This window comes from Streptomyces asiaticus (assembly GCF_018138715.1).
Lineage (GTDB): Bacteria > Actinomycetota > Actinomycetes > Streptomycetales > Streptomycetaceae > Streptomyces > Streptomyces asiaticus.
Window position 1 is genome coordinate 7,311,725 of the sequence record NZ_JAGSHX010000006.1, and the last position, 57,671, is coordinate 7,369,395.

The 57,671-nt window shown below is 68.9% G+C and carries 49 protein-coding genes, 1 tRNA gene, 2 pseudogenes and 1 CRISPR repeat array (1 of these 53 cut by a window edge); of the genes and pseudogenes, 41 read left to right on the forward strand and 11 right to left on the reverse strand.

Annotated elements, in window-relative coordinates:
- Window positions 1-6: 6 nt before the first annotated feature.
- The 3 genes from KHP12_RS39065 (at window position 7) to prcA (ending at window position 2,002) form a co-directional block, all read left to right on the forward strand.
- The gene (locus KHP12_RS39065) at window positions 7-225 is read left to right on the forward strand and encodes a ubiquitin-like protein Pup (protein WP_020872584.1); all 219 of its coding nucleotides are present in this window, start codon (window positions 7-9) and stop codon (window positions 223-225) included.
- Window positions 226-334: 109 nt separating this feature from the next.
- Window positions 335-1,180: a proteasome subunit beta gene (prcB, locus tag KHP12_RS39070; RefSeq protein WP_086879699.1), complete on the forward strand. Its 846-nt coding sequence runs from the start codon at window positions 335-337 to the stop codon at window positions 1,178-1,180.
- Between the two features lie 54 nt (window positions 1,181-1,234).
- The gene (prcA, locus tag KHP12_RS39075; RefSeq protein ID WP_086879700.1) at window positions 1,235-2,002 is read left to right on the forward strand and encodes a proteasome subunit alpha; all 768 of its coding nucleotides are present in this window, start codon (window positions 1,235-1,237) and stop codon (window positions 2,000-2,002) included.
- An 82-nt stretch (window positions 2,003-2,084) separates the two neighbouring features.
- Here prcA and KHP12_RS39080 read toward each other — a convergent pair whose 3' ends face one another.
- On the reverse strand, window positions 2,085-3,065 hold the full coding sequence (locus tag KHP12_RS39080; protein ID WP_086879701.1) for a LacI family DNA-binding transcriptional regulator: 981 nt from the start codon (window positions 3,063-3,065) through the stop codon (window positions 2,085-2,087).
- Between the two features lie 415 nt (window positions 3,066-3,480).
- Between KHP12_RS39080 and KHP12_RS39085 the strand changes: the two genes are divergently transcribed.
- The 11 genes from KHP12_RS39085 (at window position 3,481) to KHP12_RS39135 (ending at window position 14,770) form a co-directional block, all read left to right on the forward strand.
- A complete protein-coding gene (locus KHP12_RS39085) occupies window positions 3,481-4,764 on the forward strand; it encodes an MFS transporter (protein ID WP_086883551.1) in 1,284 nt (427 codons plus the stop codon).
- Window positions 4,765-4,773: 9 nt separating this feature from the next.
- A complete protein-coding gene (gene pafA / locus KHP12_RS39090) occupies window positions 4,774-6,135 on the forward strand; it encodes a Pup--protein ligase (protein WP_037956452.1) in 1,362 nt (453 codons plus the stop codon).
- Between the two features lie 113 nt (window positions 6,136-6,248).
- On the forward strand, window positions 6,249-7,244 hold the full coding sequence (locus KHP12_RS39095; RefSeq protein WP_211834222.1) for an FKBP-type peptidyl-prolyl cis-trans isomerase: 996 nt from the start codon (window positions 6,249-6,251) through the stop codon (window positions 7,242-7,244).
- A gap of 39 nt (window positions 7,245-7,283) precedes the next feature.
- Complete coding sequence (locus KHP12_RS39100) at window positions 7,284-7,658, forward strand: FKBP-type peptidyl-prolyl cis-trans isomerase (RefSeq protein ID WP_037956446.1); 375 nt, start codon at window positions 7,284-7,286, stop codon at window positions 7,656-7,658.
- Window positions 7,659-7,772: 114 nt separating this feature from the next.
- Window positions 7,773-8,738, forward strand: a complete 966-nt coding sequence (locus tag KHP12_RS39105; protein ID WP_086883549.1) for a helix-turn-helix transcriptional regulator — start codon at window positions 7,773-7,775, stop codon at window positions 8,736-8,738.
- Between the two features lie 20 nt (window positions 8,739-8,758).
- Window positions 8,759-9,718, forward strand: coding sequence for a helix-turn-helix transcriptional regulator (locus KHP12_RS39110; protein ID WP_037956441.1), 960 nt, complete (start codon window positions 8,759-8,761; stop codon window positions 9,716-9,718).
- Window positions 9,719-9,731: 13 nt separating this feature from the next.
- Window positions 9,732-9,974, forward strand: coding sequence for a hypothetical protein (locus KHP12_RS39115; protein ID WP_037956439.1), 243 nt, complete (start codon window positions 9,732-9,734; stop codon window positions 9,972-9,974).
- A gap of 10 nt (window positions 9,975-9,984) precedes the next feature.
- A complete protein-coding gene (locus KHP12_RS39120) occupies window positions 9,985-10,188 on the forward strand; it encodes a hypothetical protein (protein ID WP_037956437.1) in 204 nt (67 codons plus the stop codon).
- A 251-nt stretch (window positions 10,189-10,439) separates the two neighbouring features.
- On the forward strand, window positions 10,440-10,727 hold the full coding sequence (gene tatA / locus KHP12_RS39125; protein ID WP_037956547.1) for a Sec-independent protein translocase subunit TatA: 288 nt from the start codon (window positions 10,440-10,442) through the stop codon (window positions 10,725-10,727).
- A gap of 62 nt (window positions 10,728-10,789) precedes the next feature.
- Window positions 10,790-11,761 carry a twin-arginine translocase subunit TatC gene (tatC, locus tag KHP12_RS39130; protein ID WP_086883546.1) on the forward strand — a complete coding sequence of 324 codons (972 nt, stop codon included), beginning with the start codon at window positions 10,790-10,792 and terminating at the stop codon, window positions 11,759-11,761.
- 186 nt (window positions 11,762-11,947) lie between these two features.
- The gene (locus tag KHP12_RS39135) at window positions 11,948-14,770 is read left to right on the forward strand and encodes a DEAD/DEAH box helicase (RefSeq protein WP_086883545.1); all 2,823 of its coding nucleotides are present in this window, start codon (window positions 11,948-11,950) and stop codon (window positions 14,768-14,770) included.
- A 66-nt stretch (window positions 14,771-14,836) separates the two neighbouring features.
- Here the strand turns inward: KHP12_RS39135 and KHP12_RS39140 are convergent, their stop codons facing one another.
- The 4 genes from KHP12_RS39140 to KHP12_RS39155 all read right to left on the reverse strand — a co-directional run bounded on the left by KHP12_RS39140 (window position 14,837) and on the right by KHP12_RS39155 (window position 19,630).
- On the reverse strand, window positions 14,837-16,099 hold the full coding sequence (locus KHP12_RS39140; RefSeq protein WP_211834223.1) for an IPT/TIG domain-containing protein: 1,263 nt from the start codon (window positions 16,097-16,099) through the stop codon (window positions 14,837-14,839).
- A 151-nt stretch (window positions 16,100-16,250) separates the two neighbouring features.
- Window positions 16,251-17,033 (reverse strand): IPT/TIG domain-containing protein, encoded by a 783-nt coding sequence (locus KHP12_RS39145; protein WP_086883543.1) that lies wholly within the window; start codon window positions 17,031-17,033, stop codon window positions 16,251-16,253.
- Between the two features lie 756 nt (window positions 17,034-17,789).
- Window positions 17,790-18,671 carry a siderophore-interacting protein gene (locus KHP12_RS39150; protein ID WP_211834224.1) on the reverse strand — a complete coding sequence of 294 codons (882 nt, stop codon included), beginning with the start codon at window positions 18,669-18,671 and terminating at the stop codon, window positions 17,790-17,792.
- Window positions 18,672-18,718: 47 nt separating this feature from the next.
- Window positions 18,719-19,630 carry a 5'-3' exonuclease gene (locus KHP12_RS39155; protein WP_037956409.1) on the reverse strand — a complete coding sequence of 304 codons (912 nt, stop codon included), beginning with the start codon at window positions 19,628-19,630 and terminating at the stop codon, window positions 18,719-18,721.
- Between the two features lie 234 nt (window positions 19,631-19,864).
- Between KHP12_RS39155 and KHP12_RS39160 the strand changes: the two genes are divergently transcribed.
- The 5 genes and pseudogenes from KHP12_RS39160 to KHP12_RS51610 all read left to right on the forward strand — a co-directional run bounded on the left by KHP12_RS39160 (window position 19,865) and on the right by KHP12_RS51610 (window position 26,329).
- Complete coding sequence (locus tag KHP12_RS39160; RefSeq protein WP_037956398.1) at window positions 19,865-21,013, forward strand: quaternary amine ABC transporter ATP-binding protein; 1,149 nt, start codon at window positions 19,865-19,867, stop codon at window positions 21,011-21,013.
- Window positions 21,006-23,627, forward strand: a complete 2,622-nt coding sequence (locus tag KHP12_RS39165; RefSeq protein WP_086883540.1) for an ABC transporter permease/substrate binding protein — start codon at window positions 21,006-21,008, stop codon at window positions 23,625-23,627. The genes KHP12_RS39160 and KHP12_RS39165 overlap by 8 nt, the downstream gene beginning before the upstream one ends.
- A gap of 167 nt (window positions 23,628-23,794) precedes the next feature.
- Window positions 23,795-24,532: a helical backbone metal receptor gene (locus tag KHP12_RS39170; RefSeq protein ID WP_086883557.1), complete on the forward strand. Its 738-nt coding sequence runs from the start codon at window positions 23,795-23,797 to the stop codon at window positions 24,530-24,532.
- 153 nt (window positions 24,533-24,685) lie between these two features.
- Window positions 24,686-25,399, forward strand: a pseudogene (locus KHP12_RS51605) (alpha/beta hydrolase); the annotation flags it as partial.
- A gap of 33 nt (window positions 25,400-25,432) precedes the next feature.
- Entirely contained in the window at window positions 25,433-26,329 is an 897-nt protein-coding gene (locus KHP12_RS51610; protein ID WP_246643975.1) for a Vgb family protein, read from the forward strand.
- A gap of 57 nt (window positions 26,330-26,386) precedes the next feature.
- Here the strand turns inward: KHP12_RS51610 and KHP12_RS39180 are convergent, their stop codons facing one another.
- A complete protein-coding gene (locus KHP12_RS39180) occupies window positions 26,387-29,719 on the reverse strand; it encodes an amidohydrolase family protein (RefSeq protein WP_211834964.1) in 3,333 nt (1,110 codons plus the stop codon).
- Between the two features lie 406 nt (window positions 29,720-30,125).
- Here KHP12_RS39180 and KHP12_RS39185 point away from each other — a divergent pair, with 406 nt between their 5' ends.
- Window positions 30,126-31,076 (forward strand): alpha/beta fold hydrolase, encoded by a 951-nt coding sequence (locus KHP12_RS39185; protein ID WP_086883538.1) that lies wholly within the window; start codon window positions 30,126-30,128, stop codon window positions 31,074-31,076.
- 22 nt (window positions 31,077-31,098) lie between these two features.
- Here KHP12_RS39185 and KHP12_RS39190 read toward each other — a convergent pair whose 3' ends face one another.
- On the reverse strand, window positions 31,099-32,001 hold the full coding sequence (locus KHP12_RS39190; RefSeq protein WP_086883537.1) for a transketolase family protein: 903 nt from the start codon (window positions 31,999-32,001) through the stop codon (window positions 31,099-31,101).
- A 50-nt stretch (window positions 32,002-32,051) separates the two neighbouring features.
- Complete coding sequence (locus KHP12_RS39195) at window positions 32,052-32,753, reverse strand: thiamine pyrophosphate-binding protein (protein ID WP_086883536.1); 702 nt, start codon at window positions 32,751-32,753, stop codon at window positions 32,052-32,054.
- 226 nt (window positions 32,754-32,979) lie between these two features.
- Here KHP12_RS39195 and KHP12_RS39200 point away from each other — a divergent pair.
- The 5 genes from KHP12_RS39200 (at window position 32,980) to KHP12_RS39220 (ending at window position 38,356) form a co-directional block, all read left to right on the forward strand.
- Window positions 32,980-33,053 (forward strand) — tRNA-Pro (locus KHP12_RS39200).
- A 118-nt stretch (window positions 33,054-33,171) separates the two neighbouring features.
- Window positions 33,172-34,134 (forward strand): tyrosine-type recombinase/integrase, encoded by a 963-nt coding sequence (locus tag KHP12_RS39205; protein ID WP_211834226.1) that lies wholly within the window; start codon window positions 33,172-33,174, stop codon window positions 34,132-34,134.
- The gene (locus KHP12_RS39210; protein ID WP_086883534.1) at window positions 34,127-34,909 is read left to right on the forward strand and encodes a hypothetical protein; all 783 of its coding nucleotides are present in this window, start codon (window positions 34,127-34,129) and stop codon (window positions 34,907-34,909) included. The genes KHP12_RS39205 and KHP12_RS39210 overlap by 8 nt, the downstream gene beginning before the upstream one ends.
- Before the next feature lie 700 nt (window positions 34,910-35,609).
- Entirely contained in the window at window positions 35,610-36,461 is an 852-nt protein-coding gene (locus KHP12_RS39215) for a SpdA protein (protein ID WP_208653117.1), read from the forward strand.
- A gap of 839 nt (window positions 36,462-37,300) precedes the next feature.
- Complete coding sequence (locus tag KHP12_RS39220) at window positions 37,301-38,356, forward strand: AlbA family DNA-binding domain-containing protein (RefSeq protein WP_211834227.1); 1,056 nt, start codon at window positions 37,301-37,303, stop codon at window positions 38,354-38,356.
- A 219-nt stretch (window positions 38,357-38,575) separates the two neighbouring features.
- On the opposite strand, the pseudogene KHP12_RS51615 reads toward KHP12_RS39220, so the two are convergent.
- Window positions 38,576-38,978 (reverse strand): annotated as a pseudogene (locus tag KHP12_RS51615) (hypothetical protein); the annotation flags it as partial.
- 444 nt (window positions 38,979-39,422) lie between these two features.
- Here KHP12_RS51615 and KHP12_RS39230 point away from each other — a divergent pair.
- From KHP12_RS39230 to KHP12_RS39275, 10 genes are all read left to right on the forward strand, one after another.
- Complete coding sequence (locus KHP12_RS39230) at window positions 39,423-40,133, forward strand: hypothetical protein (protein ID WP_211834228.1); 711 nt, start codon at window positions 39,423-39,425, stop codon at window positions 40,131-40,133.
- A 514-nt stretch (window positions 40,134-40,647) separates the two neighbouring features.
- Window positions 40,648-43,557 (forward strand): CRISPR-associated helicase Cas3', encoded by a 2,910-nt coding sequence (gene cas3 / locus KHP12_RS39235; protein ID WP_211834229.1) that lies wholly within the window; start codon window positions 40,648-40,650, stop codon window positions 43,555-43,557.
- Window positions 43,550-45,280, forward strand: a complete 1,731-nt coding sequence (casA, locus tag KHP12_RS39240; protein WP_211834230.1) for a type I-E CRISPR-associated protein Cse1/CasA — start codon at window positions 43,550-43,552, stop codon at window positions 45,278-45,280. Before cas3 ends, casA begins: the two co-directional genes overlap by 8 nt.
- On the forward strand, window positions 45,277-45,972 hold the full coding sequence (casB, locus tag KHP12_RS39245) for a type I-E CRISPR-associated protein Cse2/CasB (protein WP_211834231.1): 696 nt from the start codon (window positions 45,277-45,279) through the stop codon (window positions 45,970-45,972). The genes casA and casB overlap by 4 nt, the downstream gene beginning before the upstream one ends.
- Window positions 45,969-47,186: a type I-E CRISPR-associated protein Cas7/Cse4/CasC gene (gene cas7e / locus KHP12_RS39250; protein WP_211834232.1), complete on the forward strand. Its 1,218-nt coding sequence runs from the start codon at window positions 45,969-45,971 to the stop codon at window positions 47,184-47,186. Before casB ends, cas7e begins: the two co-directional genes overlap by 4 nt.
- A complete protein-coding gene (cas5e, locus tag KHP12_RS39255; protein ID WP_211834233.1) occupies window positions 47,183-47,920 on the forward strand; it encodes a type I-E CRISPR-associated protein Cas5/CasD in 738 nt (245 codons plus the stop codon). The genes cas7e and cas5e overlap by 4 nt, the downstream gene beginning before the upstream one ends.
- Entirely contained in the window at window positions 47,920-48,705 is a 786-nt protein-coding gene (cas6e, locus tag KHP12_RS39260; protein ID WP_211834234.1) for a type I-E CRISPR-associated protein Cas6/Cse3/CasE, read from the forward strand. The genes cas5e and cas6e overlap by 1 nt, the downstream gene beginning before the upstream one ends.
- Window positions 48,706-48,709: 4 nt before the next feature.
- Complete coding sequence (gene cas1e, locus KHP12_RS39265; RefSeq protein ID WP_211834965.1) at window positions 48,710-49,687, forward strand: type I-E CRISPR-associated endonuclease Cas1e; 978 nt, start codon at window positions 48,710-48,712, stop codon at window positions 49,685-49,687.
- A complete protein-coding gene (gene cas2e / locus KHP12_RS39270; protein ID WP_211834235.1) occupies window positions 49,684-50,040 on the forward strand; it encodes a type I-E CRISPR-associated endoribonuclease Cas2e in 357 nt (118 codons plus the stop codon). Before cas1e ends, cas2e begins: the two co-directional genes overlap by 4 nt.
- A gap of 83 nt (window positions 50,041-50,123) precedes the next feature.
- Window positions 50,124-50,579: direct repeats of the CRISPR family, unit length 29 nt; unit sequence CTGCTCCCCGCACCCGCGGGGATGGTCCC.
- Between the two features lie 349 nt (window positions 50,580-50,928).
- The gene (locus tag KHP12_RS39275; RefSeq protein ID WP_086883532.1) at window positions 50,929-51,498 is read left to right on the forward strand and encodes an HD domain-containing protein; all 570 of its coding nucleotides are present in this window, start codon (window positions 50,929-50,931) and stop codon (window positions 51,496-51,498) included.
- Here the strand turns inward: KHP12_RS39275 and KHP12_RS39280 are convergent.
- Both KHP12_RS39280 and KHP12_RS39285 read right to left on the reverse strand, forming a co-directional pair.
- The gene (locus KHP12_RS39280; protein WP_086883531.1) at window positions 51,480-51,947 is read right to left on the reverse strand and encodes an NUDIX hydrolase; all 468 of its coding nucleotides are present in this window, start codon (window positions 51,945-51,947) and stop codon (window positions 51,480-51,482) included. The two genes, KHP12_RS39275 and KHP12_RS39280, sit on opposite strands and share 19 nt — an antisense overlap.
- Window positions 51,934-52,707 (reverse strand): DUF5919 domain-containing protein, encoded by a 774-nt coding sequence (locus KHP12_RS39285; protein ID WP_086883530.1) that lies wholly within the window; start codon window positions 52,705-52,707, stop codon window positions 51,934-51,936. The genes KHP12_RS39280 and KHP12_RS39285 overlap by 14 nt, the downstream gene beginning before the upstream one ends.
- A 97-nt stretch (window positions 52,708-52,804) precedes the next feature.
- Between KHP12_RS39285 and KHP12_RS39290 the strand changes: the two genes are divergently transcribed.
- The 6 genes from KHP12_RS39290 to KHP12_RS39315 all read left to right on the forward strand — a co-directional run.
- Complete coding sequence (locus KHP12_RS39290; protein WP_086883554.1) at window positions 52,805-53,497, forward strand: HAD family hydrolase; 693 nt, start codon at window positions 52,805-52,807, stop codon at window positions 53,495-53,497.
- A gap of 99 nt (window positions 53,498-53,596) precedes the next feature.
- Window positions 53,597-54,499 (forward strand): radical SAM protein, encoded by a 903-nt coding sequence (locus tag KHP12_RS39295; RefSeq protein WP_086883529.1) that lies wholly within the window; start codon window positions 53,597-53,599, stop codon window positions 54,497-54,499.
- The gene (locus KHP12_RS39300; protein WP_244203046.1) at window positions 54,492-55,130 is read left to right on the forward strand and encodes a P-loop nucleotide/nucleoside kinase family protein; all 639 of its coding nucleotides are present in this window, start codon (window positions 54,492-54,494) and stop codon (window positions 55,128-55,130) included. The genes KHP12_RS39295 and KHP12_RS39300 overlap by 8 nt, the downstream gene beginning before the upstream one ends.
- A complete protein-coding gene (locus tag KHP12_RS39305) occupies window positions 55,048-55,695 on the forward strand; it encodes a class I SAM-dependent methyltransferase (RefSeq protein WP_086883528.1) in 648 nt (215 codons plus the stop codon). Before KHP12_RS39300 ends, KHP12_RS39305 begins: the two co-directional genes overlap by 83 nt.
- Before the next feature lie 27 nt (window positions 55,696-55,722).
- Window positions 55,723-56,280, forward strand: coding sequence for a class IV adenylate cyclase (locus tag KHP12_RS39310; protein ID WP_086883527.1), 558 nt, complete (start codon window positions 55,723-55,725; stop codon window positions 56,278-56,280).
- Window positions 56,281-56,641: 361 nt separating this feature from the next.
- Window positions 56,642-57,671, forward strand: the 5' portion of a protein-coding gene (locus KHP12_RS39315; protein WP_167442614.1) for a helix-turn-helix domain-containing protein. The gene runs 431 nt beyond the window's last position; 1,030 of the gene's 1,461 nt are visible here — the first part of the coding sequence; the start codon lies at window positions 56,642-56,644; its stop codon lies off the right edge, out of view.

Genomic DNA, 57,671 nt, shown 5'->3' on the forward strand with positions numbered 1-57,671 from the left:
AGGGTAATGGCGACCAAGGACACCGGCGGCGGTCAGCAGAAGGCGTCGCGCTCGACCGAAGAGGTCGAGGAGCAGACGCAGGACGCACAGGCCGCGGACGACCTCAAGGAGCGGCAGGAGAAGCTCTCGGACGACGTCGACTCCGTGCTGGACGAGATCGACGACGTGCTCGAGGAGAACGCGGAGGACTTCGTGCGGTCTTTCGTCCAGAAGGGCGGGCAGTAAGGCGCGTCTTCTCCGTCCTGCGTCCCCGCGGTGGGGACGCAGGACGGATGACTTCCATGGCCAGGGGTATGGTCCGTGCATCATTTCAAGATCTGGTGGAAGGAAACGTGTGGAAGCCAACACTCGTAGCACAGGGCGTCTGCCGGCTGCCTTCCTGACGCCCGGCTCCTCGTCGTTCATGGACTTCCTGGGCGAGCACTCGCCCGAGCTGCTTCCGGGGAACCGTCCGCTGCCCCCGGTGCAGGGCGCCATCGAGGCCCCCCACGGCACCACCATCGTGGCGGTGACCTTCGCCGGCGGTGTGGTGCTCGCCGGTGACCGCCGCGCCACCATGGGCAATGTCATCGCGCAGCGTGACATCGAGAAGGTCTTCCCCGCCGATGAGTTCTCGGCGGTCGGGATCGCGGGGACCGCCGGTATCGCGGTGGAGATGGTCAAGCTCTTCCAGCTGGAGCTGGAGCACTTCGAGAAGGTCGAGGGCACCGTGCTCTCGCTCGAGGGCAAGGCGAACAGGCTGTCGACCATGATCCGCGGCAACCTCGGCATGGCGATGCAGGGCCTCGCCGTGGTCCCGCTCTTCGCGGGGTGGGACGTCGACCGGGGGAAGGGACGCATCTTCTCCTACGACGTGACCGGGGGGCGTTCGGAGGAGCGCGGCTTCGCCGCCACCGGCTCGGGCTCGATGTTCGCCCGGGGCGCGCTCAAGAAGCTCTATCGCGAGGATTCGACCGAGGAGCAGGCCGCCACGGCCGTGCTCCAGGCGCTCTATGACGCCGCCGACGACGATTCGGCCACCGGAGGGCCGGATCTCGCCCGCCGCATTTATCCGATCATCACCTCCCTTACCGAGGACGGTTTCAAGAGGTTCGGCGAGGACGAGGTGTCCGAACTCGCCCGCGCCATCCATGAACGGCGCCTCGAAGAGCCGGACGGCCCCCGCGCCGCCCTGCTCTGATCAGGACGGTCCAACCGGAATGCATTCGCCGATGACAGAAGGGACGGACAGCCGGTGACGACGCCGTTCTATGTTTCTCCTCAGCAGGCTATGGCCGACCGCGCGGAATACGCCCGTAAGGGCATCGCGCGCGGCCGCAGCGTGGTCGTGCTTCAGTACGCCGACGGCATCGTCTTCGTTGCGGAGAACCCGTCCCGTGCGCTGCACAAGGTCAGTGAGATCTATGACCGGATCGCCTTCGCGGCGGTCGGTAAGTACAACGAATTCGAGAATCTGCGCATCGGCGGTGTCCGTTACGCCGATCTGCGTGGCTATACCTATGACCGCGAGGATGTCACGGCCCGCGGGCTGGCGAATGTCTACGCCCAGACCCTGGGCACGATCTTCTCCAGCGCCGCCGAGAAGCCGTACGAGGTCGAGCTGATCGTCGCCGAGGTCGGGGAGGGCCCCGAGGACGACCAGATCTACCGGCTCCCGCACGACGGCTCCATCGTGGACGAGCACGGCTCGGTCGCCGTCGGTGGCAACGCCGACCAGATCAGCAGCTACCTCGACCAGCGCCACCGGGACGGCATGACCCTTGCCGAGGCCCTCAAGCTGGCCGTCGACTCGCTCTCCCGTGACAACAACGGCGGGGAGCGCAGCCTCACCGCCGAGCAGCTCGAGGTCGCGGTCCTGGACCGCACCCGCCCCCAGAAGCGCAAGTTCAAGCGCGTCCTGGGCGGCCAGCTCTCCCGGCTCCTGGAGCCCGGAGAGGGCGGGGCCGACGCGGAGGCGTCGGCCGAGTCCCCGGAGGAGTCCTCCTCGGAGTCCGAGGACTGACCCGCCCGCCACCGTTTTATCTCTCCGCCACCGCCGCCCCGGCCCACCGGGGCGGCGGTGGCGTCATGGGGCCGGGCCCGGGTCAGGACCGTGGGGGAGCGGCCGTGGAGCCTCGGGGGATCAGGTCGACGGGGAGCACGGTGTCCTGGGGTGTCTCGCCGTCCAGGAGTGTCATCAGGGCCCGCATACCTGCCGCGCCCACCGCCTCCGCCGGGAGCCGGACCGTGGTCAGCTCCGGCTCCACCGCCGTGGCCAGGGCCAGATCGTCGAAGCCGGTCACCGAGATGTCGTCCGGGACCCGCAGGCCCAGCCGCCGGGCCGCCTTGCAGGCGCCCGCGGCCAGGATGTCGTCGTCGCAGACGAGCGCGGTCGGCCGGGGCCCGGGGCGGGCCAGAACGCGCTCGGCGGCCCGGCGGCCCTCCTCGACGCTCAGCTCCGCCGGTTCGGCGCTCAGCTCGGCGCCCGGCACCCCGTCCACCGCCTCCGCCAGCGCCCGGGCGCGGACCCGGAAGGTCCAGGAGTCCACCGCCGCCGCGAGCTGGGCCACCCGGCGGTGGCCGAGCCCCAGCAGATGTCCGGCCACCTGCCGCGCCCCGTCCGCGATGTCGAGGTTGACCGTGGCCGCCGCGGCCGCGTCGTCCGGGTCGCTGTCGAGCATCACCAGCGGCAGTCCGCCGCCGCGCACCGCGACCAGCGCGTCGGCCGCCATGGAGGAGGCGATCACCCCGTCCAGCGAGGCGCGCGCCGAGTCGAACGGATCCCGGGCCGGGCCCACGCCCTCGGGGGACGGATAGAGCACCACACCGAAGCCGTGGTCGGCGGCGACCCGCGCGGCGCCGGTGTAGACGCGGGCGAAGAACTCGGTCGTGAGGGCGGGCACCACCAGCAGCACGGTCCTGGTGCGGCCCAGACGGAGGCTGCGGGCCGCGAGATTGGGGCGGTAGCCGAGATCCCGCGCGGCGGCGCGCACGGTCTCCGCGGTGCGCTCGGAGACCCGTCCGGGCCACTTCTCCCCGAGCACCAGGGAGACGGTCGCCTGGGACACGCCCGCCGCGCGCGCCACATCCCGGCTCGTCGCCCGTCCGGTCGCCGGGCGTCCCGCGCCCGCCCCGCCGCCCGGGGCCGTTCCGCCGCCGCCCGGGGCCGTTCCGCCGCTGCCCGGAGCCGTCCCGCCTCCGCCCGGGCCCCCGCGCCGCGCGGACTCACCCGTCCGGCCGGTTCCCCGGGAACCTCTCCCGGCGGCCCCGTCCGCCGCATGGGCGCGGTCCGCGCTCGCCACCATCGCCTCCGCTCCCCTCGGTCGCCGTACGGCCGACCGCAGGCTTCATTTCCGGTCCGCGAGTGGACCCGCGGTGGCGGCCATGGTACGTATGACGCTGGACGTTATACGTACAACGTCATCCACGACCCGCGACGCGCTCGCGACAACGCACCGGAATCCACTGGAATCCACCGGAACCCGCAGGAAGGGGCAGGCAATGGCGGCTGGCTACGGGGAACTGCTGCGCACCCCACACGCGGCACGGCTGCTCACCGGCACGCTGCTGGGACGGCTTCCGAACGCCACCGCCGCCCTCGCCGTGCTGCTCTTCGCCCGCGCCGAGGGCGGCAGCTACGCCCTCGCCGGGGCGCTGTCGGCCGTCTACGGCGCGGCCAACGCGGTGGGCCAGCCGCTGCTGGGCCGGGCCGTGGACCGCCTCGGCCAGCCCCGGGTGATGCTCCCCGCCGCCGTGGTCTCGGCGCTCGGGATGGTCCTGTTCGCCGTCGTCGGACTCGAGCCGCTGCCCGCGGCGTACGCGGCGATGCTGATCGCCGGGCTGTTCACCCCGCCGCTGGAGGGCGGGCTGCGGGCGCTGTGGCCCACCGTGCTGCGGCGCGAGGACCAGGTGCACGCGGCGTACGCGCTGGACGCCGTGGCCCAGGAGGTGATGTTCGCGGTCGGCCCGCTGCTGGTCACCCTGTCCGTGGCCGTGTGGTCAGAGGCGGCCGCGCTGCTGGTCATCAACGCCGTCGGGGTCGCGGGCGCGCTCTCCGTCGTGGTCTCGCGGCCCTCGCGGCAGTGGCGCTCCGCGCCGCGCGAGGCGCACTGGCTGGGCGCGCTGCGCTCGCCCGGGCTGCTGGTGCTGCTCGGCTCGTTCTTCTTCATCGGGCTCGCCCTCGGCGCGATCGCGGTGGCCGCGGTGGCGTACGCCGACGAGCACGGCGGCGGCGTGGTCTCCAGCGCGCTGCTCTCCGCCCTCGGCGTGGGCGCGCTGGTCGGCGGCGTCGTCTACGGCGGCCGCACCTGGCCCGGCGCGCCCGAGCGGCGGCTGCGGCTGCTCGTGGCCGCACTGGCGCTGGGCTATCTGCCGCTGATGCTGGTGCCGGGCGTCGCCGCGATGACCGTCCTCGCCGGGCTGGCGGGTGTGTTCCTCGCCCCGGCACTGGCCTGCGCCTTCGTCGTCGTGGACCGCCACGCGCCGTCCGGCACGGTCACCGAGGCGTTCTCCTGGCTGGTGACCACCTTCGTGGTGGGCAACGCGGTCGGCACCGCCGTGGCCGGGCCCGCCGTCCAGTTCGGCGGGGTGGCCCCCGGATTCGCGGTGCCCGCGGCCGGTGGCGCGGCCGCGCTGGCGGTGCTGCTGGCCGCCCAGCGGTTCCTCCTGGACGGGCCGCGGCCCGTCGTTCGGCCGGCCGCGTACCGGACACCGGATGAACCTCGCGCGGAAAATGATCGCAACCATGCCGCCGAACCCGGTTTCAGAGCACGCCATCAGGCGTAATGTTCAGGCATGGACCGCCGCATTTTCGGGCTGGAGAACGAGTACGGCGTCACGTGCACATTCAGGGGACAGCGCCGGTTGTCTCCTGACGAAGTGGCGCGGTACCTCTTCCGCCGTGTCGTCTCCTGGGGCCGCAGCAGCAATGTCTTCCTGCGCAACGGCGCCCGCCTCTATCTCGACGTGGGCTCGCACCCGGAATACGCGACACCCGAGTGTGACAACGTGACCGAGCTGGTCACCCACGACAAAGCGGGCGAGCGCATTCTCGAAGGTCTGCTCGTGGACGCGGAGCGTCGCCTGCACGAGGAGGGAATCGCGGGCGACGTCTATCTCTTCAAGAACAACACCGACTCCGCGGGCAACTCCTACGGCTGCCACGAGAACTATCTGGTGGCACGGCACGGGGAGTTCTCCCGGCTCGCCGACATTCTCATCCCGTTCCTGGTGACGCGACAGCTCCTGTGCGGCGCGGGCAAGGTCCTCCAGACCCCCCGCGGCGCGGTCTACTGCGTCAGCCAGCGCGCCGAGCACATCTGGGAGGGCGTCAGCTCCGCCACGACCCGCTCCCGGCCGATCATCAACACCCGCGACGAACCCCACGCCGACGCCGAGCGCTACCGCCGGCTGCATGTCATCGTGGGCGACTCCAACATGTCCGAGACCACCATGCTGCTCAAGGTCGGCGCCACCGACCTGGTGCTCCGCATGATCGAGGCGGGCACGGTGATGCGCGACCTGACCCTGGAGAACCCCATCCGGGCGATCCGCGAGGTCAGCCACGACATCACCGGGCAGCGCAAGGTGCGGCTCGCCAGCGGGCGCGAGGCGTCCGCCCTGGAGGTGCAGCAGGAGTACTACGAGAAGGCCGTCGACTTCTGCGAGCGCCGGGGCATCCGCACCGGCATGGTCGAGCGCGTCCTCGAGCTGTGGGGCCGCACCCTCGACGCGATCCGCACCGAGGAGCTGGACCGGATCGGCACCGAAATCGACTGGGTGATGAAGTACCAGCTCATCGAGCAGTACCGGGCGAAGAACAACATCACCATGTCGCATCCCCGCATCGCCCAGATAGACCTCGCCTACCACGACATCCACCGCCGCCGTGGCCTCTACTACCTGCTGGAGAGGCGCGGCCAGGCGGCCCGGGTCTGCAACGACTTGAAAATCTTCGAGGGCAAGTCGGTGCCACCGCAGACCACCCGCGCCCGGCTGCGCGGCGACTTCATCCGCCGGGCCCAGGAGCAGCGCCGCGACTTCACCGTCGACTGGGTGCATCTGAAGCTCAACGACCAGGCGCAGCGCACCGTGCTGTGCAAGGACCCCTTCCGCTCGGTCGACGACCGGGTGGAGAAGCTGATCGCCGGTATGTGACCGGCGTACGGCTTACCTTCCCCTCGGGCCCCGTGCGTTCTCCGGACGGGGCCCGAGTCACGTCGTAGAGTGGCGCGCACTGGCCATCTCAAGATCTACCTAACGAGGACTCCGTGCGTCGACGCTCCGTACTCCTTGCCGTGCCCGCGGGCCTGCTGACACTCGCGGGCTGCGGTGACGAAAAGTCAGGGTCCGACAAGACCAAGCCGTCCCAGGAGCCGACGAACCAGAGTCCCTCACCGGCCCCCAGCGGCAAGATCGTCTCCGGCCCGGTGCCGGCCATTACCGCGGGTAAGAAGTTCGGTGAGAAGCCGAAGGTCGCCAAGGGCTCGGGGAAGCCCCCGCAGAGTCTCGCGGTCAAGACGATCAGCCAGGGCGACGGCAAGAAGACGGTCAAGGGCGACTGGCTCCAGATCAACTACCTGGCGCAGATCTGGGACACCGGGAAGGTCATCGACAACACCTTCGACAAGAAGAAGACCGCCGCGTTCCCGATCGGCAAGGGCCAGGTCCTCCCGGGCTGGGACCAGGGACTGCTGGGCCGGAACCTCGGCAGCCGGCTGGAGCTGGCCGTCCCGCCCGCGTACGCCTACGGCAAGCAGGGCCAGCCGCAGGCCGGTATCAAGGGCACCGACACGCTGGTCTTCGTCATCGACCTCGTCGGCGCCTACAACGCCAAGAGCTCGGCCAAGGGCAGCAAGGTGGAGCAGAAGAACGCCGACCTGCCCAAGGTGTCCGCCAACACCGACGGCAAGGCGCCCAGCATCACCGTCCCCAAGAAGTCCCCGCCGAAGAAGCTGGTCTCCGAGTACGTCATCGAGGGTGACGGCAAGGAGGTCAAGAAGACCGACGCGCTGCTCGTCCAGTACCGGGGCGTGCTGTGGGACGGCGGCAAGGAGTTCGACTCCACCTACAAGCGCGGCGAGCTCGCCCAGTTCTCGCTCCAGCAGGTCGTCAAGGGCTGGTCGCAGGGGCTGACGGGGAAGAAGGTGGGCAGCCGGGTGCTGATCGTCGTGCCCCCGGACCTGGGCTACGGCAAGGCGGCGCAGAAGGGCATCCCCGCCAACTCCACGCTGGTGTTCTCCGTGGACATCCTGGCGGTTCTGTAGCCTGTGCGGGTTGCCCACCACGTCACAAGGAGCAATTTCGTGAGCATCGAGAAGCCCGAGGTCGACTTCCCGGGCGGCGAGCCGCCGGCCGAGCTGGAGATCAAGGAGATCTGGGAGGGCGACGGGCCCGTGGCCAAGGCCGGCGACAACATCGCCGTGCACTATGTGGGCGTCTCCTTCAGCACGGGTGAGGAGTTCGACGCGAGCTACAACCGCGGCACTCCGCTGCGGATCCAGCTCGGCGTGGGCCAGGTCATCTCCGGCTGGGACCAGGGCCTCCAGGGGATGAAGGTCGGCGGCCGCCGTCAGCTCATCGTCCCGCCGCACCTCGGCTACGGCGACCGGGGCGCCGGCGGTGGCCGGATCAAGCCGGGCGAGACGCTGATCTTCGTCTGCGACCTGATCTCGGTCTGAGACGGCCGTCCGTCGCGCCGAGGGCTCCTGCCGGTGAGCGGGGGCCCTCGGCTTTTGCCGCGCGTGCCGGTAGCGGTACGGTCACGTGCGTAAGGTCACGAAGAAGGGGCGTCGATGGCGATTGCCAAGGCCGAGCGGTTGATGAACCTGGCCCTGTGCCTGCTGGGAACGCGGCGTCCGCTGACCAAACGGGAGTTGCGGGGCTCCATAGAGGCGTACCTCCAGACCGACACGGCCAATGACGAAGCGTTCAACCGCATGTTCGAACGCGACAAGGACGATCTGCGTGAACTCGGCCTGATCATCGAGACGGTGGAGGGCCTCGACGGCGAGACCGGCTATCTCGCCCGCCGGGACAGCAACCGCCTCCCGCCGATCACCCTCGACGCCGAGGAGGCCGCCGCCCTCGGCCTCGCCGCCAAGGTCTGGCAGCAGGCCCGGCTCGCGGGCGCCGCCAGCGGCGCGCTACAGAAGCTGCGCGCCGCCGGGATGCCGGTCGCCGAGGATCCGTACGACACGCCCGGGCACAGCGCGCTGGAGCCGCGTATCCCGGTCCATGAGAGCGCCTTCGAACCGCTGATGCTCGCCTGCCGCGACCGCCGCCCCGTCGTCTTCGACTACCGCAAGGCGAACGCCGCGCGCCCCGAGCAGCGGCAGGTCGAGCCCTGGACCCTGGAGTGCTGGCGCGGCCACTGGTATCTCGCCGGATGGGACCGTGACCGCGCCGCCGAGCGGGTCTTCCGGCTCTCCCGGATCACCGGCCGGGTCCGGCTGCGGTCCGGCGCGTTCACCGCCGAGGTGCCCGACCACGTCACCGTCCGGGAGACCGTGGAGAGCTGGGCGGGCGAGACGGCCAACGGCACCGCCCGGATCCGGCTGCGCTCGGGCCACGGCTATCCGCTGCGGGCCAAGGCGCTGTCCACCCGGGAGGCCGGCGACGGCTGGGACGAGCTGGAGATTCCGTACGGGCACGGCCTGGACGCCTGGCTCGTGGAGTTCGGCCCGGACGTGGTCGTACTGGCGCCCGAGGAGCTGCGGGCGGATGTCGTGGACCGGCTGCGCGCGGTCGCCAAGGGCTGAGGGGACGGATCTACTTCATCATGGCCGGAAACGCCATTGACCAGACCCGGCGGATGCTCTCCCTGGTGACGTATCTGCGCGAGCGCCCCGGCGCCCGCGTCGCCGACGTCGCCCGGGCCTTCGGCATCAGCGAGGACGAGCTGATCGCCGACCTGGATGTGCTGCCGCTGTGCGGCACCAGCTTCCGCGGCGGCGATCTGATGGACATCGACACCGACGGCGAGCGGATCTGGTGGCACAACCCCGATGACGTGGCCGAGCCGCTGCGGCTGGCCGCCGACGAGGCCACCGCGCTGCTGGTCGCCGCCCGCGCCGTCGCCACCCTCCCCGGGCTGCGCGAGGGCGACCGGGACGCGCTGCTGCGGGCCACCGCCAAGCTGGAGGCCGCGGCGGGCGAGGCGGCGGGCGCCAGCTCCCGGCTCTCGGTGATCTTCGAGTCGGAGGGCGGGGTCTTCGCCGACGTCGACCGCGCCATCTCCGAGCGCCGCAGGCTGTGGCTGCGCTACTACTCACCCGCGCGCGACGAGGTCACCGAGCGCGAGGTCGACCCGATCCGGCTCTTCGCCGTCGGCCGCACCTACATGGAGGCGTGGTGCCGCCTCTCCGAGGCGCGGCGGACCTTCCGGCTGGACCGGGTCGTCGAGATCAAGCTGCTGGACGACGCCTCCGATCCGCCGCCGATCGAGCTGCGCGACCTGTCGGAGCTGTCCTCCGCGCTGGTGCAGACCGGTGCCGAGGACCCCGAGGTGGTCGTCGAGGTCGGCCCCGGCGGGCGCTGGGTCGCCGAGTACTACCCGCACGACAGCGCCGATGAGCTGCCCGACGGCGGCCTCCGGATCACGCTGCGCGCGCCCGACCCCGGCTCGCTGCGGCGCCTGGCGCTGCGGCTGGGCAGGGACGGCAGGATCGTCTCGCCGCAGGAGCTGGCGGACAGTGCTCGGGACGCGGCGCGGCAGGCGCTCGCGGCGTACGGTGAGTGAAGGGACGCACACAGTGACCGCACGGGGGAGTGCCACGTCGGTGATCTTCAAGGCGGCGTGCCCGCAGTGCCGCGGCCGGTTCGAGCTGGCCGCGGGCGCCCTGCGGCTGGCCATCGGGGCCAGCCACCGCACCACCTTCTACTCCTTCACCTGCCCCGACTGCGGAACCGCGGTGCGCAAACCGGCGGGGGAGCGGATCGTGGAGCTGCTCACCGGCGGTGGGGTGCGTACACTGCGGCTCCACTCCACCGTCTAGGCTCTGCCGCATGCTCTGGCCGATGCTCGCCCTCGCCCTCGCCTTCTGCGGAATCGCCGTTCTCGCCGTGCTCTCGGTGCGGGTCTACACGGAGGTCCGCAGGCTGGCCCGGCAGGTGTCGGCCAGCTCGGAGCGGATCACCCGGGCCGCGGAGGACCTGGAGCGGGCCTCGGCTCCGCTGGGGTCGACCGTCGACGCTCTGCGCCGGCAGTGAGGGGCCGCTCCGCGTCGGCGGTGACCGCCGCCGCTGATGGGCACTCTGCTGCCGCACAGCCAAGCGGGGTACGCTGACAATTCGTGGCCCCGGAAACGAGGCGGAGGGCCGCAACCCGGAGTCCGCACGGGGATTGCTTACGGTTTACCCCCGCGCGCTACGATCGCTGACAGCACGGCTGCCGGACACCTGTCCGACCGGTCGGGCAGCCCCACCCCCCAGCCGCCTCGGTGAGAAGGTAGACGCTTATGCTGTTCGGAAAGATCGGCGTTCCCGAGATTCTCCTCATCCTTGTCGTCGTGCTGCTGCTGTTCGGTGCCAAGAAGCTTCCGGACATGGCGCGCTCGCTGGGCAAGTCGGCCCGGATCCTCAAGAGCGAGGCGAAGGCCATGAAGTCGGATGGCCAGCAGCAGAGCGCGCCGGCCGACCCGCCCCACCCCGGTCAGGACGACGCCACTCACCGCACCATCCAGGCCGCGCCCGGAGACGTGACCAGCTCGCGCCCGGTGTCGGAGCCGAGCGACACCACCAAGCGCTGACCCAGGGCCACTTGAAGGCGGCGCGAAGGGCCGCCACCGGACGCACGAGATGAGGACGTGGGTTGCTCAAGTCTGCCCGCAAAAAGGAGAAGGACCCCGAGGGGCGGATGCCCCTCTCCGAGCACCTGCGTGAGCTGCGCAACCGGCTGCTCAAATCGGTCCTGGCGATCTGTGTGATCACGATCATCGCGATGTTCTACTACATGGACATCGCGAAGTTCCTGATGCGGCCGGTGCTGGACGCCGTCGGCTGTGGCGGAGTCTCGTTCTCCGACCTCACCGGCAAGGGAGGCGCGGGGGGCAAGGGTCACGACTGCGCCTACTTCACCGTGAACGGTCTGCTGTCGCCGTTCACGATCATGCTGAAGGTCTCCTTCACGACCGGTCTGGTGGTGGCCACTCCGGTCTGGCTCTACCAGCTGTGGGCCTTCCTCGCGCCCGGGCTGCACCGCAACGAGAAGAAGTACGGCCTGTTCTTCGTCGGGCTCGGCGTCCCGCTCTTCGTCGGCGGCGCGTACTTCGCGTACCTGATCCTGCCGACCAGCGCCAAGGTCCTCATCGGCTTCACCCCGGAGGGGGCCAACAACCTCCTCCCGCTGGACGACTTCCTCGATCTGCTGGCCCGGATGGTCGTCGTCTTCGGGCTCGCCTTCGAGCTTCCGCTGCTGCTGATCCTGCTGAACTTCACCGGCATCCTCAGCGGACGCCGGATGCTCGGCTGGTGGCGCGCCATGATCATGGGGATCACGGTCTTCGGCGCCATCGCCACTCCCAGCACCGACCCGATCGGCATGTTCGCCCTGGCGGGGCCGGTCGTCGTGCTCTACTTCGGCGCCGTCGGCGTCTCTCTGCTCAACGACCGGCGCAAGGCGCGCCGCCGGGAAGCCGACCCGGACTTCGGCCTGAGCGACGACGAGGCGTCCCAGCTGGATCTGACCCCCGAGGCCGTGGCCGCGCCCAGTGCCAGGCCGGAGCTCACCGACGGGGACGACTCCGGTCCCACCCGGCGCAACGGCTACGACGACGTCACATAGCCGCATCCGGCCGTCCGCCGCAGTGTCCGGCATATCCGGCCGTACCCGGTCCCACCCGCCCGCCTGTGGCCGCCCATCGGGCGGCCCGGCGGGCGGCTCGCCGAGCGGCCCGGTCCGGCGGGCCGAACAAAGCCCCGATAAAGATCGCGTGCGCTGTCGGAGGTGGCCGGTAGGCTCGTAGATACGATGACCGACGAGCTATCTCCCGCCGAGCGCTATGCGGCGTCCCGCGCCCGGGCCGCCGAGCAGGCCACCGCGCTGGCCCCCTTCCGCCAGATGTACGACTTCGAGCTGGACCCGTTCCAGATCGAGGCGTGCAAGGCCCTGGAGAGCGGCAAGGGTGTGCTGGTCGCCGCTCCCACCGGCTCGGGCAAGACCATCGTGGGCGAGTTCGCCGTCCACCTGGCGCTGACCCAGGGCCGCAAGTGTTTCTACACCACGCCCATCAAGGCGCTGTCGAACCAGAAGTACACCGACCTGGTGAAGCGCTACGGCGCCGACCAGGTCGGCCTGCTCACCGGGGACAACAGCGTCAATTCCGAGGCCCCGGTGGTCGTGATGACCACCGAGGTGCTGCGGAACATGCTCTATGCCGGCTCCCAGTCGCTGCTCGGACTCGGCTATGTGGTGATGGACGAGGTCCACTACCTCTCCGACCGGTTCCGCGGCGCGGTGTGGGAGGAGGTCATCATCCACCTCCCCGCGTCGGTGACGCTGGTGTCACTCTCCGCGACCGTCTCCAACGCCGAGGAGTTCGGCGACTGGCTGGACACCGTCCGCGGCGACACCGAGGTCATCGTCTCCGAGCACCGTCCGGTGCCACTGTGGCAGCACGTGCTGGCCGGGCGCCGGATGTACGACCTGTTCGAGGAGAAGCACGGCCAGGACGGCGACCAGGGCGGGCGCCGCGAGGTCAACCCCGATCTGGTCCGGCTGGCCCGGATGGAGAACAGCCGCCCCTCCTTCGGCCGCGACAAGCGCCGCGGCCGCAATATGCGCGAGGCCGACCGGGAGCGCGAGCGCCGTCAGCGCAGCCGGATCTGGACCCCCGGCCGCCCCGAGGTGATCGACCGGCTCGATGCCGAGGGGCTGCTTCCGGCCATCACCTTCATCTTCAGCCGGGCCGGCTGCGAGGCCGCGGTCCAGCAGTGCCTCCACGCGGGGCTGCGGCTCAACGACGAATCGGCGCGCTCCCGGGTGCGGGCCATCGTCGAGGAGCGCACCGCCGGGATCCCCGACGAAGACCTCCATGTGCTGGGGTACTTCGAATGGCTCGAGGGCCTGGAGCGGGGCATCGCGGCCCACCACGCCGGAATGCTCCCCACCTTCAAGGAAGTTGTCGAGGAGCTCTTCGTCCGCGGCCTGGTCAAGGCGGTCTTCGCCACCGAGACCCTCGCCCTCGGCATCAACATGCCCGCCCGCTCGGTGGTGCTGGAGAAGCTCGTCAAGTGGAACGGCGAGCAGCACGTCGACATCACCCCCGGTGAGTACACCCAGCTGACCGGCCGCGCCGGGCGGCGCGGTATCGACGTCGAGGGCCATGCGGTGGTGCTGTGGCAGCGCACCATGGACCCCGCGGCGCTCGCCGGGCTGGCCGGCACCCGCACGTATCCGCTGCGCTCCTCCTTCAAGCCGTCGTACAACATGGCGGTCAACCTGGTCTCCCAGTTCGGGCGGCACCGCTCGCGCGAGCTGCTGGAGACCTCCTTCGCGCAGTTCCAGGCCGACAAGGCGGTCGTCGGGATCTCCCGTCAGGTGCAGCGCAACGAGGAGGGCCTCGAGGGCTACCGCGCCTCCATGACCTGTCACCTCGGCGACTTCGACGAGTACGCGCGGCTGCGCCGCGAGCTGAAGGACCGCGAGACCGAGCTGGCCCGGCAGGGCGCGGCCCAGCGGCGCGCGGCCGCCGCGGTCGCCCTGGAGAAGCTGCGCCCCGGCGATGTCATCCACGTGCCCACCGGCAAGTTCGCCGGGCTCGCCCTGGTGCTGGACCCCGGGCTGCCCGCCGGGCGGGTGGGCGGCCACCGGGGCATGGAGTACCACGACGGGCCGCGGCCCCTGGTGCTCACCGCCGAGCGGCAGGTCAAGCGGCTGGCGTCGATCGACTTCCCGGTCCCGGTCGAGCCGCTGGACCGGATGCGGATCCCCAAGTCGTTCAATCCGCGCAGCCCCCAGTCGCGCCGCGATCTGGCCTCCGCGCTGCGCACCAAGGCGGGCCACCACGATATGCGGCGCCACCGCAAGGAGCGCTCGCCCGCCGCCGACGACACCGAGATCAGCAGGCTGCGCGCGGCCATCCGGGCCCACCCCTGCCACGGCTGTAGCGACCGCGAGGACCACGCCCGCTGGGGCGAGCGCTACCACCGGCTGCTGCGCGACACCCGGCAGCTGGAGCGGCGCATCGAGGGCCGTACGAACACCATCGCCCGCACCTTCGACCGGATCTGCTCCCTGCTGAGCGAGCTCGGCTATCTGCGCGGTGACGAGGTCACGGACGAGGGCAGACGGCTGGCGCGGCTGTACGGCGAGCTGGACCTGCTGGCCAGCGAGTGCCTGCGCGAGGGCGTCTGGGAGGGGCTGCCCCCGGCCGAGCTCGCGGCCTGTGCCTCCGCGCTCGTGTACGAGGCGCGGACGGCCGATGACGCGCTGCCGCCCAAGCTGCCCACGGGCCGCGCCAAGGACGCGCTCGGCGAGATGGTGCGCATATGGGGGCGGCTGGACGCCCTGGAGGAGGAGCACAAGATCAACCAGGCGGAGGGCGTCGGCCAGCGCGAGCCGGACCTGGGCTTCGCCTGGGCCGCCTACCGCTGGGCCTCCGGCCACGGGCTCGACGAGCTGCTGCGCGAAATCGACATGCCCGCGGGTGACTTCGTGCGCTGGACCAAGCAACTGATCGATGTGCTCGGCCAGATCGCCGCCGCGGCCCCCGAGGGCACGGTGGCGCGCAGCGCCCGCCGCGCGGTCGACGGGCTGCTGCGCGGAGTCGTGGCGTATTCCTCGGTCGGCTGAGCCCGTCGCCACGGCCCGCCGGGCCCGTCGCCACGGCCCGCCGGGCCCGTCGCCACCGCGGTGGGCTCAGACCGGATCGTAGGTGAAGGGGAGGGTGTTGCTGTTGCCCGCGGGGGTGTGGAGCTGAACATTGACGGTTCCGGCCGCATGCGCCGGAGCCGTCGCCACGGCCAGGTTGTCCGAGAGGACGCTGAAGGAGGCCGGGACTCCGCCGAAGGTCACGGAGTCGGTGTACGTGAGGTTGGAGCCGTTGATCGTGACGGAGTCGCCGCCCAACGACGAACCCTCGTCCGGGATCAGCGAATTGATCACCGGGGCGCCGAGGTACGTGTAGTACGGGTTCCCCGGGCCCAGGGTGCTGGTGCCGCCCGGTGTGGTCACGGTGACCACGACCGTCCCGGTTCCGGGAGGAGCGGTCGCCGTCAGCTGGCTGTCGGAGATCACGGTGAAGCCGGTGGCGAGGCTGGGGCCGAAGTGGACGGCGCTCGCCAGGGCCAGGCCGCTGCCGGTGATGGTGACGGAGTTGCCGCCGGTGTCCGGACCGAACTGCGGGCTCACACCGGTGACGACCGGGGCGGCGACATAGATGTACGACAGCGGATTGCTGATGCCCCCCGGCGTGGTGACGGTCACATTCACCACCGACGCCGGTCCCGCGGGTGCGGTGACGGTGATGTGGGTGGCGGTGTTGGTGAGGATGGTGGCGGGGGTGGTGCCGAAGAGGACTTGGGTGGTGCCGGTGAGGTTGGTGCCGGTGATGGTGACGGTGTTTCCGCCGGAGGTGGGGCCGGAGGTGGGGCTGAGGTTGGTGAGGGTGGGGGCGGAGACCGTGGAGTAGGTGTAGGGGAGTGAGTTGCTGGTGCCGCCGGGCGTGGTGGCGGTGACGTTGACGGTGCCGGTGCCCGCGGGTGCGGTGACGGTGATCTGGGTGGGGGTATTGGTGAGGATGGTGGCGGGGGTGGTGCCGAAGAGGACTTGGGTGGTGCCGGTGAGGTTGGTGCCGGTGATGGTGACGGTGTTTCCGCCGGAGGTGGGGCCGGAGGTGGGGCTGAGCGCGGTGAGCACCGGAGCCGCGACCGTCGCATAGGTGAAGAACACGTTCTGGGTGCTGGTCCCCGTCGGCCCCGTGACCGTGACCTTGGCCGTGCCGCTCCCCGGCGGAGTCCTTGCCGTGATCTGTGTGTTGCTCACGACGACCACATTGGTGGCGAGATTCGCGCCGAACCTGACCACGGTGGCGCCGATGAAGCCGGAACCATTGATGGTGACAGGGGTGCCCCCGGCCGGATTGCCTTGGGTGGGGCTGACGCTGGTCACTACGGGGGCCATGATGCCCTCTCCTTCTTGAGCCGTGCGGACGGCCGTGCCCTGACCGGCGGGACGTCGGCCAGGGCACGGGGGATCGGAAATCACCGTGTGCCATGCGGGGCGCTGACCCGGGGGACGACCATGCGGGGCTCGCCCGCCCCCGGTCGGTGGATCAGGTGACGGTGAAGGCGCCGGGGCCGGATGTGCCGCCACAGGTGGTGATCGTGAAGGCCCCGGCGCCCGCGGCCGCCGCGGCGGGCACCGCGGTGACGATGGACGTGGCGTCGATGGGCGTGAAGGGCAGGCCCGTGAAGGCGGTGGCGGCCGAGTCGGTGAACGTGACGTCGGTGATGCCGATGAGGCAGGTGGCGCCGGAGATGGTGGTCTGGGTCCCCGCCGCGCCCGTGGCAGGGGTCAGCGTGGCGGCGGTCAGAGTCGGCGCGTTGTAGTAGTCGATCAGGGTGGCGCCCGCGCTGCCCGTGCCGCCGGCCGTGGTGACGGTGACCTGCTGGGTGTCGAAGCAGCCGGCCGGGGTGTGCGCCGGGGCCGTGACGGTGACCTGGGTATTGCTGCCGCCGGCGGCGAAGGCGACCGGGGTGAGCGCGCCCACGTTGACGGTGCCCCCGGCCGCGAAGCCGGTGCCGAAGACCGTGATCGAACCACCGGCGGCGGGCAGGCAGGTCCCGTTCAGTCCCGTGGTCGTCGGCTTCACGATGACGAAGAACGGCACCGAGTTGGTCCTGGTGCCGTTCGACAGGTTGGTGCTGACCGAGACCTGGCCGGAGCACGGCGCGGAGGAGGGAACCACGAAGGTGACCACGGTGTTGGAGACCGCCGTCGGGGTGACGACGGCGCCGCCGAAGTTCACCGAGACGGTCGTGCCCAGCGAGGTGCCGTTGATGTTGACGGTGGTGCCGACCGTGCCCTGGCTGGGGGTGAGGGAGGTGATGGGCATGAGTTTTCTCCTGTTCGATCGTCTTGCTGTGGTCGGGTGTGCCGGGAGAGGCGGGATGGGCACGTGGCCGTTGCCCGCACCGGCTTCCGTCGCGCAGAGGGGTGGAAGGGGAGACGGACCCTCGGGGCCTGGGACGCCATGGCCTTCAGCGGGGACCGCATGACCGGTGATGGCGACTTGAGAGGGGACGTGACTCGTGCCCGGGTGCCGGCCGTAAGAGGGCGAGTCATGCATGGAGTGGGTCGGCGCCGAGGTCACCGTGGTGCCGAACTCTCGCTCGATGTGAGTCAACCAAAAGAGGGATAGGTGCGGAAGGTGCGAAAAAGGCTCGAACGGAGCTCATATGACGATATGTCAAGCCTTTGCGGTGAACTCCCGCGAGCCGGAGTGCGCCCTCCGAGCCGCCGGATCGACGCCGGTCGCTCGGCCGCACTTGCTCAGGCGGCACATGCGGCGGCCCCGGATGTCGGCACACGCAGCGGCCCCGGCCGGATGCTCCCGGCCGGGGCCTGATGGTCGTACGCGCCGCGTCCCCTGCGCGGCGCCCTGCTGCGCGCCGCGTCGCCTGCGCGTTACACCTCTCCGCACCGTGTCCCCTGCGCGCCGGGTCAGCTACGCGCCGCATTCCCTGCGGGCCCTGTCCCCTGCGGCGGCGTCGATGCGGTGCCCTGCGCGACGCCTTCCTGCGCGCCGCGCCCCCCGCACGGCGCCGGTGCGGTGCCCTTACGTGACGACTTCCTGCGCGGCGACAGTCGCCTACGCGGCGGCCTCCCCGGGCCCCGCGCCCTCCTGCTCGGCCTCGACCTGCTGGTTCCACTCCCGCTTCGACGCCTGCCAGCCGTCCTCGTCATGGCCGCGCCGCCAGTAGCCGGAGATGGACAGCCGCTCGCGCGGGATCTGGCGCTCCAGGCGCAGATGGCGGCGGATCTCCTTCACGAAGCCCGCCTCGCCGTGGACGAAGGCGTGGATCTGCCCGGGTGGGAACTCCAGCCCCCGCACGGCCGCCACCAGCGTCTCGCCGACCGGCGCCGCGCCCCGGTGCAGCCAGTTCACCTGGACCCCCTCGGGCACGGTGACCTTGAGCTCCTCCGTTTCGTCCGCCACCTCGATGAACACGTGCACCGGCACCTCGGGCGCACCATCCGCCCGGCTGTCGGTGAGCCGCTCCAGCGCCGTGGCGATCGCGGGCAGCGCGCTCTCGTCGCCCGCGAGCAGATGCCAGTCGGCCTCGGCGCTGGGGGCGTACGCGCCGCCCGGCCCCATGAAGTGGATCTCCTCGCCCGGCTGGACCCGGGCGGCCCACGGCCCGGCCAGCCCTTCGTCGCCATGGGTCACGAAGTCCACCGTCAGCTCCCGGGCGGCCGGGTCCCACGCCCGTACCGTGTACGTCCGTGTGACCGGCCACTGCTCGCGCGGGAACTCGGCACGGATCCGCTCCAGGTCGAACGGCTCGGGGTAGACGGCGCCCCCGGTCGGGAAGAGCAGCTTGATGTAGTGATCGGTCCACTCGCCCGCATGGAAATCCGCGAGGCCGTCGCCGCCCAGGACGACCCGCACCATGTGCGGGGTCAGCCGGTCGGTGCGCACCACCTGTGCGCGATGCGGCGTGCGCGTCTTACGGGCCGGACGGTCCGCCATGGCGACCTCCCTGATCAACAAGAGTTAGGTTTACCTAACCTAACAGCTCATTCCTCAAGAGTGGACAGCAGCCTGCGCAAAGATCCGCCCAATCCCCAGCGCTCCGCCAGCGCCGCCACGGCTCCAGGGTCGCGCGGTGACCGCGGCAGTGTCGGGTCGAAGGCGGGAAGCGCCACGTCAGAGGCGACCCGGACCACTTTCGGGGCGACCTCGACATACGCCCGCGCCTCGGCCAGCCGCTTGCGCTGGGTGGGGGTCAGCTTGGCGGCGGGGTCGTCGACGGCGGCCATGATCCCGGCCAGGTCGCCATGGGCGGCCAGCAGTTTGGCCGCGGTCTTCTCGCCGACGCCGGGCACCCCCGGCAGCCCGTCGCTGGGGTCGCCGCGCAGCAGCGCCAGCTCCGCGTACCCCCGGCCGGTCACTCCGTACTTCTCGCGGACATAGGACTCGTCGACGACCTGGAGGGTGCCCACGCCCTTGACGGGGTACAGCACCCGCACCCCGCGCTCGTCGTCCACCAGCTGGAACAGATCGCGGTCGCCGGTGACGATGTCGACCGGGCCGGCCGCCCGGCCGGTGAGCGTGCCGATCACATCGTCGGCCTCGTAGTCCGCGGCGCCGACCCGGGCGATGCCGATCGCGTCCAGTACCTCGTCGATCACCGGGACCTGCGGGGAGAGGGTGTCCGGCACCTCCTCCTGGTCCACCCCGGCCCCCTCCGGGGCCTCCTCGGCCACCCGGTGGGCCTTGTACGTGGGGATCAGGGCGACCCGCCAGGCGGGGCGCCAGTCGAAGTCCATGCAGGCCACCAGGTCGTCCGGGCGGTGGTCCTGGACGAGCCGGGCGATGAAGTCCAGGAGGCCGCGCACGGCGTTCACCGGCGTGCCGTCGGGGGCCCGGACCGAGTCCGGGACCCCGAAATAGGCTCGGAAGTAGAGGGAGGCGGTGTCGAGGAGCATCAGGCGTCGCGTCACGATCCCGACTATGCACTACCCCACTGACACCGATCCCGAGGATAATGTGAACTGGATCACCGTTTGGTTTACGCCAAATCGATCGGGGCAGGCGCGCCCCCGGAGCGAACCCGTTCAGTGATTCAACTTTTGCGGCGGTCAGCGGTCCGATGCCGTACCGCTCCACGACCCGCCGGCGGGGGTGGCGGGTCGTTTTTTGGTGCGATCTGAGAGGTACATGTGGCCAAATTGCGAGCCGAACACCTGTACAAGGTGTTCGGCAGACGACCCGATGAGGCGGTGGCGCGGCTGGAAGGCGGCGCGGACCGCGAGGAGCTCCGGGCGAACGGTACGACCGCGGCGGTCGTCGATGCCTCCTTCGCCGTCGAGGCGGGCCAGATTTTCGTCGTCATGGGTCTGTCCGGGTCCGGCAAGTCCACCCTGTTGCGGATGTTGAACGGGCTGCTGGAGCCGACCGCCGGGCGTGTGCTCTTCGACGACGACGATCTGACCGCGCTCTCCCCCAAGGGTCTGCGCGAGGTCCGGTCCCGCAAGATCAGTATGGTCTTCCAGCACTTCGCCCTCTTCCCGCACCGCAGCGTCCTGGAGAACGCCGCCTACGGCCTCGAGGTGCAGGCCGTGCCGCGCGAGGAGCGCGTCCGGCGCGCCACCGAGGCGCTGGAGCTGGTGGGCCTGGCCGGCTGGGAGAAGTCCTGGCCCGATGAGCTCTCCGGCGGTATGCAGCAGCGCGTCGGCCTCGCCCGGGCCCTGGCCACCAACGCCGACATGCTGCTGATGGACGAGTCCTTCAGCGCGCTGGACCCGCTGATCCGCCGCGATATGCAGGATCAGCTGCTCCAGCTCCAGAAGCGGCTCAAGAAGACCATCGTCTTCATCACCCACGACCTGAACGAGGCCATGCGGCTCGGCGACCGTATCGCCGTGATGCGCGACGGCCAGATCGTCCAGATCGGCACCGCCGAGGACATCCTGGTCACCCCCGCCAACGACTACGTCGCCTCCTTCACCCAGGACGTGGACCGCAGCCGGGTGCTGACCGCCGGCGCGATCATGGCCGAGCCGGAGGAGGTGCTGGGCACCAAGACCGACGACGGCACCACGCTGCGCACCGCGCAGGACGTGCTGGCCGCTGCCCCCGCCACCGTCACCGAGGGCACCCCGATCATCGAGCTGTTCCAGCCCTGCTCGCGCAGCGGAGTCGCGGTCGCCGTCACCGGCGACGACGGCGCGCTCACCGGCGTCGTCACCCGCGCCCGGCTGCTCGCCGCCCTCGGCGAGCCGGACGGCGGGCCCGACCGGGCCCAGTCGCCGTCCGGTGGCGCTCCGGACGCGCCCGAGACCACCAAGAAGGTGATCACCGGTGCCTAGGCTTCAGCTCGGCGACTGGATCAACTCCGGCGTCAACTGGCTCCGAGACAATCTGAGCTGGCTCTTCGACTTCATCTCCAGCGTCGTCCAGGGCATGTACGACGGGGTGAACACGGTGCTCAGCGGCCCCGAGCCGCTGCTGCTCGCGGGCATCCTGGCGCTGCTCGCCTGGTGGCTGCGCGGGCTGCTGCCCGCCGTGCTCGCCTTCCTGGGATTCGCCCTCATCGACTCGATCGAGTTGTGGGGCGAGGCGATGAACACCCTCGCACTGGTGCTGGTCGCCGGTGTGATCACCATCGTGTTCGCGGTGCCGCTCGGCATCTGGGCCTCGCGCAACCGCGCGGTGAGCGCCGTGATCCGTCCGGTGCTGGACTTCATGCAGACGATGCCCGCCTTCGTCTACCTGATCCCCGGCATCTTCTTCTTCGGCCTCGGGGTGGTCCCCGGTGTCGTCGCCACCGTCATCTTCTCGATGCCCCCGGGCGTCCGCATGACGGAACTGGGCATCCGGCAGGTGGACGCGGAGCTGGTCGAGGCGGCCGACGCCTTCGGCACCCATCCGCGCCGCACCCTGCTGCGCGTCCAGCTCCCGCTGGCCCTGCCCACCATCATGGCGGGCGTCAACCAGGTGATCATGCTGGCGCTGTCCATGGTCGTCATCGCCGGTATGGTCGGCGCCGAGGGCCTGGGCTCCACCGTCTTCCAGGCGATCAGCTCCGTGGATGTGGCCATGGGCTTCGAGGGCGGTATCGCGGTCGTCATCCTGGCCATGTACCTGGACCGGATGACCAGCGCGCTCAATCAGCGCGTCTCCCCGCTGGCCCGCCGCGCGCTGGCCAAGGAGAAGGCCAAGGCGCTCAGCGGCCTGAAGGTGCTGCACTGGCGCCCCGCGACCTCCGTCGCCATGGTCGGTGTGGTCGTCCTGGCGCTGGTCGCCGGCGGTATGAGCATGTTCGGCGGCGATAACGAGGGCCCCAAGGTCTCCGCCAACGTCGGCAAGGGCCAGTCGGTCAACATCGGCTACATCAACTGGGACGAGGGCGTCGCCTCCACCTTCCTGTGGAAGGAGCTCCTGGAGCAGCGCGGCTTCAAGCCCAAGGTGCAGTCGTACGACGTCGGCGCGCTGTACACCGGTATGGCCGCGGGCAACATCGACTTCGAGACGGACTCCTGGCTGCCCACCACCCACGCCTCGTACTGGTCGAAGTACAAGAGCAAGCTGGAGAACCTGGGCTCCTGGTACGGCCCCACCTCCCTGGAGGTCGCGGTCCCCTCGTACGTCAAGGGCGTCAAGACCCTGGAGGACCTCGAGAAGAAGTCCAGCACCTTTAAGAAGAAGATCGTCGGCATCGAGCCCGGTGCCGGTGAGATGAAGCTGATGCAGGACAAGGTCATGCCGGGCTATGGGCTGAACAAGAACTTCAGCCTGGTCAAGGGCTCCACCGCGGCCATGCTCTCGCAGCTGGACCGCTCCTACGCCAAGAAGGAGCCGATCGCGGTCACCCTGTGGTCCCCGCACTGGGCGTACGACAAGTACAAGCTCACCAAGCTGAAGGACCCCAAGGGCGCCTTCGGCAAGGGCGACCACATCGACTCCCTCGCGCGCAAGGGCTTCTCCAAGGAGAACCCGCAGGTCGCCAAGTGGATCAAGAACTTCAAGCTGGACGAGAAGCAGCTCACCAGCCTGGAGTCGGCCATCCAGGACGCCGGTAAGGGCAAGGAGCAGCAGGGCGTGCGCGCCTGGCTGAAGCAGAACCCGGGCATGGCCAACAAGCTCGCCCCGGTGCCCGGCGGCGTCGACCAGAAGGGCAAGGACGCGGGCGCCGCGCCGATGATCGGCTACTTCCCGTGGGACGAGGACATCGCCACCACCTACCTGTGGAAGAACGTCCTCGAGCGGCGCGGCTACAAGCCGGAGATCAAGCAGTACGACGTCGGCTCCATGTTCACCGGCATGAGCACCGGACAGGTCGACGTCGAGTTCGACGGCTGGCTACCGGTCGCCCAGAAGCAGTACTGGGACAGATACAAGAAGAACCTGGTCGACGTCGGGTCGTGGTACGACAAGACCTCCCTGGAGATCGCGGTGCCGTCCTACGTCAAGGACGTGAAGTCGCTCGCCGACCTCAAGGGGAAGGGCGGCACCTTCGACGGCAAGATCGTCGGCATCGAGCCCGGGACCGGCGAGATGAAGCTCCTGAAGGGCAAGGTGCTCAAGGAGTACGGCCTGGACAAGGAGTACAAGGTCAGCGACGGCTCCTCGCCGGCGATGCTGGCCGAGCTGGAGCGGTCGTACGCCAAGAAGGAGCCGGTGGCCGTGGTCCTGTGGACCCCGCACTGGGCCTACACCAAGTACAAGCTGACCAAGCTCGCCGACCCGAAGAAGGCGTTCGGGGCCAGCAACCAGCTCCACACCCTCGCCAACAAGTCCTTCCCGAAGAAGTTCCCCGAGTTCAACGGGTGGCTGAAGAAGTGGCACATGACCGAGAAGGAGCTGGCGACCCTGGAGCAGGCCATCCAGGACGCCGGTAAGGGCAACGAGGAGAAGGGCGTCCAGAAGTGGATGGACGCCCACCCCGGCATCGTCGACAAGATGGCGCCGGTGACTTCCTGACCCACCGTCCGCACCACGCACACCGCGGCCCGGAGCGCATGCTCCGGGCCGCGGTGCTGTGTTGCCCCGTCCTGCGGGCGATGTGCCGTGCCGGGCGCCGTGCCGTGCTGGAGCGGTCGGACGCCGCCGACGCGCTGGTAGGGCCCGTCGCCCCGTACGGTGGAGCGATGAGCTCTCGCACTCCCGTACGGCGCGTGGTGTCCCTCGTGCCCTCGCTCACCGAGGCCGTCGCCGCCACCGCGCCGGAGCTGCTCTCCGGGGCGACCGACTGGTGCACCCATCCGCCCGGCCTCACCGCGGAGCGGATCGGTGGCACCAAGAACCCCGACACCGCCCGGATCGCCGCCCTCGCCCCCGATCTGGTGATCGCCAACGAGGAGGAGAACCGCCCCTCCGACCTCGCCGCGCTGCGCGCCGCGGGTCTCGAGGTCCTGGTGACCGAAGTGCGCACCCTGGAGCAGGCGTTCACCGAGCTGGAGCGGGTCCTGGTGCGCGGCTGCGGGCTGGCCCGGCCCGGCTGGCTGGACGCGGCCGAGGCCGCCTGGGCGGACGTACGGGCCGGGGGCCCGGTGCGGCACGCCGTCGTACCGGTGTGGCGGCGTCCGTGGATGGTGCTGGGCCGGGACACCTTCGCCGGCGACGTCCTGGCCCGGCTGGGCGTACGGCACCTCTACAGCGGGCATCCCGAGCGCTACCCCCGGATCCCGATCCAGGAGCTGACGGCGCGGGGGGCGGATCTGGTGGTGCTGCCCGACGAGCCGTACCGCTTCACGGCCGACGACGGCCCCGAGGCGTTCCCCGGTCTCCCGGCGGCCCTGGTCAGCGGCCGTCACCTCACCTGGTACGGCCCCTCGCTCGCGGAGGCGCCCGCCGCCCTCACGGCCGCGCTGTCGGCGGCGCGCTGACTGTACGAGGGCCGGGCGCGGCCTGGGGGAGACGATCCGGCTCACCCACCCACCCTCGCCGGCCCGGACCGACCTCACCGAACACCTTTACCGGAACACCTTCACCGGGACACTTTCAACGGAGGACCGTTGCTGAACGTCATCGCCGTACCCATGGCGCCCGAGGCGGCCCGAGCGGTCCGCGACCGCCCCGACGCGCTGATCGCCGCCCCGCTCCCGGACGACGCCGAGGTGCGGGGCGACTGGATCAGCGCGCCCGGCGCACACGGCGGCGCGGTGATCTATGTGCACGGCGGCGGGTTCGCCCACACGATGCCCGAGGCCGAGCGGGTGATGGCCTATCGGCTGTCGAAGGCGACCGGACGCCCGGCCCTGCGGGTGGACTACCGGCTGGCGCCCGAACACCCGTATCCCGCGGCGCTCGAGGACGTGCTGGCCGCCTGGCGCGCTGTGCTGGACGAGGGCGTCCCGGCCGCCGAGGTCGTTCTTGCCGGGGAGTCGGCCGGCGCCACGCTGGTGCTCTCCGCCCTGCTGGAGATCGAGCGGACCGGCGGTCCGCGGCCCGGTGCCGCGATCGCGGTCTCACCCATCACCGACTTCGCCCTTACGGGCGCGTCGATCGCAGCCAACGACGGTAAGGACGTACTGAGCCGGGCCGCGCTCGGTTCCATAAGCGCCCAGTACCTGGCCGACGCGTCCGCCGACCATGCCCCGCAGTCACCGCTGTACGGGGACCCGCGCGGGCTGCCGCCCCTGCTGATCGCCGTGGGCACGGACGAGGTGCTCCTGGACGACGCCCGCCGCTTCGCCGAGGCGGCCGACACCGCAGGGGTGAGCGTGCGCCTGGAGGAGTACGAGGGCATGCCGCACGCCTTCCACCTGTCCGAGCCGGGCGAGGTGCTGCTGGACCGGATCGGCCGGTGGCTCGCCGACCCGGTCCGCGTCTTCACCGTCAGCGCCCCGGACGCGGGCCCCTACGCGCTCACCGGCGGCCCCGACGGCGCCCTGTGGTTCACCTTGGTCCACCAGGGGGCTATCGGCCGCAGGGACGCCGACGGCCGGATCACCGTCCACTCCGTCGGAGCCAAGCCGACGGTGATCGCCCAAGGGCCCGATGGCGCCTTGTGGTTCAGCGAGTACGGCACCCATCGCATCGGCCGGATCGCGGTGGACGGCACGGTCTTCTCCTTCGCCCCGCCGACCGCCGACGGCGGCCCGTACGGGATCGCCGCGGGCCCGGACGGGGCCATATGGTTCACGCTGTCGGCCGCCGACCGCATCGGGCGGATCACCATGGACGGCGACATCACCGAGTACCCCGCGCCCGGAGCCTTCCCGTCCGCCATGGCGGCGGGGGCCGACGGCGCGATGTGGTTCACCCTCAACCAGGGCAACGCCATCGGCCGGATCACGATGGACGGCCGGACGACCGCCCACCCCCTGCCGACCGAGGCCGCCGCGCCGGTGGGCCTCGCCCAAGGGCCGGACGGCGCCCTGTGGTTCACCGAGATCGGCGCGGGGCAGATCGGCCGCATCACGGTGGACGGGACCGTCACCGAGTACCCGCTGCCCGACCGCCAGGCCCGGCCGCATGCGGTCACCGGCGGTCCCGACGGGGCGCTGTGGTTCACCGAATGGGGCCGCGGCGGGGTCGGGCGCATCACCACGGACGGCCGGATCACGGCGTACGACCTGCCCCGGGCCGACTGCGAACCGCACGGCATCGCCGCGCACGACGGCGCGCTGTGGTGCGCCCTGGAGACGGGAGCCCTGGCCAGGATCGACGTCCCCCGTTGACCTGCCGAGAGGGAGGCGGGCCGGGGGCCGAAGCCCCCGCCCCACCCCCCGTCACCCTCAGCCGTCCACCGAGCAGCAGGAGTCGCGCCGCAGCAGCCGTCCCACCTCCAGCCACTCATCCGCCGACTTCCCGTGCGGCGCGGCCGCGGCACCGGCCCCCGGGAAGGACTCGACCAGCTCGCGCTGCTCGTACGGCACCCCGCCCCGCAGCACCGACACCGTCCGTACCAGCGTGTCGAAGTCCGTGAAGGGATCGCCGTCCACGACGGTCAGGTCCGCCAGCTTGCCGACCTCCAGGGTGCCCAGGTCGCGGTCGGCGCCGAAGGCCCGCGCCGGGAGGACGGTCGCCGTGCGCAGCGCCTCCTCCGGCGACAGCCCGAACCGGTGCAGGGCGCGCAGCGCCATGTGCAGATGGAGGCCCACCGGCACCAGCGGCTGGTCCGTCCCCAGGGCCACCACCCCGCCCCCGGCGAGGATCCGCTGGTAGACCCCGATCTCTCTGCGCAGCGTGTTCAGCTGGTCCGCGGTCGGTGGCGCCCCGGCGAGCTGCCGTACGAGCGCGGTGTCCCACGGCGGCATCAGCCGGGTGACCCGCTCGTCCTCGGCCAGCGAGGGGTCCGCCCCGACCAGGGGCGAGGCCGTGAACGGCGTCGCGATGAGCCGGAAGTCGGAGGTCGCGGTGTAGATCTCCGTCAGGTCCTGCTGGGAGTGCCCGGACGCCGTCGTGGCGTGGCCGTACTCCAGCCGCTGGGTGGCCTGTAGATGCGTCGTCAGGTCCTGTCCGAGCTGTATGCCGGGTGAGCACAGATGGCTGCCGGTGCGCACGCCGAGCCGCTCATGCGCGAACCGGGCCGCCTCCTCCATGATCCAACCCGGTGCGCGCACATAGGTCTTGACGAAGTCCCAGTCGAGCGCGGCGCCGCGCGCCAGGGAACGCCGCAGACCGTCGCGGGTGCGATGCGCCCGGCCCATGCTGTACGCGACGCGCGGACCGTCCAGCAGCTCACCGGTGGCCAGCAGCCGCGGCCCGGCCAGGGCGCCCGCCGCGACGGCCTCCCTGAGGCGCGCCTGCTCATAGGCGAACCCGCCGAGGGAGACCGCGGTGGTGATGCCGTACGCGAGCTGGAGGGCGGTCTGACGGCCGCCATAGGTGTACTGCCAGGGGTGGGTATGGGCGTCCCACAGCCCGGGGATGACGGTGCGGCCGGAGGCGTCGACGCGCCGCTTCGCGGGCCGCCCGGACCGGTGCGCCTCCACGGCCGCGATGCGTCCGCCGCGCACCACGATGTCCACGTCCTCGCGTACCGTGCCGCCCTTACGGCCGTCACGACCGGTGCCGCCGCCCTCCCCGCCGGTGCCGTCCCAGAACCGCCCGGCGTGGACGACGGTGTCCGCGGGGCGCGGCCGCCGGTGGTCCAGCGGGATACGGACCGTCCGGGCGGTGCCGCTCTTGACGTCCAGCAGCCGCAGCCGGCCCGCCGACAGATACAGGACGCTGCGGGAGTCCCCGGACCAGGAGGGGTGATCGGCGGCCTCGTCGGTCAGCCGGCGCGGCGCGCCGTCGGGGGTGCCGTCCGCCCTTACCGGCAGCAGCCACAGGGCGGACTCGACGATGAGCGCCATATGGCGGCCATCGGGAGACCAGACCGGTCCGGAGTCATAGCGGTCGGAGAGGGAGGTGTGCGGGGCGACGGCGTGCTGCCTGGCCGCACCCGTGCTGACGTCGATCACCCGGATCAGGTTGTAGCCCTCGCGGAACCGCTGGTTCAGCCGATTGCGATCGCACAGGGCGACATAGCGCCCGTCGGGCGACCAGCTCGGCCGGCCGGGCAGCCCTCCGGCGCCCATCGGCGCGGCGAGCACCCGTTCCGTACCGGCGTCGAGATCGCGCAGGACCAGGTTTCCCGACATGTCGACACTGACGAGCCGCTTGCCGTCGGGGGAGAGCGCGGGATGCACCCGGCCCCCGGAGGCCAGCACGGCCTCATTGCCCGAGGCGAGGTCCCGGCGGCGCACGGCCAGCAGCCCGTCGCGGTCGTCCGCGTACACCAGGGCGCGTCCGTCGGGCGTCCAGGTGGGAGCCAGCAGATACCGGGTGGGGGCCGCCCGCACGACCCGGCGCGGGGCCCGGCCGCCGGAGACGTCGGCGACCCAGAGGGAGTTGAGGGCGGCGAAGGCCACCTTGCGGCCGTCGGGGGAGAGCGCGGGCAGATGCAGCCCGCGCACCGGCCGCACCCCGCCACCGTCGAAGTCGTACCGCTTGACGCGATACCGGGGCCGGTTGACGGGGAGGGTGACGGAGAAGGGGATCTCCTCGTACGCAAGCGCCTTACGGTCGGCATCTGCCGCAAGTGTCTTACGGTCGGATTCCGCCGCAAGCGCCTTATGGTCGGTACCCTCACCGGCGCGCCCGGCCCCGGCAGGGCTCTCACCCCCGGCATCTCCGCCGACGCCGGACCGCGTCGCCGAGGGCACCCGGAACACCCGGAAGCGCCCGTCCACGGTGAGCAGCAGCTCGTCCCGCGACACCCAACGGGGCGGCACGGGCTGCACATCGCCCGTGACCACCACCGTCTCCCCGTTCACGACCAGCGTGCAGGAGGCGGCGGGAGCGGCCGTGGTGCGCAGATAGGCGAGATGGCCGCCCGCCGACACGGACGGCGTCATCACCTGGGCGCCGGCGGTGGGATCGGTGCGCTCGGCCGTGACCGGTCCGGTGCCGTCGGCCCGTACGGAGGCGACGGTGCGGGCGTTCAGCGTCGTCCCGGCGGGCGCGCCGCGTACGAACAGCACCCGTTCGCCGTCCGCGGACCAGGTGGGGTCGAAGTCCTCCCAGGCCCCGCCCTGGAGCGGCCCGTCCTGGCCGTCCACCCCCGTGAGCCGGGTGAGCTCACCGCTGGCGACCTCCAGCACCCAGATCCGGTACGGGCTGCCCGCCACGGGATCGCCGCCGCGCTCGGAGGCGAAGGCGATCCGGGTGCCGTCGGGCGACCAGGCCGGACCGCGGTCGTCCCACGGACCGTCCGTTCGCTGTCGCAAACCGGAGCCGTCGGGGCGCAGTGTCCAGATATGGAATCCGCCGCCCCGGTAGGCGCAGACGGCCAGCAGCTTTCCGTCGGGGGAGTACACCGGCCGGGTGGGCTCCAGATCGGCCGGTGTGAGCGCGACGGCCTCGCCGCCCTTGCGGGCGACCGACCACAGGACGTTCTGGACCTCGGCGATCAGGCGGTCGCCGGACGGGGAGAGGGTCGCCGCGCCGTTGGTGGCGGCGGTGAAGGAGAGCGAGCCCACCCGGGCCGGCGCGGCGGCGGCCGTCTCGAGGGGCAGGGTGGCCGCGGTGGCGGCGGCGGTCCCCACGGCGGCGGCCTGGAGAAAACGCCGCCGCGACAGGGCGAAGACGTCCGCTGTGGCGGGTGAACCGGAAGAGTCCGCCGAATCAAGGGAGTTGGGCGAGCCGGAAGCGTCTTCCGAACCGGGGGAGTTGGCCGAGCTGGCGGAGAGCGAAGCGTCGTGCGAGTCCAACGGTCCTCCTGGGGCAAGGGAGTTGTATGGATCGGCAGTCGATACGCGGTACCAAGCGCTTGATCGTTACACACCCCGCGCCCCGGAGGACAGGACCGCGTCGATGCCCTTGGCTTGCGGGCCCGGCAAAGGGAGAGTGGGCTTCCGTTCGCACCAGATCGATTCGACCGGATCGATTCACGCCGGATCGATTCGCACTGGATCGATTCGCACTGGATCGATTCGCACTGGATCGATTCGCGCCGGATCCATTCGAGCAAGGAGATGAGACGGCATGCCCGACGGCGGTATCACCCACCGCACCGACCATCTGCCCATGCCCGACGGCGTGCGGGTCGTGACCTACAGCTGGCTGCCGGAGAACGGCGCCGTGCGCGCGATCGTCCAGATCGCCCACGGCGCCGCGGAGCACGCCCGGCGCTACGACCGGTTCGCCCGCTTCCTCGCCGCCCACGGTTATGCGGTGGTCGCTTCGGACCACCGCGGCCACGGAGCCACCGCCGATTCGACGGGCGGCTTCGGCGTCGTGGGCGAGGAGCGCGACGGCTGGCGGGCGATCGTCTCGGACCTGCGCACCATCGGCGACCGCGCGCGGGCCGCGCACCCCCGTGCGCCCCTGGTCCTGCTCGGCCACAGCATGGGCTCGATGCTGGCCCGCGACTGCGCCCAGGAGTACGGCGAGGAGCTGGCCGGGCTGATCCTCTCCGGCACCTTCCGCTCACTCCCGGGGACCGAGACCGAGGAGGCGCTGGCGGGCATCGCGCAGGAGATCGCGGAACGGGGCCGGAACGGACAGTCCACCTTCACCCCGACCCTCTTCGCCTCGTTCAACGACCCGTACGAGCACCTCCAGGACCGGACGGGCTTCGAGTGGCTCTCGCGCGACGCGGCGGAGGTGGCCATGTACGCGGCGGACGAGCGGTGCGGCTTCGCGTTCAGCGCCGGGCTGTCCCAGGACTGGGTCCGTGGCGTCCGTAAGATCAACGACCCGCGCCACCAGGCTCGTATCCCGGCCGCGCTGCCGGTGCATGTGGTGGTGGGCACCGAGGACCCGTGCAACCAGGGAATGACGCTCGTCTACGAACTCCTGGAGGACTTCCGCTACGGCGGCACGCGGGAGCTGACCTGGAAGGGATACCAGGGGGCCCGGCACGAGATCCTGAACGAGACCAACCGGGACGAGGTCCAGCAGGACCTGCTGGCATGGCTGGAAAAGCACATCTGAACCACCAGCCTGGTACGGGCCCTCACCGCAGGAAGGCGGAGATCCGCTCGCGCAACGCCCCCGGATCCAGCCCCTGCCCCGCGAGATGCTCGTCGATCGTGCCGTAGCGGCGCAGCTCGCGCCGGGGAATGCCCAGGCCGAACACCCGATGCGGGCGATCGGCGAGCGCGTCGTTGACGGCGGTGGCCGAGGTACCCGCGAGATACGGCTCGACCAGCACGACATCGACGCCGCCGACCGCCGCCTCAGTGGTGGCACGCACCGCCCGCGCATCGAAGGGCCGAACAGTCGTGGCGTAGAGCACGGTGACGTCCAGCCCCTCGACGGCCGTAAGGACGCCATCGAGCATCGGCCCGACCGCGATGACCACACCGCGTCGCCCTTCCCGTACGGTCAGGAAGTGGCCGGGGACGATGTCCCGCGGGGTGGAGTTGGAGTGCGCCGACAACCGTACGTACACCGAGTCGTCACCGGCGGCGGCCGCGTCCCGCAGCAGGGTCTCGGCCTCGTCCGGATGGCCGGGCACATGGACGGTCCAGCCGTCGAGCGTGTCCAGCAGGGCCACATCGCCGGGCGCCATATGGGTGTAGCCGCCCGCCGGCCAGTCGTACGAACCGGCCGCGCTCACCAGCACCCCGCCCACGCCCTGATGCCCGAAGTCCAGCTTGACCTGCTCAAAGGGCCGCTCGACCAGAAAGCTGGCGAACGTGTGCAGAATCGGCCGCATCCCGGTCAGGGCCAGTCCTCCGCCGACGCCGACCAGCAGCTGCTCGCGGATGCCGACATTGATCACCCGGTCGGGATGCGCCCGGGCCGCGTCCGTGAAGCCGTCCTTACCGATCTCAGCAAGCACGACGGCCAGCCGGGGATCGTCGTCCAGAAGACGGGAGACGACGGAGGCGAAACGCTCACGCATGGTGTCCATAAGAACAGCCCCTCTCACACTGGAATCCACGGGAATCCACTGGAATCGCATCAGACCTTGCCCTGGACCCGGGCCACCACGACATGCGGCCGCCCCGGGTGCGGCGCGGTGTACGCCTCGTACAGCGCCTGGTGATCACGCCCGTCCACGGTCGCCGTGGACCACCCCGCGGCCTCGAAGCGCGCGGCGATGCCCCCGGGCCGCCCATGGCTGGCGGAGGCGTTGTCGACAACGACCGCATGCAGCCGCTCCAGCCCCACGGCCCCGGCGTACGCGATCGCCTCGTGATTGCTGCCCTCGTCCAGCTCGGCGTCCCCGATGAGCACCCACACCGCAGCCCCGGAGAGCCCCTGCGCCCGCAACCCGAGCGCACTCCCCACGGCCAACGGCAACCCATGCCCGAGCGACCCACTGCTGATCTCGACCCCCGGCACCAGTACCCGATCCGGATGGTGCCCCAGCGGCGAGTCATACGCCCCGAACCCCGCCAGCAGCGACTCGGGGAAGAACCCCTTGGCGGCAAGCACGGCGTAGTACGCCATCGGCCCATGCCCCTTGGACAGCAAAAACCGATCCCGCTCCGGCGCCTCCGCGCCCTCCGCCGAAACCCGCAGCACACGGTCGTAAAGCACCCAGACCACGTCCAGCGTCGAGGTGGCAGCCGGCCCGTGCTTCTCGTCCCCGGTCATCAGACTCATCAGCCGAGGAAGATCGTCGTACCCGTACCCGGTGTGAACGTCGGTGAAGGTCATGCTGCGAGCGTGCAACTTAAACCAAACTTCAAGTCAAGCCCCGCCCGCACCACCCCGCCCACCCCTCCTGGTAACAATGTGCGATGACCCGAACCCGCAAGGTAAACACCCCAGCTGGTCCCGCCGGACTCCCGATCTTCACCCGGGGTGGCAGCGACCACCCCCTGAAGTGCGGTATTGTTCTTCATGCGCGGTCGGCGAGGGAAAGCCCAAGCCGAACGAGCACCGGGACGTGGCGCAGCTTGGTAGCGCACTTGACTGGGGGTCAAGGGGTCGCAGGTTCAAATCCTGTCGTCCCGACGGTGCAGAGGGCCTTCGCAGGTCAACACCTGTGAGGGCCCTCTTTTCGCGCTCCCGTTTCCGGCGTCGAGGTCGAGCACGCCGCTCACCGACACCTTGACTCGGAGGGTTTCTCTCCATGCCCCTTCTGGACCTGGACAAGATCACCGCAGGGCTCCCCAAGACCTGGGAGGGCTTCCTGCGCGACTGGGACCGCTCCCTGCGCGCGGGCAACTACCCGGAGACCACCCGCTACAACTACCTCCTCGCCGCCGTCCAGCTCGCCCGCTACCTGAACCAGCACGCGACGCCCGGCCTCGAGGCGCAGGACGCGGCCGAGGACCCCACCGAGGTCACCCGCGCGCACGTCGAAGCCTTCCAGGGCTGGATGATCGAGACGCGGTCGGCGTCGACCGCGCTGAACAAGCACAAGGGACTCCAGCAGTTCTTCAAGTGGCTGATGCTGGACGAGGAGGAGATCGACCGCTCCCCGATGGAACGCGTCCGCCAGCCCAAGACCGTGAAGAAGCTGATCCCGGTCATGCGGGATGACGACACCAGGAAGGTGCTGGCGGTCTGCAAGGGCAAGGCGTTCCTCCAGCTGCGGGACGAGGCCATCATCCGGCTCTACTACAACACCGGCGCCCGCCTGTCCGAGGTCGGCAACCTCACCCTCGACGACATTGACCTGGTCACTGACTCGGTGCACTACCACGGCAAGGGCAGCCGCGACCGCCGGGTGCGGTTCGGCCCGAAGACGGCGCGGGCGGTGAGCCGGTATCTGCGGGCCCGCGCCAAGCGCAAGGGCGCCGAGCTGCCGGATCTGTGGCTGGCCGAGCGCGGCGGGCGACGGCTGGCGCCCAACGGCATCAAGATCATGATTAAGCGACGCGGCCTGTCCGCCGGGATGAAGGGCGTGCACGCGCACCGGTGGCGCCACAACTTCGCCCATGAATGGAAGCGGGCCGGCGGTGACTCGGGTGATCTGATGCTGCTGATGGGCTGGGTCTCCGAGGACATGCCCCGCCACTACGGCGCCAGTGCGGCCGCCGAGCGTGCCCAGGAGACCCACCAGCGGATGGGGATCGGCGAGAATGTCTGAACCCCTCCCGGAGCTTGACGGTACGTCGGACGGCACGGGCACGGTGAGGGCGGTGACCGGCATGATGGCGGCCGTCGTCAGCCTGACCTTCCTCTTCGGCTTCGGCAACGTATGGAACCTGGCGCTGCGGCTGGGTGTCCCGGCATGGGTGGCCCCGCTGGTCGCCCCGGCGGTCGACCTGTCCATCCTCGGTCTGCTGCTCGGTATCCGGTACCTCGCTCTGCACGGTGCACCGGTGGAACAGTTGCGTCCGGCCCGGCGGCTGCTGGTGCTCTCCAGCGGCATGACCCTGGCCTTGAACACAGCCGACCCATTGATCGCGGGAGACCTGGGCAAGGCCGCCTTCGACGCGGTCGGCCCCGTCCTCCTGATCGGCTGGGCCGAGGTCGGACCCGGACTCCTCCACGCACTCGCCACCACCAGCCAACCCTGCCCGGCACCACACCCATCCGCGGCGCCGCAGTACGAACAAGCCTCCGCTCAGGCAGCGGCGCCCCCGAACGATGACCGAGCCACCAGCGCCTCTTCCCCGCTTACGGCAGGGGCGGAACGACATTGTGATGGTGATGAGTTGCTGGAGCGCGCCCGGCAGGAAGACGCCCGACACTGGGAGACCTACCAACGGCCGATCTCCGCGGAAACACTCCGCAAGCGGCTCCACGTCGGCGCGGCACGCTCACGCATGCTGGTGACGATGATCCGCTCCGACACCTCATCCAGGCGCGCCGATCAGACGCATGGCCTCGAGGAAGCACCCGGGTGGCGGGAAGCGTGAACGCCAGTGGGCGGCCTTTCACATCTCGGCTCGCCTGGCTGACAAGTGGAGGAGGACGTCGCGGAGGACAGCTGTCTGAACCTTCGCGATCTCCTCGCCAAGCTGACCGGAAGCCAGCTCGACCTTGAACTCCATCCTGAGAGGATCGCTGCGCCCCTCGCCTGTGACCATGCACGTGGTGAGGGGCGCGCCGTCCGCGGCCCCCTCGGGGCGCGAACCGTGCTCGCGAGTGCGTTCGTTTCTGTGGTGCTGATCCGTTTCTGCCATACCCACCGCTTACCGGGCGGCTGAACACCGCGCACGGCAACCGGGACAAACGCCAGTCGATGTAGTGAACAATTCGATAGGGCTGACACTCCCGATCCAGCCGAGCCGCGCTGACGGGGCGATGGACAGACGTCGGGCATTGCCGGCGCCGTGCTGGGTGCCTTATGCCAGAAGGTAGACGCATGTCTGTAAGAAATAGTGTGCCAAGCAACTCTATGCAGCCGAGGTGAAGCCGCATCGACACGTCTCAGTAGCGAGTGCGATCCAGCCCCATGTCATCGGCTTCGTCGACGACCTCGTTGAAGGCGGTCGGATGTTAGTGCCCCCGGCAGGGCGCCACACAGAAGGATGGCCATCCTAACCTGCGGAATTTCGTCGGCAGGCTGGTGATCAAGGGAACTTTTGAGCCCTCAGCGCAGGAGGAGACACGCTGATGGCCGACGAGAGTTTGACACGTGACAGCAGCGGTCCGAGTGCTTCCTTCGAGCGGGTGGTCACTCTTCGCGCGGTGACCCTGATCATGGCCGCGGTGGTGGGGCTGACGTTCTTGTTCGGCTTCGGCAATGTGTGGACCCTCGCGCTGCGGTTGGGTGTGCCGCCGTGGGTGGCGCCCTTGGTGGCCCCGGCGGTCGATCTTTCTGTGCTGGGCTTGCTGCTGGGTACCCGGTATCTGGCGTTGCAGGGCGCGAGTCGGGAGCAGCTCCGGCCGGCCCGTCGGTTGCTGGTCTTCTCCAGTCTGATGACGTTGGCGCTGAACGTGACGGACCCGCTGCTGGCTGGTGAGAACGGCAAAGCCGCCTTCGATGCGGTGGGACCGTTGCTGCTGATCGGTTGGGCAGAGGTGGGTCCGGGGCTTTTGCAGGCCATTAGCGGTGCCGGGAGCGGAAAGTCGTCCGAGTCCGAGAAGGGAGACGTCCCGGAGTGTTCCGTGGAACACGCGGCGGTGATGATCGAGCAGAAGAGCGTCGATATTGACCAGCCGCATGTCCTGGCCTCGCCGGAAGGTGATCAGCGTAGTCAGCTCGGGGCTGATGGGGATGGCCTTCTGGAGCGTGCCTTGGTGGAAGATGCGTGGCATTGGGAGACGTATCAGCGGCCGATTTCGGCTGAGACGCTACGGAAGCGACTGCATGTTGGCGCGGCCAGGTCCCGGACGTTGGTGTCCATGGTGCGCTCGGCAAGGGCCGGGAACGTGACGATGGAGGCATCGTCTGGAGAGGGCGGTCCTTCAGCTTCTCTGCCTTGTGATCAGGTCCGCGGCGCGGGCGAGGAGGGTCCGAGGTAGCGTCCCTCTGTGGTACCCCTCGATGCGGCGGCCTGCATAAGGGTTGAGGGACCCTACTTCCTGTCGTTTGAAGCTATGGCGAGGAAGCGGTACGACGCGGTGCTGACGACCGTCCCTGTGCTGAGGAATGGTATGGATGGCCTGGGAGCATTCGTCGTGAGATCACACAACCCATATACCTGGAATGCCGGACTTCGTGAAAGTGTTTCATGGTGAACCTGCTGCCAGGCAGACATACAGGTCAGGGAGTCTGCTCCCCGCACCGCGGGGATGGCCCCTGGTCGATGACGACGCGGGCGCGTGCCGCGTCCTGCTCCCCGCACCCGCGGGGATGGCCCCGTCCTTGAAGCCGCCTACGCCAGGAGGAAGGACTGCTCCCTGCACCCGCGGGGATGGCCCCAGCCTGGTGAACGTGTCGATCACCTTGGGGGTCTGCTCCCCGCACCCCGGGGATGGCCCCACGGTGGAGCACGCACTGTACGGACGTATGCGCTACTCCCCGCGCCCGCGGGGATGGTCCCAGCCTCGCCGCCGCGGCGGTCGGCCGCGAAGCCTGCTCCCCGCACCTGCGGGGATGGCCCCACCCAGGACCAGATCGCAGCCACCCGGGTGCGCTGCTCCCCGCGCCCGCGAATGGCCCCACAAGATCCTCAGCCGCTCCATGTGCGGCTCGCTGCTCCCCGCGCCAGACGGGATGGGAGCTGTGGGGTGCGTGGTGGGTTGAGCTGAGTGTCGGGCCAGGAACCTAATGTCCCGGGCAGAATTGGCAGGCGACCAGGATCGGCACCTTGCTATAGGACGTCGTAAATGAGCAACATCTGTCGCTTCACTGTGCAATCATGCCCACTATGCCTCTTATTGCAAGTGCCGACTGCGCGAATCGAAAGCACCATGAGGAGTGGGAACTCACTCTGAGTTCCGGCGGCGTACTGAAATGTAGGTTCTCCTTCGGGAATGTCGAGATGTCATGGGACCCCGGAGAAAGTCCCGACGTCCCCGCATACGAACTAACCCAGGAAGCTTCCGTTTTACTCGGGAAAAAGGCGATCCTAAGTAACTGGAAAGAAGGTGAAGTGCCCGAAGTTGCTGTCTACTCCAAGGAATCAAATACGGACGTATACATGATGGTCGTTTTTCATCAAGCCGCAGAGAAAGATGCGCTAACCCACGCCGCCGAGCATCTTCGTCGAAACGGCCTAATGATGGTTAAGGCGGATGCGAATATTGATGGAGCTGGGACATGCGAGCTCGCGTGCAGGCCAATCGAGGGAGCAACGGCCCAAATGTCCGAGCTTCTTGAGATCGCAACATATCTACATCGAAGCACGTTGAGAATCCCTGAATTGCAACCCGCCTCAGCTGCGTCTGCGCTAGCCACCCTACAGGAAGGAGACGTGTGGAAGTTCATTGGTCTTAAAGAGAATGAATGGCTAGAAGTTAAAGCTCAACTGCCAGACATCAGCAAAGCGTCCGGAAAATTCACGCTCGCGAAGGACGTTACCCAATTCGCTAACTCGCGAGTCGGCGGGGTGTTGATTTACGGATTCTACACCAAGAACTCTGGCCAGGGTGACGTGATTCGGAAAGTGTCGCCAATCTCGTTTTCCCGCCGAACAGAGGAAGCAATACAGGCAATTCTGCAAAGCCACACATACCCTTCCGTTACGGGTCTACTCGTCCACGCTACTCCTATTGATTCTGGCCATGTTGTGTGCGTCTATGTTCCGCCCCAGAGCGACTCAGCAAAGCCTTTCATCGTTGAAGGGTCGGGACTTTCCGAACTCGGAAAGGGTAATGTTTTTTCGGTACCAGTCAGAAGTGGTGACCGAGTTGCTCAAATCACGGGCAAGGCTCTTCATGTGCTGCTCGCTGGAAAAATACCACTGTCGGGCTGAGGTCGATTCCACGCCGTCGTGGCCGTACGCGTGACGCGCGATCGACGTCCCGAGTAGCCCCCGCTAGGCTTCGGTTGTACGGCAGAGAGGCGCAGTAACCACAGCAGCCGAACACATCCAGCGGCGTATGTCCCAGGCCGTCGCACGACCTATATGCCTGCTGGCACCCGCACCGCATAGAGATACGTATCAAAAGACTTCTGACATCCAGGACTGACATCAACGACGCCGGACAGGGGCGTCCACCAGCGTCCCTCTCAGACCGCCGCACCCGTCACCAACCGCAGCCGAGCCGGGCTCGGATCGAACTTCTAGTGCGGGGCTCATCTGGGTATGACGGAAACGGAGCCAGTCCGCGAGCGTGGAGAAGTCGGTGTCCACGAGGCCCTTGGCTGGGTCGACGCGATGAAGCAACGACGGTTCAGGGTGATTGACGTCGACCCACAGGCGGTCCATGGCGCTGATCTCGTCGTCGATCCAGATGAACGGCCGACCGTCGGCCCACTCGACGAGGTGGCGAGTCTTCCAAAGCAGGCCCGCGCGGGCCTGTGTCGGCACACAGGGCTGGCCACTTCACCACGGGCAACCTCGGCAGTTCGACGCGTGGGGAGACGGCCTCGTTTTGCCGCCTCCGTCCTTCTCTGAACTAACAAGTCGAGAGCTCATGCTGACGGTATGTAAAGTTCTGTCAACTAATGTCCACTGTCGTCGTGCAGCTCCCCGCGGCGCCAAGACTGGATCCATGGACATCGACGAGAGTCGCAACTCGGAAATTGACCCCGAGGGCGGGAGGCAGTGGAGCGATTGGCCCATCCGGGTGTTGATTGCTCTCCTATCGGCCGTCGTCGGCGGGGTAGCACAAGCTGTCGCAGAAAATCTGATGGGACCCTGATTAATAGCCTTGGAAGGAGTAATTGTGACGGGGGGAAGGGTTAGGCGCATTGCAATGCCGTCGGAAGCACAGTTGGGGCGTGGGCCCCATCGGGTGATGCTGACGGAATTACATGCACTGTATCGGAACGCCGGATGTCCGAGCACTCGCAGAATCAGCTCGACAGTAGACAAGATGGATTCCGCGAAAGATGTTATTTCGCATCAGGCGGTTGCAAACATCCTGAATGGAAAGAATTTCCCTGCTTGGCCAAAGGTGGAGGTTCTGGTTGCCGCTTTGCTCTTCCTGGCGGGTTCGGTGGCTGATCGGCCCCAAATGGACAGGATTCGCGACCTTTGGCTAGCTGCGCACTACGAGGAAGAAGGGGCCGCTCCATCGGTCGGATTCATCAGTAGTTCGTCTATCGATGCGCCGTCACGGCCGGACCAGTCGGACCGTTCCGCCGAGCGTGATCCCTCGCCCGAGACAGACCCTTCCACCACTTTCTCGCCCGAGGAGCTGCGCGGGGAAGACTCCGAATATGAGAACGTGACGGATGAGGACGTGTCCGATACCCCAACGGGGGGCGGAGGGTCCGACGCAGCCTATGAGGAGATGCGCGTCCGATTCATCTCAGGCGCTTCGTCCGGTCCGGCAATGTTCTCACTTGATTTCTTGGCCGGGGTGTTGCAGGTGACCGTAAACAGCCAGCATCCTCTGGGGTCGTCGATAGCTCGGGTAATGGAGCGCGGCGACGATGAGGCTTCCCGGCTCGTGAAACTCATGCTCATTTCGTGGGCACGCATGGAAGATGAAATCCCTAACGCGCGGATGCGGGCCCGAGTAGCGGATATCCGAAATGACTGGGGCCGCTATGCGCGGTGGCTGGAAGAGCCCGAAGGGTAGCACGATTGCCGGATTCCCCTCTCTCTCAAGGAGGCGAGCACGGAGCTGCTCCCCGCACCCGCGGGGATGGTCCCAAGGGCGCCGCCGAGTTCGCCACGCGCGCACGCGGCTCCCCGCACCCGCAGGGATGGTCCCGATATGGCTCCGTCCTCCGCGTTCTCTGGTGCCTGCTCCCCGCACCCGCGGGGATGGTCCCGAGGTGGAGATGGGGCACGCCGTGGTGAGCCTCTGCTCCCCGCACCCGCGGGGCCTTGCCTTGTTTGGGCAGGTATAAGGCATCTTGTAGTTCCCCATGTGCTCCGCAAGCTGCGCTGATCTCCGGGACGAGCGCACGTGATGGAGGGGTGAATCATGGCTCGAGCGCAAGCTGAACTTGACCGCAGTGGGGCTCGCAGGAGGTAGGGGCTTTCAAGGGGCAGTGTGGTGGTGCCCTCTGGTGTGCACCGCCGGTCGATAGTGCGGTTTCTGTCCGAAAGCGAATGCTTCGTCGGAACCCTTCCTGTACTTATCAGACATGGCATTTGGGGGCGAGTTGAGTCCGGGATTGAACGATCGGCTCAGTGGGCCAGCGCGGACGGTGTGGGCCAAGCATGACCGGGACGGTCACGGCTGGCTCCCGTTGTGGCGGCACATGGAGGACAGTGCCGCGGTGGCGGGGCGGTTGTGGGATGAGTGGCTGCCGGGCAACGTACGGGCCCTGATTTCGAGGGCGCTGCCGGGTGGGCTTGATGATGGGCGCCGTCTGGCGGTCTGGCTGGCGGGGGTACACGACATCGGAAAAGCGACGCCCGCGTTTGCTTGCCAGGTCGAACAGCTCGCGTATGCGATGCACGATCAGGGCCTGGAGATGAAGACTCTGCGGCAGTGGGGAACCGATCGTCGGATGGCTCCGCACGGGCTGGCCGGGCAACTGCTGCTTGCCGAGTGGTTGGAGGAGCGGCATGGGTTCACGGTGCGGCAGTCGGGGCAGTTCGCAGTCGTGGTCGGCGGGCATCACGGGGTGCCACCGGATCACGGGCAGGTCAAGGGGCTTGATGACCGTGAGGATTTGCTGCGTACGCCGGGGGAGAGTCGGGCACAGTGGCTGCGGGTGCAACAGGAGTTGCTGGGGGCGTGTGCCGAGGAGTTCGGGGTCGCTGGGCGGTTGGGTGACTGGCGGTCGGTGAAGCTGCCGCAGCCGGTGCAGGTGCTGTTGTCGGCGCTGGTGATCGTCGCCGACTGGATCGCCAGTAACCCCGACCTGTTCCCGTACTTTCCGCAGGCGGCGCACCAGAGGGGCGAGGAGCGGGTGGCGGCCGCCTGGCGGGGTCTTCAACTTCCGCCGCGTTGGCGGGCCCCGGAGCCGGTCGAGGGCATACCGGAGTTGTTCGCGTCGCGGTTCGACTTGCCTTCCGGGGCCGAGGTGCGGCCGGTGCAGGAGGCGGCGGTGGGGCTGGCACGCACGATGCCGGAGCCGGGGCTGCTGGTGATCGAGGCGCCGATGGGCGAGGGCAAGACGGAAGCGGCGCTGGCCGCAGCGGAGATTTTGGCAGCCCGTTCGGGGGCGGGCGGTGTCTTCTTCGCTCTGCCGACGATGGCAACGGGCAACGCGATGTTTCCACGGCTGCTGGACTGGCTGAAGCGGTTGCCGACCGAGGACGGTGCGCGGTTGTCGGTGCTCCTGGCGCACTCCAAGGCCGCGTTGAACGAGGACTTCGCGGATCTGCTGCGTGCGGGTACGCAGCAGATCGCGGCCGTGGGGCTCGATGAGGAGGACCGGCCGGTGCGGCCGGGTGGTGAGGGGAGCGCGGCGTCGGCGGAGCTGGTGGCGCACTCCTGGCTGCGTGGCCGAAAGAAGGCGATGCTTTCGTCGTTCGTCGCGGGCACGGTGGATCAGCTGCTGTTCGCGGGCCTGAAGAGTCGGCACTTGGCGCTGCGGCATCTGGCGGTCGCGGGCAAGGTCGTGATCATCGATGAGGTACACGCCTACGACACGTATATGAGTACGTATCTGGACCGGGTGCTGTCGTGGCTGGGCGCCTATGGGGTGCCGGTGGTGGTGCTGTCGGCGACGCTGCCCGCGTCGCGGCGGCGGCAGCTGGCCGAGGCGTATGCGGGTGAGAGCGCGGATGGCTGCGCCGAGGGGTTCGACGCGGTGGAGGCGGCGGAGGCGTATCCGCTGCTGACCGCCGTGGCTCCGGGGTCGGCGCCCATGTTGGAAGCGCCTCCTGCGTCCGGTCGCAGTAGCGGCGTCCATCTCGAACGCCTGGAGGACGACCTGGGCGTGCTCGCGGACCGGCTGGAGGCCGAGCTGGTGGACGGCGGATGCGCGCTGGTGGTGCGCAACACCGTCCAGCGGGTGCTGGAGACGGCTCGCGTGCTGCGCGAACGGTTCGGTGAGGGCGCGGTCACGGTAGCCCACTCGTGCTTCATTGACGTGGACCGGGCGGCCAAGGACGCGGCGTTGCTGTCACGGTTCGGTCCGCCGGGCAAGGCGAAGGATCGGCCGACGCAACGGCACATTGTGGTGGCCAGCCAGGTTGCCGAGCAGTCCCTGGATGTCGATTTCGACCTGCTGGTCAGCGATCTGTGCCCGGTGGATTTGCTGTTGCAGCGGATGGGGCGGCTGCACCGGCACCAGCGCGGCGATGGCCAAGCGGAGCGCCCCTCGCGGCTGCGCACGGCACGCTGCCTGCTCACCGGGGTGGACTGGGCAGGAGAGGTTCCGGCTCCGGTGCGCGGCTCGGTCGCCGTCTACGGGGAGTACCCGCTGTTGCGCTCGGCCGCCGTCCTGCTGGACCACCTGGGCGGCGAGGCGCCGCCGGTGCGGCTGCCGCAGGACATCAGTCTGCTCGTCCAGGGCGCGTACGCGCGTGATTCTTCTGCGCCCGCAGGTTGGGCGGAGGCCATAGCTCGGGCACGGCAGCGGTACGAGGACTTCCGCGGGGATCAGGCCGAGCGGGCGGCGGTGTTCCGGCTGGATCCGGTGGGACGGCCCGGTCGACCGCTGATCGGCTGGGTCAGCGCGGGGGTGGGCGACGCAGATGACACCCGCGCCGGGCGCGCCCAGGTCCGCGACGGCCGGGAGAGTCTGGAGGTTGTCGTGGTGCAGCGGCGTGCCGATGGCGTGCTGACGACCGTCGACTGGATCGACCCCGGCAAGGCCGGACTGGAGCTCCCCGAGGATCGTGCGCCCGATGCGCGGGCGGCGATGGCCGCGGCGGCCTGTGGGCTGCGCCTGCCGTACCAGTTCTCCTTCCCTGAGGTGCTGGACCGGGCCATCGCGGAGCTGGAGCAGTTCTGCCCGCAAGCCTGGCAGGGCAAGGAGAGCCACTGGCTGGCGGGCGAGCTGATTCTCGTCCTCAACGCCGATTGTCAGACCCGTCTGGCAGGGTTCCAACTCCGCTACAGCGACGTGGACGGACTCGAGGTGACGCGTGACTGACTTAGCAAGCACCGGCGGCGGCCCGCCATCGTTCGACCTGACCTCCCAGCCGTGGATCCCGGTGCTGTACCGGGATGGTCGGCAGGACGAGCTCTCGCTGTGCGAGGTCGTCGCTCAGGCGTCGGACCTGGCGCGGATCGTAGGGGATGTTCCCACGCAGGAGTTCGCGTTGCTGCGACTGATGCTGGCGGTCGCGCACGACGCCCTGGACGGGCCGCGGGATGCCGATCAGTGGGCCGACTGGTGGGAGGACGAGGATTGCTTCGCCTCGGTGCCCTCCTATCTGGATGCTCACCGGGAGCGGTTCGATCTGCTCCACCCGGTCGCGCCGTTTTTCCAGGTGGCCGGTCTGCGCACTTCCCGCGACGAGGTGTTCTCGTTGAACCGGATCGTTGCCGATGTCCCCAACGGAGAGCCGTTTTTCACCGCTCGCATGCCGTCGGTGGAGCGGCTCGGTTTCGCCGAGGCCGCACGCTGGGTGGTGCATGCCCACGCCTATGACACCTCCGGTATCAAGACGGGCGTGGTGGGCGACAGCCGGGCCAAGAACGGCAAGGTGTATCCGCTGGGTGTGGGCTGGGCGGGCAATCTGGGCGGGGTGTTCGCCGAGGGGGACACGCTGCGCGAGACGCTGCTGCTGAATATGGTCGCCCACCACACCAACAGGCACCGTTCCGACCCGGATGACCGGCCGGCCTGGCGGCGCGAACCCTGTGGCCCAGGCGCTGCCCCTGGGCGGCGGCCGACGGGGGTTCGGGACCTGTACACCTGGCAGGGGCGCAGGCTGCGGCTGCACTTCGACAGCGACGGCGTCTATGGAGTGGTGCTCTCCTACGGTGATCCGTTGCCCCTGCACAATCTGCACGAGCGTGAGCCGATGACCGTGTGGCGGCGCAGTGTGACCCAGGAGAAGAAGCTTGGCGAGCCCCAGGTCTATATGCCGAAGGGGCACAATCCCGAGCGTGTGGTGTGGCGTGGCCTGTCCTCGCTGCTCGCCGAGCGTGCGACGGCATCGCAGACCACCGAGGCCGCCCCTGAGCTCGGCGCCGGAGTCCTGGAGTGGATCGCCCAGCTCGCGACAGCGGAGGGGTATCTGCCGCGCGGGACCCGTTTCCGGGCCCGGATCGTGGGCGCGGTCTATGGCACTCAGCAGTCCGTGATCGACGAGATCGTCGACGACCGCCTGTCCATGGCCGTGATTCTGTTGAACCGTCAGGACCGCAGGTATGCGCAGCAGGCGGTCAGCGCGGTGGCCGATGCTGACGAGGCGGTGGCCGCCCTGGGCGATCTGGCCGTCGACCTCGCTCGCGCCAGTGGAGCGGCCACCGAGGGGCCCCGTAGCCGGGCCCGCGAGCAGGGGCACGACGCGCTGGACGCCCCATACCGGTCCTGGCTCCAGAACCTGGGTGGTGCTGCCGACCCCGAGGAACACCGCACGCGGTGGCGGACCGAGACCCACCGCATCATCCGCCGCATCGGCGAGCAACTGATCGCGGGCGCGGGCGACGCCGCGTGGCAGGGCCGCACCATCACCACTGGCAAGGGCGACTTGTGGCTCAACTCCGCCTACGCCGAACGGTCGTTCCGATATCGGCTTGCCAGGGTTCTCGGCGATCCAGAAGGCCTCAAGGCCGACACCGCCGCGCCGGAATCCCCGGGCGATGGTCCTGCGGACCTGGGTCCTGAAACCCCCGCAGCAGAAGCAGAAAGGGTCACAGCATGACCACCGCCACCCATGCGAAGCCCATGGCCGACCGCGTCAGGGATCTCGTCGCCGACACGATCGGTCCGTTACAGCACGAGCTTCTGCGTGACGGCCCCAAGGCCGTGGCGACGCTCGCCAGACTCCGCCGAGGAGCGGGCAAGCAGCCGCACCAGGTTCCCGACCTGCTCGGACTGATCGACACCGAACCGCTGTACGACACAACTGCGGACGGGCGGCTGCCGGGGGAGCAGCCGCTGACCCGCGCCGAGGATGCCGTGCACGTCGCGATGACCCTGTGGGCAGTGCACCAGCAGTCCCGCAGCACCGAGATGCACCGGCCCCACCGTACGGACGCACCGGGCGGGCTGGGAGCCGCCGTACGCCGACTGATGATCGAAAGAGACGCCGGCGATGCCGTCCTGAAGCGGTTCGTCCGCATCGGCACCGCACCGGATCTTCCGACCCTTGCCCAGCGCCTCCGGGAAATCATCGTTCTGCTGCGCGAGGAGGACATACCGCTCGACTATGCGCTCCTGGCCCGGCAGCTCTACCAGTGGCAGTGGCCACAAGGCCCCGAGACCGTCCGCCGGGCCTGGGGCCGCTCCTTCCACGCCTACCGCGCTCCCAAGGGCGATCGCTCCACAGGTACCGGTGCGCCCGGCACAGACGCCCCGTCCGACTCCGACACGACATCCAAGGACGACTCGTGAACCGCATCTTCCTCGACGTACATGCCCTACAGACCGTGCCGCCCAGCAACCTCAACCGGGACGACACCGGCGCGCCGAAATCGGCGGTGTACGGCGGGGTTCCGCGGGCGCGGGTCTCCAGCCAGGCGTGGAAGCGCGCCACCCGCGGCTACTTCAAGGACGCACAGCTGCTCGACCCGGCGGAGCTGGGTGTTCGAACGAAGAAGGTCGCCGAACTCCTCGCCACCCGCATCATCGAGCTCGACACCTCGATCGGCGAGGCCGACGCGCTGCACATGGCCGCCGCCGTCATCGAAGCTGCCACCGGAATGAAGCTGGCGGCCCCCGAGCGCAAGACACGCGGCGCGAAGGCGAAGGCTGCGGCGGGCGAGGAACCAGTCGACGAGACCCCCCGGTCGAAGTACCTGATGTTCCTCAGCGCCCGGCAGCTCAATGGCCTGGCCGCCCTGGCCATCGACGGCGCCGCTGACATCACCGCGTACCTGAAGGACAAGGACAACAAAGCGCGCGCCAAGCAGATCGCCGACACCGGCCACTCCGTCGACATCGCTCTGTTCGGCCGCATGGTTGCCGACTCCACCGACTTCAACGTCGACGCGGCCTGTCAGGTCGCCCACGCGATCAGCGTGCACCGGGTGGACAACGAGACCGACTACTTCACCGCCGTGGACGATGAGAACACCGAGGCCGAGAGCGGCGCTGGCATGATCGGCACCGTCGACTTCAACTCCGCCACCCTCTACCGCTACGCCTCGGTCAGCATCCACCAGCTCGCCGCCAACCTCGGCGAAGGACTGCGCGAGGACGAGCCGGTCACCACCCCCGTGCGGCGTGCCGTGGAGGCGTTCGTGCACGCCTTCATCGCCTCACTGCCCACGGGAAAGATCAACACCTTCGGAAACCACACGCTGCCCGACGCGGTTGTCGTCACGCTGCGCACCACCCGACCGATCAGCTTCGTGGCCGCCTTCGAGGAGCCCGTCACCGCTGAGGCCGACACCGGGCACCTGCGTGAGGCCTCCGCCCGACTCGCCGCCTACATCCCCGAGATCGAACGGGCGTACGGCGACGAGGAGTCCACCCGCACCTGGGTCCTGCGCGTCGGCTCCGCCACCGACAAGCTGGCCGAAGTCGGCGAGAAAGTGCCCGCCTTGTCCGCGCTCGTCGAGGCCGTCGGCACCAGCGTCGCCGAGCGCATGGAGAAGCCCGCATGAGCGTGCTCACCCTCCGGCTCGACGGCCCCTTGCAGGCGTGGGGGGCCTCGGCCCGATTCGCCCGGCGCACCACCGAGTCCGCCCCCACCAAGAGCGGCATCATCGGCATGCTCGCCGCCGCCCGGGGCATGGACCGCGGCGACGACACCGAACTGGCCCGCCTGGCCGCGCTCCGCTTCGCCGTCCGCATCGACCAGCCCGGCGCCCGAGTGCGCGATTACCAGACCGCGCGGCACCAGATCACAAAGGTCTCCATGCCCGTCTCGGAACGCTACTACCTGGCCGACGCCGTGTTCGTCGCAGCAGTCGAAGGCGAGGACGAACTCGTCGACCTCCTCGACGCCGCACTGCGCGCCCCCATCCACGCTCCCTTCCTCGGACGGCGCTCCTGCCCGCCGGCACGCCCCGTGCGGCTCGGCGTGCACCACGAAACGGACCTCCCCCAGGCTTTGCGGGACGAGCCGTGGCAGGCAGCACCCTGGTACCGCAAAAAACACGACCGACAGCCCACCGTCCCACTGACTGTGCTGCGTGAGGCCCGCCTCGGCGAGAACGGCGCGGATTTCCTGCGTGACCAGCCCCTCAGCTACGCGGCCGAGCACCGCCGCCATGCCCTGCGCCCCGTGGTCACCGAGACCGTGGAAGTACCCCACCCCGACGTCCAGGCCGCCGCGATGACCACGATGCGCGTGCCCGAGCACGACCCTCTCGCCGCCCTGGAGGAGAGCAACTGATGTACCTGTCCCGCTTCCGGTTCAACACCGCGCGCCCAGGGGCCCGGCGTCTGCTCTCCTCCCCGCAATCGCTGCACGCGGCCGTGATGTCGTCCTTCCCCCACCTGCTGCCCACCGGCAGCGGTAGCGGCGCGGCCGACGGAGCACGGGTGCTGTGGAGGCTGGACCGCAACGCGGCCGCCGAGGTCCTGCTGTATGTCGTCAGCCCCGACCGGCCCGACATGACCCACCTCGTGGAACAGGCCGGCTGGCCAGCAGCGGCCACTACGGAGGCCCCCGGCTGGCAGAGCCGCCCCTACATCCCGTTCCTCGACCGGTTGACGGAGGGGAGCGTGTGGGCGTTCCGCCTCACGGCCAACCCCGTCCACCAGATCCGCAGGAAGGAAGGCGAACCGACCAAGCGGACCGCGCACCTGACCCCCATCCACCAGATGGACTGGCTGCTGAACCCGCAACGCCAGGAGCGCGGCGGATTCCTCATCTGCGAGAAACCTGCGGACAAACGCCTCCTGCCCAGTGGCACCACCCACCACAACAGGCCGCACCACGGCGACAGGTACGAGCTGATGGTCCGTGACCAGCGCAACCTGTCCTTCCCGAAGCAGGGACCGGACAACACCTCAAAACGTCACCAGGTCACCCTGGTCACCGTCACCTACGATGGCCTGCTCACCGTCACCGACGCCGACCGGCTCCGCGCCACCCTTACCCAGGGCCTCGGCAAGGCCAAGGCATACGGCTGCGGCCTGATGACCCTCGTACCGCTTCCCGCGAAGGCCGGGTGAGATGGTGACCACCGTCGGCCGACGCCCCGCGCTCACCCCCAGGCACCTGACCCGCACCGGCGAGCGCCTCTCCTTCGTCTACCTGGAACGGTGCCTGGTCCACCGCGACGCCAACGCCATCACCGCCGAAGACGCGGACGGCACGACTCACATCCCCTCCGCCACCATCGGCACCCTCCTCCTCGGCCCCGGCACCCGCATCACCCACCAGGCGATGAGCGTCCTCGGCGAGACAGGAGCAGCCGTCGCCTGGGTCGGCGAGCACGGCGTGCGCTACTACGCTGGCGGCCGCGCCCTGACCCGCTCCGCCGCCCTCGCCGAAGCCCAGGCCGCCAAGTGGGCCAACCCCCGCACCCGACTCGCTGTCGCACGCGCCATGTACCGGCTGCGCTTCCCCGACGAGGACCCCGCCGGCCTCACCCGGCAGGAACTCCTCGGCCGCGAGGGACGCCGAGTGAAGGACTGCTACCGCGAGCACGCCGCCCGCACCGGGGTCCCCTGGCGCGGACGCCGATACACCCCGGGCGACTTCACCAGCGGTGATGCCGTCAACCAGGCCGTCACGGCAGCCGCACAGTGCATGTACGGCATCGCCCACGCCGTCGTGGCCTCCCTCGCCTGCATCCCGGCGCTGGGCTTCGTCCACTCCGGACACGAACTGTCCTTCGTCCTCGACATCGCCGACCTGTACAAGACCGAGATCGGTATCCCCGTCGCCTTCGACGTCGCCGCAGAAGACGACCAGGACGTTGGAGCCCGTACGCGCCGCGCACTACGGGACCGGATCAATCAGACGTCCCTGCTGGACCGATGCGTCGACGACATCAAAGCCCTGCTTCTGCCGAACGCCGCGGAAGGGACTACGGCCGTCGATCCCGACGCGGACCGCGTCGTCCTCCACAGCGACGGCGGACGCCAGGTGCAGGCTGGCCGCAACTATGCCGAAAGCGACGGCCCGCACAGCGACGAGGTCTTCTGGTGACCGTCATCGTCTTGACCAACTGCCCGTCCGGCCTTCGCGGCTTCCTTACCCGCTGGCTCCTGGAAATCTCCGCCGGGGTCTTCATTGGCAACCCCTCGGCCCGCGTCCGCGACGCCCTGTGGGATGAAGTTCGCCAATACGCGGGCCAAGGCCGCTCCCTGCTCGCCCACACCACCAACAACGAGCAAGGCTTCACCTTCCGCACTCACGACCACGCTTGGCACCCCATCGATCATGAGGGTCTGACGCTCATCCGACGCCCCCACTCCAAAGCACAGCAGACCACCGGCGTGCCGAAGCCAGGCTGGAGCAAGGCATCCAAGCACCGCCGCTTCGGTAGGCGGGCCCGATAATGAGCCAAATCACCGAATTGCCGGAACCGGCGAAAGTGTGGGAAACGGGCCTCTGCCCACGCTGAACCCGCAGGTCACGCAGTCTGCTCCCCGCACCCGCGGGGATGGTCCGTCAGCGCAAGCTATCCGGACAACTGCGGAGCGCTGCTCCCCGCACCCGCGGGGATGGTCCCGCCCGTGGCGAAACCATCGCCACCGTCGTGATCTGCTCCCCGCACCCGCGGGGATGGTCCCGGTCGAGGCCATCCGCGTGGGGGTCCGCTGGGCTGCTCCCCGCACTCGCGGGGATGGTCCCTCCCGGGGCGGCCGGATCGCCTGCCAGCACACCTGCTCCCCGCACTCGCGGGGATGGTCCCTCACCGAACCGCAGCGCCTTGCCGCCCTCCTGCTGCTCCCCGCACCCGCGGGGATGGTCCCCACCTGGGATCGTTCCACACCGCGCAGGCGGTCTGCTCCCCGCACCCGCGGGGATGGTCCCGCGGCCGTGGCGCTGGCCCACAACTACGGGCTCTGCTCCCCGCGCCCGCGGGGATGGTCCCGGTCTGACGACGGCGCTGGACACCGAAACCACCTGCTCCCCGCGCCCGCAGGATGGTCCCTGGGTGGAGTGGGTGGTTGCGTGGTCCAGGCATTCTCCCCGCACTTGTGGGGATGGCCCCCGGCGGTCGTGAGCGAGGCGTCGTCGGGAAGCTGTTCCCCGCGCAAGGGATGGTTCCAGCTTTAAGGCGCAATAACTGGGGGCGGTCAGTCGCCGCACACACGGGGATGAGCGCTGCCGTTCGGCAGAAAGCAAGAAGTGGGGCGATCAGCCTGTCTGTAGCTCAGGAGGAGAGCTCACGTCCGTCGTTCAGTGACTAGAATACGGATGCTTTGGGAACGGGCTTGGTTATGACTTCGCAACTCGCAGAGTGGGCCTGGAAGACAGCGAAGGCAGAACTGGCGTCAACTTTGCCACGCCGCTGGGCGCACTCGCTAGGCGTAGCCGCAAGGGCCGTGGAACTGGCTCCTTTGCTTGGCGACTCGGCAGAGTTCCTGCGCGCGGCGGCTGTTCTGCATGACATTGGGTATTCGCCTGGGCTCGTGGCAACCGGGTTTCATCCGCTTGACGGTGCCCGGTTTCTCCGTGACGTGCATGGTGCTGATGGGCGGCTGGTGCGGTTGGTGGCGAATCACTCGTTTGCGTTGTTGGAGGCCGAAGAGCGTGGCTTGAGGGAAGCACTGGAGGAGGAGTTTCCGTTGCTTGACGATCCGCTGCTGGTGGACGCTCTCGTGTGGTGTGACATGACGACGACCCCCGACGGGGAGCGGACGACTGCTGAGCGGCGAGTTACGGAAATTGTGGGCCGCTATGGAGCTGACAGTGTGGTGGGCAGGTTTATTCGTCGGGCGTCGCCGGAAATCTTTGCGACCGTGGAGCGGGTGGAGGCGGCCTTGGCGGCTCAGCCGAGGTGGGGGTAGGTGCCGGCGAGGTAATCGCCGATCTGTTGGCGCATGCTGGCGTGGATGTCGTACTGGTCGAGGTCGGTGGGCTTGACGAAGCGGACACCGTCGGCCTCGTCGTTGATGGTCGGCTTGCCGCCGACTGGGTGCCCGATGTAGGTGTTCTCGTACTGCTGCCGGATCTCGCCGTCGGTGTAGGCAACGATGTGGTGGGGGTTGGTGTAGACCCCCAGGAAGCCGGTGATCTCGGCGATGATGCCGGTCTCCTCCCGGCATTCGCGGATCGCGCACTGCGCGGCGGTCTCGCCGATGTCCTGGGCACCGCCGGGCAGGGCCCACTGGCCGGTATCGCGGCGACGCTGGAGAAGGATCGCGCCGCTGTCATCGACGACGAGCAGGTTGCTGGCGGGGATGAGGGTGTTGGCCTTGGGGGCATTGGGGTCGTTGTAGTACTCAATCCTGCCCATGTGTGGCGGTCTCCTCCTGATCGGGATTCCAGGGCCGTGCGTCGGCCCACACTGCGTCGAAACTTTGAGCGTAGTTGTCGAACCAGCCGTTGGCCTGCGCTCTCTTGAGGTGGAATAAGGGGTTGGCGCTGGCGGGCTGGCCCCAGATGTGTGGGTTGACCAGCAGGTTGTCGTCGTAGCGGAAGAGAGAGTTGTAGAGCGTGGTGTCGTGGAGCCGCACCTCACACCCAGCCTCCGGCAGCAAAGGGCGGTAGTAGGTGAGAGAGGCGCGGATCTTGGCGGCCAGGGTGTCGCCGATCCCTTCTTCGCGGCCCCGGATGGCGGCCGCCTGCCCTCGAGGGTCGCCGAAACACAGGCGCACTCGGACACCAGCAGCTGCGCGTTCGGTGAGCATCTTGGCGACATATGGATTGGACTGGGCAAAGAAGGTGCCTGAGAAGACGAGGACGTCGATCTGCTCCTGCGCTCCTTGCAGCAGGGAGAGCCAAACGTCCCGCGGAACACTGGCCCGGTTCTGATAAGTGCCTACGAGCTCGATGCCTACCCCGACACCGGACTGGCCGGTGCGGGACTTCGCTACCGGCCAGAGGAATGTCTCCTCCACGCGTAGGTGCTGAGCGGCACGGAAGCGGTGCCGCGGGTGCGGTACGCGCCCGCTGAGCCAGCGGCTGACGGTCTTGGCGTCTACCTCGCAGACTTCGGCCAGCGATTCGGGCGAAACATCGCGCTGGGCGAGTACGGAGTGAAGTCGCTCGTTCACACAAGCTATACAAGCCCAGGTGGCCAGGAGCGGGCAAGCTCGGTATGGGGCCACTTCGATGGGCCTGAACCGCAGCTGGGGTCTTTACGCTGGCGATATGCGGCTCATCGTCCTGTGGGACATCGACCACACGCTCATCGACAACGCAGGGGTGAGCAAGGAGACCTACGCCGGCGCCTTCACGGCGCTGTCGGGATTCCCGCCGGCCGAGGCGGCGCGCACCGAAGGGCGTACGGATCGCCTGATCATGCGTGACATGTTCTGCCGGCACCGACTGCCCGTCCCGGACTGGCCTGCCATTGAGGCTGCCCTCGCTCATGCCGGGGAGGAGCGCTTCGACGACCTTCGCGCACGGGGAACGGCGTTGCCCGGCGTGCGCGATGTCCTGAAGGCCGTCTCGGTGCAGGAGGGCTGGATCTCCTCCGTTCTGACCGGCAACATCGCGGCCAACGCCCGTGTGAAGCTGTCAGCTTTCGAACTCGACCCACTGCTGGACCTGTCCGTAGGCGCCTATGGGGAGGATGCCGTACAGCGCCCTGACCTTGTAGCTGTCGCCCGAAGCCGTGTCCACCAACTCCGCGGTGTGCGGGGGGAGGTGCCTGTGGTGTTGGTTGGTGATACGCCGCGGGACGTCGAAGCAGCTCTCTCGACAGGCTCAGGGATCATCGCAGTCGCCTCCGGTATCCACAGCGAGGAAGAGCTGACGGCTGCCGAAGCACCCGTGGTCCTTCCGGACCTGTCGGACACGGCTGGTCTCCTTGAGATCCTGGCGAGCTTCGCCCGATGGTGAAAACGTCCCCGGACGTCTTGGGGCGTCCGCGTATGCGGTAACGAGGTCCTGGCCGGCTGCGCCACGATCGGGTCTCCAACCAGCCCAGGGGGCCCCATCGTGATCGGCGAAGTCACCGGCATCCGCAGAATCCGCATGCTGTACCTGCAACTGCTGTACCGCTGCAACTTCCAGTGTCTGCACTGTTTCCACGGCGAGCGGCTCAAACACGCCGACGCCTTCACCGCTGACGAGGCGGTTAACCTCATCCGGCTGATGCGCAACCAGTACAGCACCGAGGCTGTCACGTTGCTTGGCGGCGAGCCGTTCCTCCATAAGGATCTCGCCCAGGTCGTCCACTACGCCAAGGAGGAAATGGGCCTGCAAGTCGAGATCTGCACGAACGGCTACCGGATCGAGCGCCGGCTTACCGAGATCGCGCAGTACCTTGACCTGCTGCGGTTTTCGCTGGAGGGCATCGGCGCGACCAACGACCACATCCGCAAGGCCGGCAGCTACCGGAGCGCGTTGAGCGCACTCAAACTCGCCCGGGAGCTCGGAGTCAGGACGGGGGCGACGATGACGGTCACCTCCCGGAACATCGACGAAGTGCTGCCTCTGGCCCGCACCTTGCAGGAACTCGGTGCGTATCAGATGAAGCTGCACTGCCTGCGGCCCGTGGGCAACGCTGCTGCACACCCTGAGCTCTTGGTCACCGAAACAACGCGGTACACCCGCCTACGCGAGCAGCTCCAGGCGGCCGGGCTGTCCATCGAGGTGATCATTGACGAGGATCTGTCGGAGGAGGGTGCCCCGGAGGCCTGTGGGCCGGGGAGTGTGCTTCAAGCGATTGAGCGGATCGAATCCGACCCGCGCGGCGCGCTCACGATGTCCTGCAAGGCCGTGGGCAAGGATTCACACGCCTTCTGGTACGAAAAGGGCGCTAACCGTATCGTCCACCGTCCTTCGGCTTACGACGAGCTCACCCTCCCGGTGCCGGACGTGGTCTATGCCCGTGCCTGACCTGCCGCTGTTTGAGAGCCTCGAAGGTCTACGTGGTACAGGAAAGTCGACCGTCGCACCGCTGCTGGCGGCAGCCCGGGGCGCCGTCCATGTCCCAACCGTGCCGCTCTGCTACCAGTCGCTGCGACGGCAGGTCGACATGCAGGGAAGCGTCGAGGCGCGCATGTGTTTCTACCTCTCCGCGCTGTTCACAGCTGCCGATGAGATCCAGAACTATCTGGCAGACGGCGTCCCGGTCGTCGTGGAGAGCTACTTCGCCCGCTGCTTGGCCACTCACCGCGCCTTCGGAACCCGGCTTGGCGTTACCCTGCCGCGCTGCCTGCCGCAACCCGTCACATACCAGTTGGTTTGTAGTGAGGGCGAACGCCAGCGCCGCCTCGCTCAACGGTCCAAATCTCTCTCCCGTTGGGATGAGCTCGGTGAGAAGGTCGCAGACGCGATTACCGATGCCTATGCCCAGTTCTCGATGCAACAGGTGGACACCACGGGCCTCAGACCTGACCAGGTCGTGCAAACCATCCTCGCCACTGAGAACGAAGGAGCCAGTTGTGGAGACCCGGAGCCTATGGGAACACACCCTCACGTTCTTCCCGCAGTTCCTCGCCGCGTTGAAGGATCGCGCCTCCGCTGACGCCACGGTCGCAGTCGTCGGCGCGAGTGACGGCAAGTTCGTGCTCCCCCTCGCTGCCGCTGGCTACCGTGTCGTAGCCATCGAACGCGATCCAGTCGCCCTCTACGGAGGCGAGGTCATACTTCCGGGTGATACCCACGCTCATGCGGTGGGGCTGATCGACCGACTGAAACTCGAAGGGTTCAACGACCGGGTACAGGTCGTGGCGGAGGACTTCCTCCAGGCCGAACTCTTGGGGTCGCAGTGCGATGCCGTGTGGACGAGTTGCTCATGGCATTACAGTGCAAATCACAACCGCCCACTCCTCGATTTTGTAGCCCGCATGCAGTCCCTTGTCCGTGTCGGCGGCCTGTTCGGCGCAGAATTCATGATGCCTGTCGAACAACGCCATTACCTCATCGAGCACTACACATCACCCGAGGCGCTCAGCAGCCACTTCACCACCGACTGGCAAGTCCTGCTCATGCTGCGCACGGACGAGTTCACCGAGCAAGCCCACGTCGGCCAACTCCATTCCCACACACACCGCATGGGCCTTGTCCTGGCAGCACGCACCGCTGAGTAGCCGAAACCGAAACCGAAGAAGAGGATTATGAACCACGAGTACGAGGCCAAGTTCTTGTCCGTCGACGTCACCGACCTCCAGTCCAAGCTGACCGCCCTGGGCGCCACCCGCGCGTTCCCCCGGACTCTCCTCACCCGCAAGATCTTCGAGAACGATGCTCTCGACAATGGTCAGTGGGTCCGCCTCCGTGATGAAGGCACCCGCTCGACCCTCACCCTCAAGCAGGTCACCGACTCCACAACGATCGACGGTACTACCGAGATCGAGACGGAGGTCACCGATCTGTATGCCATGGCCGATATTCTGCGTCACATCGGGCTGCGGGAAGTCCGTTACCAGGAGAACTACCGTGAGGAGTGGCGTCTGGGTGAGGTCGTCTTCGACTTCGACACCTGGCCCGACCTTCCCACCTTCCTCGAGATCGAAGGACCCGACGAGGCATCGGTCCACGAGGCAGCTGCCTTGCTCGATCTCGATTACACCGAAGCCCGGTTCGGAAGCGTCGATGAGATCTACAAGAGTGAGGCCGGCCGCGACATCCTGGTCGAGCCGACCCTCCTTTTCCCTGATGCTGAGAAGCCGTAGGTGCGGTCTATAGCAGGCGAAACTGCTGGCCCTCCCAGCACGTCCGAGGGCCTAGCCACCAGAACCGCTTCGCCCTGAGCAACCCAGTATTGCCGTTCCGGGCGGTGCACTCGCGTGGCCCGCCCTGGTCACGGATGCTCGGGTCTTGCCCGACGGCACGGACCTGTGACCAGGGCTCGGTCACCGAGAACCACACACACGTTGAGTGGATCTTGCAGCAGCCTACGCATGCTGAGGACTCACCTGATCACGTACTGGCGAGGTGGAGATGGCTGGCCAGGCGGAGCGCCGGTGCTCGGTGTGCCGTGCGAAGCTCAGCCGGTTCAACGCGGGAACGCAGTGCGGGCCCTGTCAGAGGGGCATGACGCCCACGGTTGCGCCTGAGTTCTGGGCGGACCCGGTCGTCGAATCCGCGATCAACGCCTGGGACCTCGGCGTGGTCGTGCAACTCTTTCGGAAGCACACTGGGCTGTCACAGACGGCAGTGGCCCGGCTGGTCAACATCGATCAGGCCGAAGTGAGCCGACTGGAGCGTGGTCGGAAGAAAATCCGCGACCGGCGCCAATTTGCTCAATGGAGCGAGGCCCTGGGAATACCAGGGGAATTGGTGAGCCCGTTGCCCGCTGCGGACCGGCCGCCCTTGCCGAATATGGGCGGTATTGGTGGCCATCTGATGCTTCAGGACGGAGTGGGCCAGATGCTCATGCCTGCCGGCCGAAACCTTTCCCTGACGGTGATCCCCGCCCTCGCAGAACCTGCCGCGTCCTTTCATGACAACACCTTGTGGCTCGCGCCGAACAGGGACACTGAGGCATGGAGCCGGATGCCGCTCAGAGCTCTGCTCGCCGCACACCGCACCGTCGAGGGGAGACGGCGGTTTTTCGTCATGGACTCACGTGAAGCAGCCCGCAGCTCAGCGAAGAGGCCTCCTCTGGCCATTCCGTCCGCATACGAACTCGACGAGCTGACCTATGGAATCCTGTGGGCCGTCGCGGGCTATGACTCCGCTGTCCTCGGCGACGACACAGAGCTCCAGGAAACACTGCTTCTCCCACCGCAGCGCGTGCTCGGGGGAGACGGCGGGCCTGTTGCTCCGGCCAGCCTGACCGACGGGTCCCAGATGCTCCTCGGGTCGCAGACGTGCGCCGAATTCATCCTCAACCAGCGAGACGAATTGGCTGGCGAACCAGTTTTCTGGACCCGCGAACAACGTGGGGAGGAAGCGGCCACGTGGCTGATCTTCAAGCACAAGCACCGTTATCTCCAGGAGACGGCTCCCCGCAGGGCCCACAACGGAGTCGGGCGCGCCTTCTGCATTCCCCGTCAGGAGGTCGCCGTGTCGCCCACCCACGAGCGTGTTCTGCTGTTTCTTGCGATCGCGCTGATGGAGT

Excerpts from the sequence above, each read along its gene's own strand:
- KHP12_RS39275 (WP_086883532.1), top strand. The coding sequence starts at position 50,929 with ATGACTTCGCAACTCGCAGAGTGGGCCTGGAAGACAGCGAAGGCAGAA.
- KHP12_RS39190 (WP_086883537.1), bottom strand. The coding sequence starts at position 32,001 with ATGGACACCATGCGTGAGCGTTTCGCCTCCGTCGTCTCCCGTCTTCTG.
- KHP12_RS39135 (WP_086883545.1), top strand. The coding sequence starts at position 11,948 with ATGACCGACGAGCTATCTCCCGCCGAGCGCTATGCGGCGTCCCGCGCC.
- KHP12_RS39210 (WP_086883534.1), top strand. The coding sequence starts at position 34,127 with ATGTCTGAACCCCTCCCGGAGCTTGACGGTACGTCGGACGGCACGGGC.
- KHP12_RS39145 (WP_086883543.1), bottom strand. The coding sequence starts at position 17,033 with ATGCCCATCACCTCCCTCACCCCCAGCCAGGGCACGGTCGGCACCACC.
- cas3 (WP_211834229.1), top strand. The coding sequence starts at position 40,648 with ATGGCATTTGGGGGCGAGTTGAGTCCGGGATTGAACGATCGGCTCAGT.
- cas5e (WP_211834233.1), top strand. The coding sequence starts at position 47,183 with ATGAGCGTGCTCACCCTCCGGCTCGACGGCCCCTTGCAGGCGTGGGGG.
- KHP12_RS39140 (WP_211834223.1), bottom strand. The coding sequence starts at position 16,099 with ATGGCCCCCGTAGTGACCAGCGTCAGCCCCACCCAAGGCAATCCGGCC.
- KHP12_RS39220 (WP_211834227.1), top strand. The coding sequence starts at position 37,301 with ATGCCCACTATGCCTCTTATTGCAAGTGCCGACTGCGCGAATCGAAAG.
- cas6e (WP_211834234.1), top strand. The coding sequence starts at position 47,920 with ATGTACCTGTCCCGCTTCCGGTTCAACACCGCGCGCCCAGGGGCCCGG.
- KHP12_RS39205 (WP_211834226.1), top strand. The coding sequence starts at position 33,172 with ATGCCCCTTCTGGACCTGGACAAGATCACCGCAGGGCTCCCCAAGACC.
- KHP12_RS39150 (WP_211834224.1), bottom strand. The coding sequence starts at position 18,671 with ATGGCGGACCGTCCGGCCCGTAAGACGCGCACGCCGCATCGCGCACAG.
- KHP12_RS39230 (WP_211834228.1), top strand. The coding sequence starts at position 39,423 with ATGGATTCCGCGAAAGATGTTATTTCGCATCAGGCGGTTGCAAACATC.
- KHP12_RS39310 (WP_086883527.1), top strand. The coding sequence starts at position 55,723 with ATGAACCACGAGTACGAGGCCAAGTTCTTGTCCGTCGACGTCACCGAC.
- KHP12_RS39155 (WP_037956409.1), bottom strand. The coding sequence starts at position 19,630 with ATGCTCCTCGACACCGCCTCCCTCTACTTCCGAGCCTATTTCGGGGTC.
- casB (WP_211834231.1), top strand. The coding sequence starts at position 45,277 with ATGACCACCGCCACCCATGCGAAGCCCATGGCCGACCGCGTCAGGGAT.
- KHP12_RS39280 (WP_086883531.1), bottom strand. The coding sequence starts at position 51,947 with ATGGGCAGGATTGAGTACTACAACGACCCCAATGCCCCCAAGGCCAAC.
- KHP12_RS39215 (WP_208653117.1), top strand. The coding sequence starts at position 35,610 with ATGGCCGACGAGAGTTTGACACGTGACAGCAGCGGTCCGAGTGCTTCC.
- KHP12_RS39105 (WP_086883549.1), top strand. The coding sequence starts at position 7,773 with ATGGCGATTGCCAAGGCCGAGCGGTTGATGAACCTGGCCCTGTGCCTG.
- KHP12_RS39290 (WP_086883554.1), top strand. The coding sequence starts at position 52,805 with ATGCGGCTCATCGTCCTGTGGGACATCGACCACACGCTCATCGACAAC.
- KHP12_RS39120 (WP_037956437.1), top strand. The coding sequence starts at position 9,985 with ATGCTCTGGCCGATGCTCGCCCTCGCCCTCGCCTTCTGCGGAATCGCC.
- KHP12_RS39065 (WP_020872584.1), top strand. The coding sequence starts at position 7 with ATGGCGACCAAGGACACCGGCGGCGGTCAGCAGAAGGCGTCGCGCTCG.
- pafA (WP_037956452.1), top strand. The coding sequence starts at position 4,774 with ATGGACCGCCGCATTTTCGGGCTGGAGAACGAGTACGGCGTCACGTGC.
- KHP12_RS39195 (WP_086883536.1), bottom strand. The coding sequence starts at position 32,753 with ATGACCTTCACCGACGTTCACACCGGGTACGGGTACGACGATCTTCCT.
- KHP12_RS39170 (WP_086883557.1), top strand. The coding sequence starts at position 23,795 with ATGAGCTCTCGCACTCCCGTACGGCGCGTGGTGTCCCTCGTGCCCTCG.
- KHP12_RS39110 (WP_037956441.1), top strand. The coding sequence starts at position 8,759 with ATGGCCGGAAACGCCATTGACCAGACCCGGCGGATGCTCTCCCTGGTG.
- KHP12_RS39085 (WP_086883551.1), top strand. The coding sequence starts at position 3,481 with ATGGCGGCTGGCTACGGGGAACTGCTGCGCACCCCACACGCGGCACGG.
- KHP12_RS39185 (WP_086883538.1), top strand. The coding sequence starts at position 30,126 with ATGCCCGACGGCGGTATCACCCACCGCACCGACCATCTGCCCATGCCC.